This window comes from Ruegeria sp. YTSC199, assembly GCF_059609725.1.
Map to the genome: position 1 here is coordinate 1 of NZ_JBXWMF010000028.1, position 57,108 is coordinate 57,108.

At 57.5% G+C, this 57,108-nt stretch carries 52 protein-coding genes and 4 pseudogenes (1 of these 56 only partly in view); 35 read left to right on the forward strand and 21 right to left on the reverse strand.

Going from position 1 to position 57,108, the window contains the following annotated elements; translation table 11 throughout:
• Positions 1-259: 259 nt before the first annotated feature.
• Positions 260-1,240, reverse strand: coding sequence for a LysR substrate-binding domain-containing protein (locus AC2FEE_RS20680; protein ID WP_496867212.1), 981 nt, complete (start codon positions 1,238-1,240; stop codon positions 260-262).
• A 193-nt stretch (positions 1,241-1,433) separates the two neighbouring features.
• Between AC2FEE_RS20680 and AC2FEE_RS20685 the strand changes: the two genes are divergently transcribed.
• The 6 genes and pseudogenes from AC2FEE_RS20685 to AC2FEE_RS20710 all read left to right on the forward strand — a co-directional run.
• Positions 1,434-2,384, forward strand: coding sequence for an ABC transporter substrate-binding protein (locus AC2FEE_RS20685; protein WP_496867213.1), 951 nt, complete (start codon positions 1,434-1,436; stop codon positions 2,382-2,384).
• Between the two features lie 85 nt (positions 2,385-2,469).
• Positions 2,470-3,498 carry a quaternary amine ABC transporter ATP-binding protein gene (locus AC2FEE_RS20690; protein WP_496867214.1) on the forward strand — a complete coding sequence of 343 codons (1,029 nt, stop codon included), beginning with the start codon at positions 2,470-2,472 and terminating at the stop codon, positions 3,496-3,498.
• Positions 3,498-5,480, forward strand: coding sequence for an ABC transporter permease (locus AC2FEE_RS20695; protein WP_496867215.1), 1,983 nt, complete (start codon positions 3,498-3,500; stop codon positions 5,478-5,480). Before AC2FEE_RS20690 ends, AC2FEE_RS20695 begins: the two co-directional genes overlap by 1 nt.
• A 1-nt stretch (position 5,481) precedes the next feature.
• On the forward strand, positions 5,482-5,853 hold the full coding sequence (locus AC2FEE_RS20700) for a cupin domain-containing protein (RefSeq protein ID WP_496867274.1): 372 nt from the start codon (positions 5,482-5,484) through the stop codon (positions 5,851-5,853).
• The gene (locus AC2FEE_RS20705) at positions 5,850-8,249 is read left to right on the forward strand and encodes a trimethylamine N-oxide demethylase (RefSeq protein ID WP_496867216.1); all 2,400 of its coding nucleotides are present in this window, start codon (positions 5,850-5,852) and stop codon (positions 8,247-8,249) included. The genes AC2FEE_RS20700 and AC2FEE_RS20705 overlap by 4 nt, the downstream gene beginning before the upstream one ends.
• Positions 8,250-8,316: 67 nt before the next feature.
• A pseudogene (locus AC2FEE_RS20710) lies at positions 8,317-9,022 on the forward strand (IS6 family transposase); the annotation flags it as partial.
• An 80-nt stretch (positions 9,023-9,102) separates the two neighbouring features.
• Here the strand turns inward: AC2FEE_RS20710 and AC2FEE_RS20715 are convergent.
• The 3 genes from AC2FEE_RS20715 to AC2FEE_RS20725 all read right to left on the reverse strand — a co-directional run bounded on the left by AC2FEE_RS20715 (position 9,103) and on the right by AC2FEE_RS20725 (position 11,155).
• A complete protein-coding gene (locus AC2FEE_RS20715) occupies positions 9,103-9,675 on the reverse strand; it encodes a TetR/AcrR family transcriptional regulator (protein WP_496867217.1) in 573 nt (190 codons plus the stop codon).
• Positions 9,672-10,193: a dihydrofolate reductase family protein gene (locus AC2FEE_RS20720; protein WP_496867218.1), complete on the reverse strand. Its 522-nt coding sequence runs from the start codon at positions 10,191-10,193 to the stop codon at positions 9,672-9,674. The genes AC2FEE_RS20715 and AC2FEE_RS20720 overlap by 4 nt, the downstream gene beginning before the upstream one ends.
• 89 nt (positions 10,194-10,282) lie before the next feature.
• Positions 10,283-11,155 (reverse strand): LysR substrate-binding domain-containing protein, encoded by an 873-nt coding sequence (locus AC2FEE_RS20725; protein ID WP_496867219.1) that lies wholly within the window; start codon positions 11,153-11,155, stop codon positions 10,283-10,285.
• A 165-nt stretch (positions 11,156-11,320) separates the two neighbouring features.
• Between AC2FEE_RS20725 and AC2FEE_RS20730 the strand changes: the two genes are divergently transcribed.
• Both AC2FEE_RS20730 and AC2FEE_RS20735 read left to right on the forward strand, forming a co-directional pair.
• On the forward strand, positions 11,321-12,826 hold the full coding sequence (locus AC2FEE_RS20730) for a trimethylamine methyltransferase family protein (protein ID WP_496867275.1): 1,506 nt from the start codon (positions 11,321-11,323) through the stop codon (positions 12,824-12,826).
• Between the two features lie 12 nt (positions 12,827-12,838).
• Entirely contained in the window at positions 12,839-13,204 is a 366-nt protein-coding gene (locus AC2FEE_RS20735; RefSeq protein ID WP_496867220.1) for a hypothetical protein, read from the forward strand.
• A 28-nt stretch (positions 13,205-13,232) separates the two neighbouring features.
• On the opposite strand, the pseudogene AC2FEE_RS20740 reads toward AC2FEE_RS20735, so the two are convergent.
• Positions 13,233-13,907 (reverse strand): annotated as a pseudogene (locus AC2FEE_RS20740) (IS6 family transposase); the annotation flags it as partial.
• A gap of 122 nt (positions 13,908-14,029) precedes the next feature.
• Between AC2FEE_RS20740 and AC2FEE_RS20745 the strand changes: the two are divergent.
• Both AC2FEE_RS20745 and AC2FEE_RS20750 read left to right on the forward strand, forming a co-directional pair.
• Positions 14,030-14,278, forward strand: coding sequence for a hypothetical protein (locus AC2FEE_RS20745; protein ID WP_496867221.1), 249 nt, complete (start codon positions 14,030-14,032; stop codon positions 14,276-14,278).
• Positions 14,279-14,305: 27 nt separating this feature from the next.
• Entirely contained in the window at positions 14,306-16,132 is a 1,827-nt protein-coding gene (locus AC2FEE_RS20750) for a BCCT family transporter (RefSeq protein WP_496867222.1), read from the forward strand.
• A 100-nt stretch (positions 16,133-16,232) separates the two neighbouring features.
• On the opposite strand, the gene AC2FEE_RS20755 is transcribed toward AC2FEE_RS20750, so the two are convergent.
• The 3 genes from AC2FEE_RS20755 to AC2FEE_RS20765 all read right to left on the reverse strand — a co-directional run bounded on the left by AC2FEE_RS20755 (position 16,233) and on the right by AC2FEE_RS20765 (position 19,722).
• A complete protein-coding gene (locus tag AC2FEE_RS20755) occupies positions 16,233-16,967 on the reverse strand; it encodes a DUF3726 domain-containing protein (RefSeq protein ID WP_496867223.1) in 735 nt (244 codons plus the stop codon).
• Positions 16,964-18,664, reverse strand: coding sequence for a hypothetical protein (locus tag AC2FEE_RS20760; RefSeq protein ID WP_496867224.1), 1,701 nt, complete (start codon positions 18,662-18,664; stop codon positions 16,964-16,966). The genes AC2FEE_RS20755 and AC2FEE_RS20760 overlap by 4 nt, the downstream gene beginning before the upstream one ends.
• 95 nt (positions 18,665-18,759) lie before the next feature.
• Positions 18,760-19,722, reverse strand: coding sequence for a LysR family transcriptional regulator (locus AC2FEE_RS20765; protein ID WP_496867225.1), 963 nt, complete (start codon positions 19,720-19,722; stop codon positions 18,760-18,762).
• Positions 19,723-20,085: 363 nt separating this feature from the next.
• Between AC2FEE_RS20765 and AC2FEE_RS20770 the strand changes: the two genes are divergently transcribed.
• Positions 20,086-21,141 carry a tyrosine-type recombinase/integrase gene (locus AC2FEE_RS20770; protein WP_496867226.1) on the forward strand — a complete coding sequence of 352 codons (1,056 nt, stop codon included), beginning with the start codon at positions 20,086-20,088 and terminating at the stop codon, positions 21,139-21,141.
• 68 nt (positions 21,142-21,209) lie between these two features.
• Here the strand turns inward: AC2FEE_RS20770 and AC2FEE_RS20775 are convergent, their stop codons facing one another.
• Both AC2FEE_RS20775 and AC2FEE_RS20780 read right to left on the reverse strand, forming a co-directional pair.
• Complete coding sequence (locus tag AC2FEE_RS20775) at positions 21,210-22,316, reverse strand: ParB/RepB/Spo0J family partition protein (RefSeq protein ID WP_496867227.1); 1,107 nt, start codon at positions 22,314-22,316, stop codon at positions 21,210-21,212.
• Entirely contained in the window at positions 22,313-23,620 is a 1,308-nt protein-coding gene (locus tag AC2FEE_RS20780; RefSeq protein WP_496867228.1) for an AAA family ATPase, read from the reverse strand. The genes AC2FEE_RS20775 and AC2FEE_RS20780 overlap by 4 nt, the downstream gene beginning before the upstream one ends.
• 467 nt (positions 23,621-24,087) lie before the next feature.
• On the opposite strand from AC2FEE_RS20780, the gene AC2FEE_RS20785 reads away from it, so the two are divergent.
• From AC2FEE_RS20785 to AC2FEE_RS20810, 6 genes are all read left to right on the forward strand, one after another.
• Complete coding sequence (locus tag AC2FEE_RS20785) at positions 24,088-24,771, forward strand: DnaA N-terminal domain-containing protein (RefSeq protein ID WP_496867229.1); 684 nt, start codon at positions 24,088-24,090, stop codon at positions 24,769-24,771.
• Between the two features lie 96 nt (positions 24,772-24,867).
• The gene (locus tag AC2FEE_RS20790; protein ID WP_496867230.1) at positions 24,868-25,434 is read left to right on the forward strand and encodes a DUF4178 domain-containing protein; all 567 of its coding nucleotides are present in this window, start codon (positions 24,868-24,870) and stop codon (positions 25,432-25,434) included.
• Positions 25,431-26,735, forward strand: coding sequence for a DUF4178 domain-containing protein (locus tag AC2FEE_RS20795; RefSeq protein WP_496867231.1), 1,305 nt, complete (start codon positions 25,431-25,433; stop codon positions 26,733-26,735). The genes AC2FEE_RS20790 and AC2FEE_RS20795 overlap by 4 nt, the downstream gene beginning before the upstream one ends.
• Before the next feature lie 176 nt (positions 26,736-26,911).
• On the forward strand, positions 26,912-27,136 hold the full coding sequence (locus AC2FEE_RS20800) for a DUF350 domain-containing protein (protein WP_496867232.1): 225 nt from the start codon (positions 26,912-26,914) through the stop codon (positions 27,134-27,136).
• On the forward strand, positions 27,133-28,674 hold the full coding sequence (locus tag AC2FEE_RS20805) for a polyamine aminopropyltransferase (protein WP_496867233.1): 1,542 nt from the start codon (positions 27,133-27,135) through the stop codon (positions 28,672-28,674). The genes AC2FEE_RS20800 and AC2FEE_RS20805 overlap by 4 nt, the downstream gene beginning before the upstream one ends.
• Before the next feature lie 168 nt (positions 28,675-28,842).
• Positions 28,843-31,629 carry a bifunctional aconitate hydratase 2/2-methylisocitrate dehydratase gene (locus tag AC2FEE_RS20810; protein ID WP_496867234.1) on the forward strand — a complete coding sequence of 929 codons (2,787 nt, stop codon included), beginning with the start codon at positions 28,843-28,845 and terminating at the stop codon, positions 31,627-31,629.
• 280 nt (positions 31,630-31,909) lie between these two features.
• Here AC2FEE_RS20810 and AC2FEE_RS20815 read toward each other — a convergent pair.
• From AC2FEE_RS20815 to pqqA, 6 genes and pseudogenes are all read right to left on the reverse strand, one after another.
• Positions 31,910-32,091: pseudogene (locus tag AC2FEE_RS20815) on the reverse strand (IS6 family transposase); the annotation flags it as partial.
• Positions 32,092-32,322: 231 nt separating this feature from the next.
• On the reverse strand, positions 32,323-33,408 hold the full coding sequence (pqqE, locus tag AC2FEE_RS20820; RefSeq protein ID WP_496867235.1) for a pyrroloquinoline quinone biosynthesis protein PqqE: 1,086 nt from the start codon (positions 33,406-33,408) through the stop codon (positions 32,323-32,325).
• Positions 33,405-33,692 carry a pyrroloquinoline quinone biosynthesis peptide chaperone PqqD gene (pqqD, locus tag AC2FEE_RS20825; RefSeq protein WP_496867236.1) on the reverse strand — a complete coding sequence of 96 codons (288 nt, stop codon included), beginning with the start codon at positions 33,690-33,692 and terminating at the stop codon, positions 33,405-33,407. Before pqqD ends, pqqE begins: the two co-directional genes overlap by 4 nt.
• Complete coding sequence (gene pqqC, locus AC2FEE_RS20830; RefSeq protein WP_496867237.1) at positions 33,689-34,432, reverse strand: pyrroloquinoline-quinone synthase PqqC; 744 nt, start codon at positions 34,430-34,432, stop codon at positions 33,689-33,691. Before pqqC ends, pqqD begins: the two co-directional genes overlap by 4 nt.
• Positions 34,429-35,316, reverse strand: coding sequence for a pyrroloquinoline quinone biosynthesis protein PqqB (pqqB, locus tag AC2FEE_RS20835; RefSeq protein WP_496867238.1), 888 nt, complete (start codon positions 35,314-35,316; stop codon positions 34,429-34,431). Before pqqB ends, pqqC begins: the two co-directional genes overlap by 4 nt.
• A 24-nt stretch (positions 35,317-35,340) precedes the next feature.
• Positions 35,341-35,448, reverse strand: coding sequence for a pyrroloquinoline quinone precursor peptide PqqA (pqqA, locus tag AC2FEE_RS20840; RefSeq protein WP_170429904.1), 108 nt, complete (start codon positions 35,446-35,448; stop codon positions 35,341-35,343).
• A gap of 140 nt (positions 35,449-35,588) precedes the next feature.
• On the opposite strand from pqqA, the gene AC2FEE_RS20845 reads away from it, so the two are divergent.
• Together AC2FEE_RS20845 and AC2FEE_RS20850 are read left to right on the forward strand one after the other, a co-directional pair.
• Entirely contained in the window at positions 35,589-37,667 is a 2,079-nt protein-coding gene (locus AC2FEE_RS20845; protein ID WP_496867239.1) for a 4Fe-4S binding protein, read from the forward strand.
• Complete coding sequence (locus AC2FEE_RS20850) at positions 37,664-38,551, forward strand: FAD:protein FMN transferase (RefSeq protein WP_496867240.1); 888 nt, start codon at positions 37,664-37,666, stop codon at positions 38,549-38,551. The genes AC2FEE_RS20845 and AC2FEE_RS20850 overlap by 4 nt, the downstream gene beginning before the upstream one ends.
• A 7-nt stretch (positions 38,552-38,558) precedes the next feature.
• On the opposite strand, the gene AC2FEE_RS20855 is transcribed toward AC2FEE_RS20850, so the two are convergent.
• Both AC2FEE_RS20855 and pedF read right to left on the reverse strand, forming a co-directional pair.
• Positions 38,559-39,461, reverse strand: a complete 903-nt coding sequence (locus AC2FEE_RS20855) for a substrate-binding periplasmic protein (protein ID WP_496867241.1) — start codon at positions 39,459-39,461, stop codon at positions 38,559-38,561.
• Between the two features lie 19 nt (positions 39,462-39,480).
• The gene (gene pedF / locus AC2FEE_RS20860) at positions 39,481-40,158 is read right to left on the reverse strand and encodes a cytochrome c-550 PedF (protein ID WP_496867243.1); all 678 of its coding nucleotides are present in this window, start codon (positions 40,156-40,158) and stop codon (positions 39,481-39,483) included.
• A 185-nt stretch (positions 40,159-40,343) separates the two neighbouring features.
• On the opposite strand from pedF, the gene AC2FEE_RS20865 reads away from it, so the two are divergent.
• The 9 genes from AC2FEE_RS20865 to AC2FEE_RS20905 all read left to right on the forward strand — a co-directional run bounded on the left by AC2FEE_RS20865 (position 40,344) and on the right by AC2FEE_RS20905 (position 50,122).
• Entirely contained in the window at positions 40,344-41,495 is a 1,152-nt protein-coding gene (locus tag AC2FEE_RS20865) for an ABC transporter substrate-binding protein (RefSeq protein WP_496867245.1), read from the forward strand.
• Positions 41,496-41,551: 56 nt separating this feature from the next.
• Entirely contained in the window at positions 41,552-42,508 is a 957-nt protein-coding gene (locus tag AC2FEE_RS20870; protein ID WP_496867246.1) for a YVTN family beta-propeller repeat protein, read from the forward strand.
• Between the two features lie 104 nt (positions 42,509-42,612).
• Complete coding sequence (locus AC2FEE_RS20875) at positions 42,613-43,065, forward strand: cupredoxin domain-containing protein (protein ID WP_496867247.1); 453 nt, start codon at positions 42,613-42,615, stop codon at positions 43,063-43,065.
• 135 nt (positions 43,066-43,200) lie between these two features.
• Positions 43,201-43,704, forward strand: coding sequence for an ABC transporter permease subunit (locus AC2FEE_RS20880; RefSeq protein WP_496867249.1), 504 nt, complete (start codon positions 43,201-43,203; stop codon positions 43,702-43,704).
• Positions 43,705-43,736: 32 nt separating this feature from the next.
• On the forward strand, positions 43,737-43,997 hold the full coding sequence (locus AC2FEE_RS20885) for a hypothetical protein (RefSeq protein WP_496867250.1): 261 nt from the start codon (positions 43,737-43,739) through the stop codon (positions 43,995-43,997).
• Between the two features lie 121 nt (positions 43,998-44,118).
• The gene (locus AC2FEE_RS20890; protein ID WP_496867251.1) at positions 44,119-45,885 is read left to right on the forward strand and encodes a PQQ-dependent methanol/ethanol family dehydrogenase; all 1,767 of its coding nucleotides are present in this window, start codon (positions 44,119-44,121) and stop codon (positions 45,883-45,885) included.
• A gap of 134 nt (positions 45,886-46,019) precedes the next feature.
• Positions 46,020-46,718, forward strand: coding sequence for a LuxR C-terminal-related transcriptional regulator (locus AC2FEE_RS20895; protein WP_496867253.1), 699 nt, complete (start codon positions 46,020-46,022; stop codon positions 46,716-46,718).
• Positions 46,719-46,750: 32 nt separating this feature from the next.
• Positions 46,751-47,908 carry an FIST N-terminal domain-containing protein gene (locus AC2FEE_RS20900; RefSeq protein WP_496867254.1) on the forward strand — a complete coding sequence of 386 codons (1,158 nt, stop codon included), beginning with the start codon at positions 46,751-46,753 and terminating at the stop codon, positions 47,906-47,908.
• Positions 47,909-47,911: 3 nt separating this feature from the next.
• A complete protein-coding gene (locus tag AC2FEE_RS20905) occupies positions 47,912-50,122 on the forward strand; it encodes a PAS-domain containing protein (RefSeq protein ID WP_496867256.1) in 2,211 nt (736 codons plus the stop codon).
• Positions 50,123-50,236: 114 nt separating this feature from the next.
• On the opposite strand, the gene AC2FEE_RS20910 is transcribed toward AC2FEE_RS20905, so the two are convergent.
• Together AC2FEE_RS20910 and adh are read right to left on the reverse strand one after the other, a co-directional pair.
• The gene (locus AC2FEE_RS20910) at positions 50,237-50,578 is read right to left on the reverse strand and encodes a DUF779 domain-containing protein (RefSeq protein ID WP_496867257.1); all 342 of its coding nucleotides are present in this window, start codon (positions 50,576-50,578) and stop codon (positions 50,237-50,239) included.
• 73 nt (positions 50,579-50,651) lie between these two features.
• Positions 50,652-52,193 (reverse strand): aldehyde dehydrogenase, encoded by a 1,542-nt coding sequence (gene adh / locus AC2FEE_RS20915; protein ID WP_496867259.1) that lies wholly within the window; start codon positions 52,191-52,193, stop codon positions 50,652-50,654.
• 295 nt (positions 52,194-52,488) lie between these two features.
• On the opposite strand from adh, the pseudogene AC2FEE_RS20920 reads away from it, so the two are divergent.
• The 6 genes and pseudogenes from AC2FEE_RS20920 to AC2FEE_RS20945 all read left to right on the forward strand — a co-directional run.
• A pseudogene (locus AC2FEE_RS20920) lies at positions 52,489-52,664 on the forward strand (IS6 family transposase); the annotation flags it as partial.
• A 10-nt stretch (positions 52,665-52,674) separates the two neighbouring features.
• A complete protein-coding gene (locus AC2FEE_RS20925; RefSeq protein WP_496867276.1) occupies positions 52,675-52,860 on the forward strand; it encodes a hypothetical protein in 186 nt (61 codons plus the stop codon).
• Positions 52,861-53,003: 143 nt separating this feature from the next.
• Positions 53,004-53,318 carry a hypothetical protein gene (locus tag AC2FEE_RS20930; RefSeq protein WP_496867260.1) on the forward strand — a complete coding sequence of 105 codons (315 nt, stop codon included), beginning with the start codon at positions 53,004-53,006 and terminating at the stop codon, positions 53,316-53,318.
• Positions 53,318-53,479 (forward strand): hypothetical protein, encoded by a 162-nt coding sequence (locus AC2FEE_RS20935; RefSeq protein ID WP_496867262.1) that lies wholly within the window; start codon positions 53,318-53,320, stop codon positions 53,477-53,479. The genes AC2FEE_RS20930 and AC2FEE_RS20935 overlap by 1 nt, the downstream gene beginning before the upstream one ends.
• A gap of 169 nt (positions 53,480-53,648) precedes the next feature.
• Entirely contained in the window at positions 53,649-54,245 is a 597-nt protein-coding gene (locus tag AC2FEE_RS20940) for an ATP-binding cassette domain-containing protein (protein WP_496867263.1), read from the forward strand.
• Entirely contained in the window at positions 54,215-54,586 is a 372-nt protein-coding gene (locus AC2FEE_RS20945; RefSeq protein ID WP_496867265.1) for an ATP-binding cassette domain-containing protein, read from the forward strand. Before AC2FEE_RS20940 ends, AC2FEE_RS20945 begins: the two co-directional genes overlap by 31 nt.
• A gap of 188 nt (positions 54,587-54,774) precedes the next feature.
• On the opposite strand, the gene AC2FEE_RS20950 is transcribed toward AC2FEE_RS20945, so the two are convergent.
• Positions 54,775-55,665: a LysR family transcriptional regulator gene (locus AC2FEE_RS20950; protein ID WP_496867266.1), complete on the reverse strand. Its 891-nt coding sequence runs from the start codon at positions 55,663-55,665 to the stop codon at positions 54,775-54,777.
• Between the two features lie 105 nt (positions 55,666-55,770).
• On the opposite strand from AC2FEE_RS20950, the gene AC2FEE_RS20955 reads away from it, so the two are divergent.
• Positions 55,771-57,108, forward strand: the 5' portion of a protein-coding gene (locus tag AC2FEE_RS20955; protein ID WP_496867268.1) for a proton-conducting transporter transmembrane domain-containing protein. 213 nt of this gene lie beyond the right edge of the window; only the first 1,338 of its 1,551 coding nucleotides appear in the window; it begins with the start codon at positions 55,771-55,773; its stop codon lies beyond the right edge, outside the window.

Consider the following 57,108-nt stretch of genomic DNA (forward strand, 5'->3'; position numbering starts at 1 on the left):
TCTTGGCACCGATTTCCTGAATCGGCTTCTTGTTCGCTTCGCGGGCGATTTCGATGTCGGATTTGTAGCTCATTGGGTTTCGGTCTCCCTGCATATAATTGGCTATTATTGTTCCAACCGGAATGGCGATGGGCCAAACCAGATTCGTTTGCATTTTTTCTTTAAAGTAAATAAATATTCCCTTGGGTCAATACGTGAGCTAGTCGCACCTGGGGAAGTTACTTAGATCGCCATCAAGAAATAGCGGCAGACACCGGGATCAGGCGTATCTTTTTCGACCCGCGCTGAGACCCAGCAACCAATCTTCTACAATACGCTGCTCCGGGAAAGCTTTGTGAAGTGGCCTTTTCAACAAGTAATAACCGGACTGCGTTCGAACCGATGCGCTCTGGACTGGCCTGACCAAGGCGCCGCTATCAAGCAAAGGGTCAACAAGATGGGCCCAACCCAATGCAATACCCAATCCATCGACTGCAGCTTGCACCGATAGCGGATAGGTGTTGAACGCCACGGCCTGGTCCATTGACGTCATAGATACACCGTTGCCACCGAACCACGTGCGCCATGTCATCCATTCAGCATGACTACTGGTGACTTCAATGAGGTCAAGTTCCGGCAGAGACGAAAGATCCGCCGCATTCGGGTGGCTTTTGAGATACTCGGGGCTGCAGACCGGGAAAACAGTTTCTCCGAACAAAAGCTTTGCCTCGTATCCCGGCCAATCGCCATCCCCACGTAAAATCGTCAGGTCCATCGAATCTGACAGACACTCTGCGTCACTGTCAGAGGAAACCAGCGAAATACGGATACGGCCATTGGATTTGTTAAACTTACGAAGTTGCGGCATCAGCCAAAGAGACGCAACAGAATTGGTCGCCGAAATCGAGACCGTATTGGCCTGATGCTTGGCCAGCATGTCACGGCTGACATCCCGCATCAGATCCAACGATTTTTCCACAGTGGTCAGCAGGATCGCCCCTTGTTGGGTGAGGGAAACTGAACGATGCCCACGCACAAACAAGGGCACATCATAGTGTTGTTCCAACAAGCGCACTTTGCGGCTGATCGCGGTTTCCGAGATGTTTAGAACTTTGCTGGCTTGCGCAAAGCTCTGCGCCTTTGCGGCGGCTTCAAACGCCAGCAGATAGTCTAGTGGCGGAAGGACTTTCCCGGTGACTGAAGTTTTTTTTGGCACTTGAGGGCGGATTCCCGAATTGGAGGTTGTCGCGATCAAAGACATTTGCCCGAACCTGCAAGCATCCGATCAGACAACTGTCTGTTAAGATAACAAAAAGTCAGATTAGCCTCAAGAAATTATGGTCAAAGCCCCTCAAATCTCTGTTCTGCATCTTGGGCAACATTAGGCAGAATGCACGAATCCGGGGCCAGAAGAGTCCCAATCCAAAAAAACGAACGTCACTCAGGGAGCAAACATGAAACTTACAAACCTACTTTCTGCTGCAACCTTGGCAGCAGTAGCGGGAACAGGGGCGATTGCCGAAGACAGCAGCGACCCGATCGTCATCCCAATTCACAACTGGTCCAGCCAGATAGTAATGTCGAACGTCGTCGGCCTGATCTTCGAAGAGATGGGCAACAACGTCGAATACGTTACCACCGACAGCCAGGCGGTCTATGAATCAGTGCGCCTGGGTGATGTCGCGCTTGAGATGGAAGTTTGGGAAGGCGCGTTTGGTGCTTCCTACCGAGCAGCGCTGGAAAAGGGTGGTTTGCATGACGCGGGTGATCATGATGCGGTCACACGCGAGGACTGGTGGTATCCCCTGTGGACCAAGGAATCCTGTCCCGGACTGCCCGATTGGGAGGCACTGAACGACTGTGCGCACCTGTTCGCCACAGCTGAAACCGGCGATAAGGGCCGGTATCTGGACGGTCCCGTCGACTGGTTGAAGCATGGTAAAGAGCGCGCAGAAGCGCTCGATCTGAACTTTACCGTGATCAATGCGGGGTCAGCCGCAGCTCTGTGGGCGGAGATTGGTGCGGCTGAAGCCGACAAAAAACCAGTATTGGTCTTCAACTGGACACCAAATTTTGCAGAGGCCGTATGGCCCGGTGAGTTCGTTGAGTTCCCGGCTTGGGAAGACGGATGCGACAAGGATCCGGCCAAGGGTCCGAACCCGGATGCGTTGTATGATTGTGGCAACCCTGCCAAGGGCTATCTGAAAAAGGCAGCTTGGGATGGCATGAATGACAAATGGCCCGCCGCATATTGCGCGCTAACCAAGATTTCCTTCACCAACCCTCAGATTGCAGAAATGGCGAAGCTGGTCGACACTGATGAGCTGGAGCCGGAAGAAGCCGCCGAAGAATGGTTGGACGCAAACCGCGATGTTGTTGATCCCTGGATCAGCGCCTGCAGCTAAAGGCACGGTCACAAGTACTGAAACTGGCGCGGCCTTGATCCTCTGAGCGATATGAGGCCGCGCTCAACAAGATAGAAAGGCAGCCATGTCCGCCACAGCGCCTGTCATCTCAGCAAAAAATGTCTGGAAACTCTTCGGGCCCTCACCAGAGAGCTATCTGAAGTCCATGCCCGCCGGCCGCGGTTTCGATGAGATTCGCGCGGATGGGTACATCGCCGGGGTCAAGGATGTCTCGATCCAAGTTAGCCGTGGCGAAATGCTGGTCATCATGGGGTTATCAGGCTCAGGTAAGTCGACGCTGGTGCGTTGCTTCTCTCGCTTGCACGACATTACAGGCGGAACGATTGAGGTTGACGGCCAAGACATCATGACCCTGAGCGAGCGTGATCTGATTGAATTGCGCCGCAAGAAGATGGGCATGGTGTTCCAGTCCTTCGGTCTGCTGCCGCATCGCACGGTTCTTGACAACGTAGCTTTCCCACTGGAAATGCGCGGACAGGATCGCCACGACCGACGCGAACGTGCGCTGGAAGTTATCAAGCTGGTCGGCCTTGAGGGTCGTGAGGAGTACTTCCCGCGTGAACTCAGCGGTGGCCAACAGCAACGGGTCGGCATCGCCCGATCCTTGGCGATTGAACCGGATATCTGGTTTCTGGATGAGCCTTTCTCGGCGCTTGATCCGCTGATCCGCCGCGAAATGCAGGATGAATTCCTGCGCCTGCAAGAAATGTTGGGTAAAACCATCGTCTTTATTACGCATGACTTTGATGAGGCGCTGCGTCTGGCGGATCGGATTGCAATCATGCGTAATGGCGCGGTCGAGCAATGCGATACCCCCGACAAGATCGTGATGAACCCTGCTACGGAATACGTGGCCAAGTTTACAGAAGATATCGACAAAGCCCGCGTCGTGCACGCGAAGGGGCTGGCAAAACCCGTCAACGGGCATGCGTTGGAGGGCACCCCGATCAATGGCGGCGCAACTATTCACGAACTGGCGCGGGTGTTGGTCAACGACAACCGCATCTTTTTGCCGGTCGCGGATGACAACGGCGTTGTCACCGGGGTTCTGGAGCGCGACACCGCATTGAACGTTCTGCTTGGAGCGGAATGATGGCAACATTGTCCACCGAAATACCGGACACTTCGGGCAGAACTTGGGGACGGACCAAAGTCCTCACCGCACTGCTTGTCACCGCCTTTGCGATGATCCTCGCCAAGGCCGTCGGTATTCTTCCAGAGTGGCTGAACCGCATCCCCGAAGCCGCAATACCGCCGACAGCGCAGGTTCTGGATGCAATTTTCAACTTCATTCAAAACGATCTCGGTCTGATCTATGTCACCCGCTTTATTGCCGAGGGTCCGCTGGAGTTCCTGCTGGATACCTCGGCAAATCTATTGGAGGGCAAGCGGCGCTGGCCATACCTGGGCCCGATCCCATGGTCCGCGATCGCCGCCGTGGCAGCGGTCGTCGGCTATGCCGTGGGTGGTTGGCGGCTGGCCGCATTGGGCGCCGGAACCTTCATCTGGACCGCCGCAATCGGACAGTGGAAGATCGCCATGCAGACAATGTCCGTCATCGTGGTTGCGGCACCATTGGCGTTTTTGCTGGGTCTGATACTGGGCATCGCCGCCTGGAAATACAGCTGGTTCGAGCGGATGCTGAAGCCCATCCTGTCCATACTGCAAACCCTGCCCTTCTTTACCTATCTCTTGCCGGCAGTGATCTTTTTCAAGGTCGGCCCCACTGCAGGGGCCGTCGCGACAATTACATTCGCCATACCTCCGATGATCCTGATGACCACTTTGGGACTGAAAAAGGTCAGCCCCGAAGTGATAGAGGCGGGGCAGATGTCTGGTTGCACACGCTGGCAAATGTTGCGCCATGTCTACGTTCCGGCCGCGCGAACCGAAGTTCTGGTTGGCGTCAATCAGGTGATCATGCTGTGTCTGGCGATGGTGGTTCTGACCGCCTTTATCGGTATGCCCGGTCTTGGAGCGAAACTGCTGGCAATGATGGGCAGCTTTAAACTCGGTCGCTCATTCGAGATCGGTGTGACCATCGTCCTATTGGCCGTCACGCTTGATCGGATGTCGAAGGCCTGGGTCGTCAAGCAACCTGTTCACTTCGAACGCGGAACGCCGTGGTGGAAACGACACCAGATTTCTCTGGTCGCTCTCGGTCTGTTTGTTGGGTTTACTCTGCTGGCGCAGGTGTTCCCGATCCTCGCGGAAATTGGCCGCAAGCAGCATCTCAGCCAAGGCAAAGAAATCGACGTGGTGATCAAGTCGTTCCTGGCCATCGATGTGATCAAAGGGACAACTGAATGGTTGCGCTGGTTCCTGAACGTCAAGGTTTTGATTCCTTTCCGCAACACATTGCTTGCCATACCAACACCCGCGTTCATCTTGTTGGTGGTTTCCTTTGCTTATTGGGTCGGGGGCCGGAAGCCCGGAATCTATGCCGCGATCTTCTTTACGATTGTCGCGTTTTCAGGCTGGTGGGACCGGTCGGTCATCACACTTTACACTGTGATCTCAGCCGTTGCGCTGGCAACGTTGATCGGGATTCCGTTGGGCGTTATTGCAGCCCGGTCAAACCGCTGGTCCAAGAGCATTCTGCTAGCCTGCGATACAGCGCAAACTTTCCCCAGCTTCATCTACCTGATCCCGGCGATCATGTTGTTCGGGGTCAATGACGTGGCCGTTGTGTTCTCGATCCTGATCTTCGCCGCCGTGCCACTGATCCGATACACGATTATTGGCCTCAGCAGCGTGCCGCCGGAAATGACCGAGGCAGCAGACATGTCTGGCTCGACCCGTCGACAAAAGCTGATGTCGGTGCAATTTCCGCTGGCGCTGCCGACAATGGCCGTCGGGTTCAATCAGGCCATCATGTTCGCCTTTTTCATGGTCATCATCGCGGCGTTCATCGGTACGCAGGATCTGGGGCAGGAACTGCAGCGAACGCTGGCGGGCACCGAGCTGGGCAAGAACTTCGTTCTCGGCCTGAACGTATCGCTGATGGCGTTGACCTTTGACATGGCAATCAGCAGCTGGGCAGAACAGCGGAAAAAGCGGTTGGGGCTTGATTGAAATGGCACAGCAGCAAAGTACACGCACCGTTACCCGTTTCGACGACCTGGGGTTTGTCAGAATGCAGATGGAAGGCCTGCCCGATGCGCAGGTCTGGTGGAAGAACGTCAGCTTTAATGAGGAAACCGGGCAAGGCAGCTATCTGATGAAAATGGCGCCGGGAACCCGCTCGAACCCTCATATCCATCATGGACCGGAGGAGTTCTTCATCCTCGAAGGCGATCTGACCGATCACGACGGATTTAAATATTGCAGCGGCGACTTTGTCAGCCTTGCAGCTGGGTCAAGCCACTATTCGCGAACCGAGGCAGGATGTCTGCTGGTCGTCACTCACCGCGGCCAAACCGAAGCCATTCAGGAAAATGCACTATGAACGTGAAGCCGGTATTCGAAGTTCCTTTCGAACGCAGCGGGGTTGTGGCCCCCGGCCTTCCAATCCTACCACATGGAACGGAGCGCCACCCGGTCCCCGGAATGGGGTCGCGCGCTGTTCCGGTGTCCAAGGGCGATACAATCACGCTGCTGGACCGCGATGGAATGCAACCCGCGGAAATGGTCTTCTTTGCCCCTGACCGAAGCTCCGATGCAGCTATGCTAGGTGCGGTGGGCCATGGGCGTCCCGAGGGTTTGATAGCGACGCTGGCAAACGGGTCGCCTTCCGGCAAGAAAGTGTTGCGCGCCTTGGAAGTTGCCGGGTTCGACATAGGAAATGGCGATGCAATCCAGGCCTTCACGGATGGATCGCGCCCCGGCGACATGGTTCATTTCGTTGCTGAAAATGATGGCCTTTTGATCGTCGCCGCACCGGGTGAGGCGATGCGCCCAGAGGACAACAATCCACCCACAGATGTCATCCTGTACATTCAGCGCTCGGCGCCCGGATTGGAAAAGCCCGATGTCGGCCCGCCCGACCCGCTGGCCGACCCGCTTAAGGACTTCAATATTCAGCCGGGCAATGCGCACTCCTACGAAGTGAAGGCCGGAGAGTTCATTCAGATCGTGGATGTCCGCGGGCGCGAGTGCTCGGATTTTCAAGCCTTCAGCCGCCGCGCATTGGATCAGGGGATCGAGCGTGAGATTGATCCGACAACAACACGCAGCCTGATGGGCAGCTTGTATCCTCAACCGGGCATATTCTCGAAATACTGGTCGGTGGATCAGGAACCGCTGGTCGAGATTGTGCAGGATACGTGCGGGCGCCACGACACCTTCGGTCTCGCCTGTACCGCGCGATATTACGAAGACCTTGGCTATCCGGGCCATGTGAATTGCTCGGACAACATCAACAAGGATCTGGATCAATATGGCATCAAACCGCGAGGCGGTTGGCCAGCGATCAACTTCTTTTTCAACACGATGCTGGACGACGCCAATGCCATCGGGATGGACGATCCTTGGTCGCGACCGGGCGACTTCGTCCTGCTGCGGGCGCTGACAGATTTGGTCTGCGTCAGCACCGGCTGTCCCTGCGACATCGACCCGGCAAACGGTTGGAACCCAACCGATATTCAGGTGCGAACCTACAAGGCGACCGAGGATTTCAAACGATCCTACGGCTATAGAAAATCTGCGGAGGCGGATGTGGAAGAAACCAAGAAAACAGCATTTCACGACTGCTTTGCACGTCATACCCGTGATTTCGTCGAATACAACGGCTATTGGCTGCCCAACACGATGACCAATCACGGCGCGATTGCGGAGTATTGGGCCTGTCGGGACAAGGTTGCCGTCATGGACCTCAGCCCGTTGCGCAAGTACGAGGTCGTCGGACCCGACGCCGAAGAGCTGATGCAGCTTTGCGTGACCCGCAACATGAAAAAGCTGAGCGTTGGTCAGGTCGTTTATGCGGCCATGTGCTATGAGCACGGCGGCATGATCGACGATGGCACAGTCTATCGGCTGGGTGAGACCAATTTCCGCTGGATTGGCGGCAATGATACCAGTGGATTGTGGCTGCAGGAGCAGGCGCTCAAGCGAAACATGAACGTTTGGGTGCGCAATTCGACTGATCAATTGCACAATATCGCGGTACAGGGGCGGCATAGCCGCGAAATCCTATCCAAGATCTTTTGGACCCCACCTCAGCAACCGACGATCGAAGAACTGCTGTGGTTTCGGTTTACCGTCGCCAGGGTTGGTGATGTGCAAGGAAAATCTGTTGTGATCTCCCGGACGGGCTATTCCGGCGAGCTGGGATATGAAATCTTCTGCCACCCAAGGGATGCCGTCGAAATCTTTGATCGCGTCTGGGAAGCCGGTCAGGAGTATGGCATAGCACCGCTTGGCCTTGCGGCGCTTGACATGTTGCGGATCGAAGGTGGCTTGATCTTTGCCGGGTCAGAATTCGACGATCAGACGGACCCGTTTGAGGCCGGCATCGGCTTCACCGTGCCTCTGAAGTCAAAGACCGACGATTTCATCGGGCGGGCAGCTGTCGAAGAACGCAAGGCTCACCCCCAGCGGAAACTGGTTGGATTTGAGATCGAAGGGGGCACGGTCCCCTCGCCCGGCGACTGCGTGCGCGTTGGAAAAGCGCAGGTCGGAGAGATTACAAGCGCGATGAAATCTCCCGCTCTGGGAAAAGTCATCGCGTTGGGTCGGGTTTCGGTTACCCATGCTACCGTTGGGGCCGACATTGAAATCGGGCAACTTGACGGCCAACAAAAACGGCTGAAAGCTAGGGTCGTGCCATTCCCGCATTTTGATCCGACAAAGGAACGTGTGAAAGGAGTATACGCAGAAGCGACGGTTCCGGACGCTGCAGAATAGCCACCAAAGAAGGTGACTTTGTCGAACACTCTGAGAGTACCTGTTAGGTCGATTGAAGATTTAATAGATGCATGCCCAAAACAGACAGGGGCAGGTGGCGACAATCTCATTCAAGGGAGTTCATTTCAAAGGGTGGGATCTTGCACGCGGTGTTCGTCTATCTGCGATATTCAGTTTCGCACCGGGGTCCGGAAGAAATCCTGGCTGAGTGAGGCGTTTCGGTCGATCATGCGACCCTGAGCCGTTGGGTTGTCAAATGTGTTCCAACGGTCGCCGACCGGGCGCGTCGTCAGAAGCGCTCCTGCGATCGATCATGGCGAATGGATGAGACATATGTGCGGGTCAAAGGCAAATGGGTCTACCTGTACCGCGCGGTCGACAAACACGGACAAACCCTTGATTTCATGTTGTCCGAGCGCCGGAATAAAGCTGCAGCGACAAAACTCTTTGCCCGTGCGCTCGAGCTAAACGGGTCCCCGAGAAAGATAGTGATCGACAAAAGCGGAGCCAACACGGCTGGTATCAAAGCCATCAACAGGATGTTGAAAGGCTTCGGTTGTCCGATCCTGATCGAGATGGTTAGGCGAAAGTACCTCAACAACGTCGTGGAACAGGACCACCGTTTTATCAAACGTCGAATCCGCCCAATGCTCGGTTTCAAGTCGATTGCGTCCGCCTCTGCAACGCTTTATGGTATTGAAATTGCGCAGATGATCCGAAAGGGCCAGCTCGGAGTCGGACTCTGCCCATGCAAGCAGTTTGCGAAGCTGGCCGTTCAAATACAGCAAATTCAACCCGCATTCATACTTCAGAGAAGTTTGCGACAAAGCCAGCTGACGCGCATGTTTTCAAATCAAGCCGCCGTGCCATCACCCGCCGCTTGAACAAGGATCCAGTCAATCCCACGCAGAAAATCGTCTATTGTCAGGGAATTGTTTGCTCCGCTGGAGGCAGAGAGTACAAACCCGTGTGCATAGTCGATCAGCAGGTGAACAAGAACGTCACCGCCATCGCTGTTTTCAAGCTGGTCCGTGCTGGCCTTCAACTCAGCACCCACGTTTGCGAGGTCCGCGCTCAAGAGCGTCACATCGTCCAGAATCGCCCGTAGGAGATTGGCGTTCTTCAAAGCATAATCATAGTAAGTCGCCATTATGCTTCTGGCCCGTTCGACCGGAGCGTCCCCGCCCACACCTACCAAGACGCCTGCAAATGCCAGTTCTACCAAATCGGACAAGAGCTGTTTCTTGGTTCCAGCGTGATAAGTCACAGCCATCGGTGTGACGCCAAGCTGATCGGCAAGCATTCGAAACGATAGCGCGTCAACGCCTTCGCTTTGAACAATCGGCAAGGCAGACTTCAGGATCAGCAGTTTCGAAAGGCGCTGATCGGCCTTCAGCGGTCGCCCGGGTGAAGAAGCTTTCGTCACGTGGCTTTCAGCCTGTAGTCGAGATCTACCAGACCCGAGGGAAAACTGTTGACCGCTACCAGTTCCAGATCAACGTCGCCCTTGGTCACGCCAAAAATACGAATGCCCTCACCTAGGAGTATGGGAACCAGAGTGATCCGCATGTCTTCAACCAGTCCGGCTTTCAGGAACGAGCGAATAATCGCGCCGCCATCCACATAGACGCGATTGAATCCGCGTACGTCGAAGCTTGTCATCAAATCCTCAGGCGCTTTGTCTGAGACTTCCACTTTATCGCGCAGATCTTCAGGGATGTCGTCGGGCTTCATTGAGCGACTGAGAACGACCACAGGTTTCGTGTAAGGCCACTCGCCAAAGCCTCGAACTGTCCGATACGAGCCCGATCCCATCACGATCACATCGACACTGTCCTGAAAGGCGGCAAACCCGTGATCTTCATCCACAGTCGGTTGCTTTTCCAACCAATCGAGCCGGTGATCGGGCCGCGCAACAAATCCATCCAGGCTCATTGCCATCATGATATGTCCAGTGGGCATCTTCCGGGTTTCCTGCAAAAATTTATACGCCATATAATAAAAACTCGAAAGAAACTCCAGAGGGATTGGTGTCAGGCTTGGTCCTGAATCCAGTCCGAGAAGGCCTGTTCCGCTTCGCTCGAAGCGGCACTATGGCGGCTAACCAGAAAATATCCGTAGTCGGGCAATTCGGTCTTGGACAAACAAAACAGCCGTTCAATCTCCAATTCGTCCCAAACTAGATCATCCATCAAGGCGATCCCCTGCCCGTCAACGACGGCCTGCACCCGGACATTCGGGTCGGGAATGATCAGGACATCCCGCCTTGATTGCGGAGGAAGCTTTGCGGCGTTCAGCCAATCTGACCAGGCATTGCTGTCATCACGATCTCTGAGCAGGGTCAGATGCGATATTGCCTCTTCCATCCCCAACCGGTCCACCATGTCGGTTGCCGCCCGATTACCGACAGGAAAAGGCGGCATGGGCAAGAAGGGTGTCACGGTGCCGTCTTTCCAGTTCCCGTTGCCCCATCTGATTGTCAGATCCACACCTTGCAATTCGTGCGCTGAAAACTCGATCATCGGTTGAATGCGAAGCTGAACGTCCGGGTGGCTCTGCATGAACGACATCAAACGAGGCGAAAGCCAGCGCGCAGCGAAATAGGTCGAGACCCCAACGGTCAATGAACGCGTCGAAACCCCCTTCAACGCCCGAATTTCGGTTTCGATTTCTTCGTATCGGGTCTGGCAGATCGCGAGCAGTTTCAGTCCTTCACCGGTGAGAATGACACCACGCGCTGTTCGTTGGAACAGGATCACCCCAAGATCGGCCTCAAGCGTTTTGATCTGATAGCTGATCGCGCCCTTGGTCATATTGAGCGCCGCCGCCGCCGTCGAAAAGCTGGAATAGCGGGCAATCTCGGCAAATAGCCTGAGCAAGTCATGGTGATGAAAGCGGGTAGTCATGAGTATAGCGTATAAATTATTTAAACACTGAGAAAAGAAATTTTCGATTTTCAAACAGATTTCTAAGACCCAGACTTTCGGTCGAGTTCGTGAAACGAAGTAGTGACGTTGGACCCTTTGAACGCAGCAGCAGACACATCAGAAGCGGCGGGGAACCGCAGCCGCGTGCGCCGACGTCGCTTGGCTCGTAATAACAAGCCCTCTCAAAGCACGCCGTTCAGGGGTCGCAAGATACCTGCATACAATCTTCTGAGCGATACGGCACTAACCCGGATCGAAGATCAGGCCGATTGGATTCTGAGCAATATCGGTGTCGAATTCCGGGGCGATCCAACGGCGCTGGATCTCTTCGCTCAAGCAGGTGCAAACATCGATGGCGAATGCCTGCGGTTTGAACCGGGTCATGTCCGCGCGCTTTGCGCTACGGCCCCAAGCGAGTTTCAGCTACATGCCCGCAACCCGGCCAAGACTGTAACGCTTGGCGGCAACAACGTTGTGCTGATGCCGGGATATGGCTCTCCTTTTGTCAGCGATCTGGCACAGGGTCGGCGCTATGCGACGCTCGAGGATTTCCGCAATTTCGTGAAACTGGCCTATCTTGCGCCTGCCATGCACCATTCAGGTGGTACTGTTGTCGAGCCGACAGATATCCCGGTGAACAAGCGCCATCTCGACATGATGCTGGCGCATCTGACGCTCTCGACCAAGCCCTTTATGGGCTCTGTCACGGCGCCCAACCGCGCGCGGGACAGTATTGAGATGGCACGCTTCGTCTTCGGACGCGACTTCATGGATCGCCACGCGGTGATGCAGGCCAATATCAACGTCAATTCGCCGTTGATTTATGATGACACCATGTCACGGGCTCTGCGGATCTATGCAGAGGCGGGCCAATGTGTCTGCGTCTCCCCTGCGATTTTCGCGGGTGCCATGGGGCCGCTTTCACCGGCGGCAGTGGCGGCGCAAACACTGGCCGAGGCGATGGTTGGCATCGCGCTTGCGCAGCTGGTGCGCCCCGGCTGTCCGGTGGTGTTTGGCTCATTCCACTCCAGCATGAACCTGCGCACGGGTGCTCTGACCTTTGGATCGCCCGAGGCGAACATGACAACGATGGCGCTTACGCAACTGGGCCGAAGACTTGGAGTGCCAGTACGATCCGGCGGAGGACAGATCACCGCGTCGAATGCCCCGGACGGACAAGCCATGCAGGACAGCACCGGTGCCATGTGGTCCACGCTTTTGTCCGGGGCCCATCAGGTTTGGCATGCGGCAGGCTGGCTCGAAGGTGGGCTTGTGATGTCCTACGAGAAATTCATCCTAGATCTCGACCATTGTGGTGCAATGCTGAAACTGTTGCAGGGCTTCGAAACGGATGACGAGGCCTTTGGCCGTGATGCCTATTTTGAAACAGACCCGGGCAAGAATTTCCTGTCGACCAGCCACACGCTGCGGCACTACGCGACGGCGAATTTTGAGCCACAGATTTCTGACACAGGGCCCTATGAGACTTGGGCTGAAAACGGTGCGCTTACGGCGGACCGGCGCGCCACTGCGTGTTGGCAACAGATGTTGAACGGCTTTCAGCGCCCCGAAATGAATCCCGGCATCCAAGTCTCTCTTGAAGACTTTGTGTCAGAGCGCAAAGCGCAGATGCCGGACGAATGGTACTAGAAAGGAACATCCATGACCGGAGAACTCAGCCGCACATCCGCCCTTGCGTCACGCCACGCCGCGCTTGGATCAGGGCTTGAGGATTGGAACGGTATGGGCACCGCCTGGACATACGACACCGATCCTAACGATGAACACGATGCGGCTCGCGAGTGCGCGGGAATGTTTGATATGTTGCCTTTGAAGAAAGTATTCGTGCGCGGTCTCGACGTTCAGGCGGTTCTCGATCACCTGACAACGCGGGAACTTTCCAAGGTCACACCGGGAAAGGCGGCGTACTTATACGTTCTGACGGATCAGGGCGGCATCGCTGATGATGCCATCGCATCCAACAATGGTGATAGCGAGGGCTTTGTCGCAAACTTCTCTGAAGTATGAATGCGGGTTGAAATTGCTGTACTTGAACGGCCAGCTTCGCAAACTGCTTGAATGGGCAGAGTCCGACTCCGAGCTGGCCTTTCGGATCATCTGCGCAATTTCAATACCATCAAGCGTTGCAGAGGCGGACGCAAACGACTTGAAACCGAGCATTGGGCGGATTCGACGTTTGATGAAACGGTGGTCCTGTTCCGCGACGTTGTTGAGGTACTTTCGCCTAACCATCTCGATCAGGATCGGACAACCGAAGCCTTTCAACATCCTGTTGATGGCTTTGATACCAGCCGTGTTGGCTCCGCTTTTGTCGATCACTATCTTTCTCGGGAGCCTGTTTAGCTCGAGCGCACGGGCGAAGAGATTTGTCGCTGCAGCTTTGTTCCGGCGCTCGGACAACATGAAATCAAGGGTTTGTCCGTGTTTGTCGACCGCGCGGTACAGGTAGACCCATTTGCCTTTGACCCGCACATATGTCTCATCCATTCGCCAGGATCGATCGCAGGAGCTCCTCTGACGACGCGCCCGGTCGGCGACCGGTGGAGCACATTTGACGATCCAACGGTTCAGGGTCGCATGATCGACCGAAACGCCTCGCTCAGCCGGGATTTCTTCCATATCCCGGTACGAAACTGAAAATCGCAGATAGAAGAACACCGCGTGCAAGATCACGCCCTTTGAAATGAACTCCCTCGAATGAGATTGTCACCACCTGCCCCTGTCTGTTTTGGGCATGCATCTATCAAATCTTCAATCGACCTAACAGGTACGCTCAGAGTGTTCGACAAAGTCGGCGAATGAGCGTCGGTTCGGCTATCGACGTTTGAGTAATTGTCGCACTTCAATTTTCTTGAAGTTAACTTAAAAAGTTTGAGTTTGACTGATATTGGTGAAAGATTCCATCCTGCACAGATCATGCGATTGCAGGCGAAACAACACCCTAAATTCCCAGATTATGCCACGACCGCAGGAGTAGCAGTAACCGATACGCTGCTTGAGAAGATCGGCACGCGGGTCCGAACCAAAGACGCGTCGGACGCATTGCGACAAAGCCAGCTCACCTGCGCGGAACCGCATTGAAAAAAAATGACAACAGGGAGGATCCTTATGTCAGTACCTGAACCCTTTACGGATCTGGAGATAGAAACGGCAGATGCCGGTTTCTATGAGAATTACAGCGTTCCAATCGCGCTGATCAGTAAGGGCATCATGGTTGCCCTTGTGCTGTGGGCGCTTGTCTTCCCAGCCAATGCAAACAGCACTTTGGGCAGCTGGAACGGCCGGCTTCTGGAAGTCTTCAACGGCTTCTACGTGGTCATTGTCGGACTGTTTGTCGTCTTCCTTGTAATTGTGGCAATCCTTCCGTCGACCGGGAAGAGGGTCATGGGAACGGCAGGTGAAAGACCCGAGTTTTCGAACTTCTCCTGGTTCTCGATGATGTTTGGTGCGGGGTTGGGTGTGGGCCTTATGGTATTCGCCACTGCCGAGCCGCTGGGCCTGTGGGGATCCAACCCCGAGGTCGTGGCCGGCGCAGTTGCGGGTAATGATCCTGAGTCCATTCAGTCGGCATATCGCTATACCTTCCTGCACTACGGCTTCCATGCGTGGGCGATTTACGTGGTGACCGGCCTGTCGCTGGCCTACTACGCCTATACTCGCGACATGCCTCTGACCATTCGCGCGGCTCTGACACCTCTGTTCGGTCGCCTGATGAACGGGTTCCTTGGCCACGTGGTTGATGTTCTGGGCGTTGTTGCAACGATCCTGGGGGTGTCCGTCACCATCGGTTTTGGTGTCAGCCAGTTCATCGACGGTCTGTATGCAATTACCGGCATGGAATGGATCATGGACTTTGGCGGAGAAGTTCCGACGCCAAGCAAAGTTGGTCTGATCGCAGGTCTGGTTGTCATCATGGCGCTGTCGATCATCTCGGCGGTCTCGGGTGTGGGTCGCGGCGTTAAATACCTGTCGAACCTGAACCTTGTTCTGTCGATCATCCTGTTGGGCACGTTCGTGATCTTCGGCTCGTTTGTGTTCGCTATGACTACCTATGGCACGGCCCTGGTTGACTACCTCCTGCACTTCCTCTCGCTGAGCTTTGGTGCATACGGTCCTTTGTCGACCGAAGCCTTTGCCGCGGCTCTGCCTGCGGAAGCACAGGCGCATGCGGCTGACCTGATGGGTGGCGCGACCAACGCATGGGGCAGCTTTGACGGCTTCAAGAGCGGTCTTGAAGGTGCTGCTGCCGAACTGGGCGAAGAAACGCTTGCCGCCGTGTACGCCGCGGGTGAGCAAGGCCGTCAGTTTGGTTGGCAGTCTGGTTGGACCACGTTCTACTGGGCCTGGTGGATTGCCTTCTCGCCGTTTGTGGGCCTGTTCCTGGCACGCATCTCGAAAGGTCGTTCGGTACGTGAATTCATTCTGGGTTGCGTTCTGGCACCGGCGCTGGTGTGCTTCGCGTGGATGACGGTTCTGGGTGGCACTGCGATTGATCTGGAATTGGCGGGTGCGGCTGAAGGTGCGATCATCGGCGCATCGAACACCAACAAGCTGTTCGTGACGCTGTCCTACATGATCGACGGTGAGCTTTTGTCCATGCTGAACGTCATGTGCGTAATCCTGATCATGACCTTCCTGGTGACGTCTGCTGACTCGGGTATTCTGGTGATGAACACCATCATGTCTGGTGGCAGCCAGGAAACCGGCATCAAGCACCGCATCATCTGGGGTGTAATCCTGACGGCAGTGATCGGCGCACTGATCCTGGCGGCAGGAGAAAACAATCCGATGAATGCGCTGCGCAATGCAATGATCATCGGTGCTCTGCCCTTTACGATTGTTATGGGCCTGATGATGGTTTCACTGACCAAGGCTCTCTACCGTGATGGTCGGCGCGACAAGCACGCTGACGCAAGCACCCAGATTGCCGAATAAGTAAAAGTCCAAACGTAATAAACAAACGCCGCCCCAACCGGGGCGGCGTTTTTCCTTTACAGACGGAGCACGCGCTGGCCGGTGCCTCGGTTTCCAGGTTTTATGAAGGCCCGGCACCCGCGCGGGAATGCGCATCCGAGCGAACGAGAATGGGCCATGCGGCGGCGTTCAGAGCGTCCCAGTGATCCGGGTCAACCTCAATCCCCTGTTCCAGCGCGTGGTTGTAGTTGGCTGCAAGCTGCGCCGCGGAGATTTCATACCGCTGAAGTTCGGGGAGTTCGACCTGACGTGTCACCGCATCCGCCAGCAATGCGGGCTGATTTGTACAGATGATCATGACAGTTGATATTTCCTTGCTGTCATCTGCATTTTCCACACGCCAGTAATGCGGGAAGATCGCGCCGCTCTCAAAGCTCGCGCCGTGCGATCCAGCCTGATCCTTCCAATAGGCCGAGATATACACGCCCTGCTGCGCGACCATCGAAAGGCCGCGCAGGATCAGGCCGGGATAGCGGCAGTTGCCCAGTTCGATGATCGCAAAGCCCGACTTATTGGCCTTGGAGTGCATCAGACAGGCCGCCAGCGAGCCGTGTTCGCAGACATCCGCGCCACCCGCATCCAGAACGGCGATATCGTCATTTTCGAACACCAGCCGCGGGGTCGCGCCACCCTTGGGAGCCAGCGGCGGCAGGGAGATACGGTCGAACCCGCCCAGACCCGCCATTTGCGACCATGTGACCAATTGGGCAGCGTCCTCGTAATCGCCGATCTCGTACCCGGCCCCTTCATACGCGCGGGACAGCGCGGCGATCATTTCATTGCGGGATACTTTCATGATTGTGCCTCCTCGATCAGCGGCATTAACGGCAGGAACCAGCTTTCATAGGTCTGGCCAATGTCATCAATCAGCGGTGCTCCCTGATACATTGTGTTACGTACCCACAGCTTCGAGCGCGGGTCGAATTTGCTGACGCCAAAGAAGGCCAGTTTGCAGCGCAACAAATCCATGGGCCGCACGTTCCGGTTCGCAAGGTTGGCTCGGATTTCGGCGTATTTGTGTTTACTCATAGTCTGGATGCGGCGCACGATGCTCTTCAGGTCCGGGCTGCGTAGCAGGAAATGAATGACATCACTGTCTGGATGTTTTTCAAGATCTTCCAACAGCACGTTATAGCAAGCACGAACACGGCGAGCGATGGGCAGCGGCATCTGTTTCTCTACCCCCGGATCAGCACCGGTAAAGCCCAGCCGTGGTTCCAGCTTTTCTTCCGACCGATACCAGAATGCATTCGATTGCTGGGGATCAGAAAAGTCGATGGCTAGCGCCCAGTCATAGCGATCCTCGATCAGCATACGCAGCTGTTCGGTGCTCATGTCGGGGTCAATAACCGGATTGGGAACGACGGCGAAGCTGTCTTCCAGTTCGTTCACCAATTCGGGATGAATCTCCAGACACAAAGCGTGGATTAGTTCTTGCGTCTCAAGGCTCCACGCGTCGCGGGCGTGATCCGACAGAACCGACCATGTTTCCAACGCAGCACCCTGCGCCAACAGCCAGTCGCGCACCTCGGCCAGTTCTGCAATCAGAACCCGGTTGCGTTCGATCTGTTCTTCGTCTTCTGTGTGGCTTTCGGTAAAGTGTTGTACCGCCCGGTCGATCAGCTCGTGAAACAGCTTAATGCGCCAATCGGTCGGGGTGGCCTTGTGCAAGACCTGCGCCAGCGCAGTTTCGCGCATCTCAATCCACTGGCTCAGCAGTTCTCCGTGGTTGACCAGATAAGGTGCCATGCCCAGACCGGTCGAGTTCCCTATACCAAAGAACCGTTTCAACCTCTTGTCCAACGCCACGGCAGTTTCGGGCGCGCGCGACTTCGCGATATGATCCACCTGATCCAGACTGAACTGACGCAGCATGTAGCAGATGAACATCTCAGGTGCGAATGGACGGTTGAAGTCGGCGAACTTGGCTCGTACCTTGTTCCAGTCCGCCATGCCCAGCTTGCCACTGCCATAAACGGCCGTAGTGCGGTACAAATATCCCACATCGGCGATCCGCTCAGCATCGGGCTGGCGCCCGGCGGAGAGCTCTTCCAGCACGTGGTTGAACAGGCGCGAACTGCGGTTGGCCCGCGACAGGCAGAAGACACGCGCATCCACCCGGCCCGCTTCCTGTCGTGGCACGTTGCCGCGCATGTCTTCCAGCCAGATATCATCCACCTCGCCCTCACAGAGCGCCATGGTCAGATCCCATCTGGTGGCAATCACCCGGTCGTTGCGATCTTCGTCTGACAGGAAACTGGAAAACAGCACGAAGCTGAACACATCATTCGGCGTTTCGATCCGGTAGATCGCGGCACCATAGCCGTCGTTGTCGAGATCGAAGTGCTGGCGGTCAATGGACCATTCCTCTTTCATGATGCGGCGCACCAGCGTGCGCATAAAGCTGAGTGTCGACGAATGCAGCGACCCCAACCGCGCTAGGTCCATGACCTCGGCTTCGGGGCGCATTCTGTCGGAAATTGCAGCAAGCATTTGACCCTCCTACGTCTGATTTGCGTTGAGGGAATGCTTCGCCGGAATAGACAGGAGAGTAAAATTTGAAGATTTTGAGTATTTATTTATGGAACTTATAATTCATCAGCATTTGCCTGAACCGTATTGTTCGGGAACATGGATGACATCTTGTGCGACCGGGATTGCAGAAATTTCAGAAACTCTTTTGCAGCGGTCGGAAGGGGCTGCTTGCCCGAGGTAATCAGGCACAGATCACGATACAGGTCGGGTTCGGACAGACTGCGGTAGACCAGCGACGGGTTCAGGTAATTCGGCGAGGCCAGTGCAGGCAACGCCGACACTGCCCTCCCCTGTTCGACAATTCCGACCAGCGCGGCAATCGTCAGCACGGTATAGTCCGGCTCGGATACGGAAACGGGCAGACCCCTCACACCATCGGTCAGGCGGCTAATCCCGGTGTCTTCGGCCATCCCGACAAACGACTGATCTTCGAGACAGGCCCATGCCAACCTGTCCTTGCGCCGCGCCAGCGGGTGATCCGCGCGGCAGATCAAACCCACACGATCCCGGAGGAAGGGAGCATAGGTCAAAGCCGGATCGCCGGACCAAATGTTTGCGATCCCGAAATCGGCCATACCGTTCAGGACCTGGGTTTCAACCCCGCGCCCGTTATCATCCTGAATATGAACAGACACATCCGGCTTGACGGTCGCGTAATCCCGGATGGCCTGCGGCAAGATCCGGATTGCAGCGGAAGGCAGTGCAGCAACACGCACCCTGTTGCTCTGTTTCCTGGCGCTGGTGCGCGCCGAAAGGATTGCCGCGTCTAGGTCATTCAGAATGACTTCGGCCTTGTGCAGAAACTCTTTCCCCTGCCTTGTCAGAGAAACAGAGCGTGTGGTGCGTTGCAGCAGAGCCGCCTCAACGTTTTCTTCAAATTGCTGGACGCTGAGAGTCAGGGCGGGCTGAGATATGGCCAACTCTTCCGCCGCCTTGCTGAACGACCCACATTTCGCCACCTGCACGAAGGCACGAAGTTGCTTAAGCGTAACATTTCTGGACACCGGTCTGGACATAAGCCGAGCCTATACCAGCTACGCAGCGGGTACCTGCGAAATCGTCCTTGCTCGTGGTTTTCTGCAAAACACCAGAACATGCTGAGTTGAGGCACCGCTGCCCCGTTGGGCTGAATGGCAGGCGTCAGATGTCAAACCAATATAATGGGAGGCGCTACAAGATTACCTCGACCTAGTCTCAGATAGAGCAATGCGACACAACTCTAATTCTTTTATCGAGTAGTCTCAATCGCCGCTTAATGTGCAAAAAACCTCACTTTTGCCCGTAACTTCAGACGCACGCATAAATCTCTATTACTCGCGATAAGTATCGCTTATCAAGTTTGATTGATTTCACCAGGAAACAGGCACAGAATGGCTGCCATGAAGCCTCCTGCCCCATACCTTCCCTGCCCCTTCCCTGCCCTGTCTCAAGCGGATCAGGACGCGCTGACCGATCTCTATATCCGCGGCACGCCGGCCAATACTCTGCGGGCCTATGAGCGCGACCTGCTCTACATCACGGCGTGGGCCAATGTGGCCTTCAAGAAGCCGCTTGAGTGGCCGGAGCGTCAGGACATCGCGCTGGCCTTCATCCTCGATCACGCCCGCGATCTGAACGACGCGGCACCAGACGATCGCGCCCGCCGGACGGCGGAAGCATTGATAGATCAAGGGCTGCGCAGATCGCTGGCCTGTCCGGCCCCATCCACCCTGGACCGGCGCATCGCGTCCTGGCTGGCCTTCCACCGCATGAAGAACCTCGCCAGCCCGTTTGACGCCCCTCAGGTGAAACAGGCCCGGTCCAAGGCGCGCCGCGCCGCGGCCCGTCCTGCGGCCTCGAAGTCGCAGCACCCGATCACCCGCGATGTGCTTGAGCAGTTGCTGGCCACCTGCCGCGGCTCCCGCCGGGATTGCCGCGACCGGGCGATCCTGATGCTGGGCTGGGCAAGCGGCGGCCGGCGCCGGTCTGAGATCACCGGGCTGATGCGCGAGGATGTCTCTTTCAAGGAGTTCGACAAGTCAGGCGTCGTCTGGCTGTCCCTGCTGGAGACCAAGACCACGATCAAGGGTGAGACGCCCCGGCTGGTGCTCAAGGGTCGCGCCGCGCAGGCGCTGGTGCATTGGATCGAGGTTGGGAGGATCACTGACGGGCCCTTGTTTCGACCGGTCTCCAAGGCCGACCGGGTGCTGAAACGCCGCCTGTCGCCGGATGCGATCTATCAGATCATCAAACACCGGTTGAAACTCGCAGGCCTGCCTGAAGGCTTTGCCTCACCGCACGGGTTGCGCTCGGGCTTTCTGACCCAGGCCGCACTCGACGGTGCCCCGATCCAGGCCGCCATGCGCCTGTCCCTGCACCGCTCCATGGTACAGGCACAGAAATATTATGACGACGTCGATATTGCCGAAAACCCGGCAACAGATCTGCTGGGGTGAGGCGCAAAATAGAAAACGCCGGGCGTTTGGCCCGGCGTTTTCTACTTGCTGAATTCGACATCAAAACCTTACCCGTGGGTAAGATCGTCCTCTTCCTGCAAATCGTCGATCAGAGTCGCAATTGCCTGCTCCAAACGGGCACGGTCGACGCGTGTAAAATCCAGATCATAGCGCAATTCGAGCCGCCCGCTGGAGGCTGAGCATTTCGCAACCCCTGCCCGTCCCGACACTTGGAACGTGGTTTTCGCACGCCGCGTTTTTCCCCCCGAAGCGGTAACCGGTCTCTTGGGAACGCTCCCTTCGGCTTCAACAAACGACCGCAGTATCGCTACTTCACGCAGGCCGTCACGATCCGGCTCGCTCATCAGCGCGGTGCTGACCTGACGGATCAGTCCAGGGTTGGCGTCGAGCTTGCGCTTCAACTCGACTCCCAGATTGCGCGGAATATCGTTGGGATGCATCAACACCTTGTCCAGCATCATCAGCAAGCTGGCGAAGGACCGGATATAGCTGCGCTTGGTGTAGCTGGCAGATTTGAACAGGATAGCAACTGCCTTGTCCACATCAGCGCAGCCATTTGCCGGGTCGTCAGCATAGGCTCGGGCTAACGCGCCCATCTCGGCAAACGAGATATCCTTGCGGATCAGGTTTTCATCCACCATGCGGCGATAGCTGTCATTCAGATCGCTAGCGTCGGAAATGCCTGCCGGGATCTTGGCATAGATATCTTCACCCGTCTCCTCAAGCAGCGCCTGATATGCCGACAAGCGACGCATACCCTGGATCAGGTCAAATCGACCATCGGAACGACGCTCCAACCGGATCGGGTTCGACAGGCCGATATCACGGATTGAGTCTTTCAACTCGTCCAACTCAGGGTCGGGGCCGGGCTTGCGGTCTCGGGTCAGCTTCTCGGTGACAACGTCCACCAGAGCCACATGTTCGGTCACCAGACCTTCGGATCGCAAGCGCACAAGCTCGTGCGCTAAGCGGTCGTTTTCGGCCCGGATGGTCTCTTCGGTCGATTGCTGATCGCGCAGGGCGTCGGCGTTTTCCGAGATTGCCTTGGCCATCGGACCGCGCCGTTTCTCAAGCACCTTGTCCGGGGCCTTGCCGACCGGTATGTCCTCCATGGCCGGCATGTCGATGTCAAACATTCTGCGTTTACGGCTCATGCGTCATCCTCCAGCTTGTCCCAGGCCGACAGCATCACGCCCCGGAATTCCTCATACACATTGTCAAAAGTCGAGCGCGCGCGGCGCCAGGTTTCCCGCGTCATCTCGCGGTAATCCATCTCGTAGACCGAGCTCAGGAAGCGACCGGATTGCTCGACGGCACGGGTCATTTCAACCGGGTGTTCAGCGACATGCTCACCGAACACCTTCTTGAACGCATCGAACATGGCCAGATGCAGCGCGTTGCCCGGTTCATATCGGGTCAGCAGAAAGCGCATCTCGCAGAACGTCTTGGGCAGGCCGATCTTACCCGTGGGTAAGGTCTTGTCGAAGCCGTAAGCGAGATCCTCCAGCGCCTCGGCCAATTGACCGATGAACGAAGTGGTCGAGTCATATTCCCAATATCCGGGCCCGGAAGGGATATAGAGCATATCAGCAGCAAAGACCGCGTTCATCGACTGGTACCCAATGGCCGGCGGGCAATCGAACAGGATCAGGTCATAGGCGTCATCCGGGATCTGATCCAAGTACCGCGACACGGCAGCAAAGAACGACCACTCGGGATTCAGATGCCGGTACTGCGCCGAGGCGAATTCCACAAAGGCCGCGTTGGCGCAGGACGGGACAACGTCGATGGTCGACCACGAGCTCTGCTTGATGAAATCCGAGATGCGCAGATCCCCAAGCCCCATATCTGTTATTGAGGGCGGCAATTCCCGGCGGGGCAGGGCGGTTCCGGATTCGGCGGCGGCAGGGCGGTTGTTCATCCGCTCGGTCTCGCGGATCAGGTCTCGGGCCATGATGCCCCAGACGGTGAAGTCCTCGGCCACGTCAGTCAAACCCATCGAATGGCTGAGCGTTGCCTGCGGGTCGAAATCCACCACCAGCACCCGGTAGCCATCCAACGCGGCGGCATGGGCCAGGTGCAAGGCGACGGTGGACTTGCCCGCGCCACCTTTGAAGTTGGCGACCGCAGCGCGAATGGCGCGCTTGCCCACGGGCCGGGGTGGCATCAGGGACTTGCGGTTCACTTTGAGCCGACGGCGCAGCTCATTCACCTCTTCCAGGCTGAACCAGCGCTGGCGGCCTTCGGGCTCCACTTCACCGCCGGGCAGGGATGGGTCAGCCGCAAGCTTGCCGCGAAAAGTCGATTGGTTGACGCGAAAGATCAGCTCGGACACCTCCCAGCTTGAAAAACGGCGGAGGGTCTTCTCCATCTCGGGGCTGAAGGTCTGCTGGCGTATCCAGCCCTGCAGTTTGAGTGACTGATTGCGCAATGCGTTCAGGTCTTCGTGCGTGTACATGCCTCAGGTCTCATCGTTTGGGACGCTATTTTATATGTGTTTCCTATTTACGCTTGATTTGCGCTTTAAGCAAAAGGAAATATGATGACACTGTGATCTTACCCGCGGGTAAGAAATCAAGGGTTTCACGACTACTGGCCGATTCGGAGACCCGGTGGCTTGGTGGAGGACAAGTTCGCGGGCTCTGAAACAGGATTTAGGGGGTCACAAGAACCTAAACCACCCCATTTGGGGGGCAAAACCACCCAATAAGGGGACAACCTGAATGTCCCCCATCACCAATACTTCACCAATATTCTTTTTGATTTTTGAATTGGGATGGACCGTGATCTGGCTTGAAACTAGTCTCCGCTTGACAGAATCGCCGGATTGGACGCTAATCAGGACATCGAGACGAAAAGCGTTGGCAAACAGCGCAACATTGGCGGTATAAACCGTCCGAGGCAGACAGAGCAGTGAGAACGGGAATGCAGGTTGCAAAACCGGTCGGGCGAAATGCGCCCGCGATCAAATATGATATTTTGTCGGCACTGACCGTGCACGCCCTGTCGGGTGACAAGCACCGGCAGCGCAGCATCCTGCGGATCATCGCCCTGATCACCACCCGTTACAACTGGCGCAACAATGAGCTTTCGATCGGCCGAGAAGAAATCGCCCGTCTGTGGTCGGTGAACGAACGCACCGTCAAACGTGAGATGGCCAAGCTGCGGACAATGGGCTGGATCGCGGTCAAGCGCCCCGCAGTACGTGGACGCGTTGCGGTCTATGAGCTGGATCTGAAACAGCTCATGATCGACACGTCCGAAGTGTGGCCGACTATCGGGCCCGATTTCCAGACGCGGATGACTGAGGAGCCTGAGGCCGACACCAATGTGGTACCTTTTACGGCCAAACCGATCCCACCGGATACTTCGGATGGGGATGTCTGGACGCAGGTTCAGGCCGTCCTGCACGGGCGTGACCCCGAGCTTTGGGCCAGCTGGTTCCGGCACCTGGCCGAAGCCGACAGGGCAGGGGGGACGGTTACACTTGTGGCGCCGTCGCGGTTCATGGCGGACTATATCGCGCAAAAATGGAATGGGAGGTTGCTTGCTGCCTACAGTCGAGTTGACCCGAATGTACGCAGCGTCCGAGTGGAAGCCACGGAGTAGGGTTCAATCACAGCTTGAAGTTTTCACCTCTATACGTGACCTGAAGCCATGCAGGATCTTAATTGTCCAAATTGCGGGTCTTTATGCCCGATCATCTTGAAAACCGCCAAGCTCGTGACCTGCCCGTCATGTGGCACGACCCTGTTTTTGAAGGGCGACCACATTGAGCAGGCCGGACAGCAAGGGGTGATGCATGATGCGCCGCTCCTGTTCACGGTCGGAGACACCATCGAACTGGGGCGCAAGACCATACAGATCTTCGGCCATGCGCGCTTTTCCTATGGGCGGGGATTCTGGGATGAGTATTGCGGGTTTTCGCAAAAGGGGGCGACCTCGTGGATTTCAGTGGACGAAGGCGATGTTGTTGAACAGGTCCGCATCCCGGAAGCGCAGATACCGAAATTTCGGCCTCCGTTCGAACCAGGTAAGACGCTGGATTTCAATAGCGTCACCTACACCGTCACCGAAGTTGAACAGGCCGAGTGCATCGCCTTGCGCGGGCAGTTCGACGAGGAGCTGCAGGTGGGCGAGAGGTACCAGTTCGTCAATGCCTCGGCCGATGGTTACCGATTGCTGTCTGGCGAGTTCTGGGGCGAAAGCGTGTCGTGGTACGAGGGGCGCTGGTACGACCCGTTTGGCGTGAAGGTACAGAAACAGACATGACCCGAACGCCCGAACTTGCATCCATCAATTGTACCTCCTGCGGCGCCGGATTGGACGTTTTGGGTGGCGGGCGGGTAGTGGTCAAAATCTGCGAATTTTGCGGATCAGAATTGAATGCGCAGGACAATTATAAGATTCTGCGCAGGTTCGCCGGGCTTAAGCGACCTGACACACCGCTGTCGATCGGGATGCGTGGCCGGTTGTATGATGTCGAATTTGTCATCATCGGTCTGATTAAGCACACCGAACGCTGGGCGGGGCGCGAATTCACCTGGATCGACCATCAGCTTTATTCACCGACGCATGGTTATGCCTGGCTGACCCTTGAGAACGACCACCTGGTGTTTTCGCGGCGTTATCGGGGTGGGGGCTGGATGTCCGAGCACTGGGTCGAGACGGCGGACAGCCCGCCCTCCGTACGGACCAGCGAAGGCACATACGTCTACTATGAGACGACGCACAGCAAGATCACCTATGTCGAAGGCGAGTTTAACTGGAGCCCGAAGTTCGGCCAGCAGACGCTGACCATCTCGGCCATGTCCGACACGGCGATGCTGGGGTTTTCGCAAACGGGCAGCGAACGCGAGGCCTACCGCTCGGTCTATGTCGCCAAGGCCGAGGCCGAAGCGGCCTTTGGCGTTACGCTGGACCTCAAGCCAAGTCGCGTCCATCCGTTGCAACCCTTTGTGGCAGGGCGCAACTACTGGTTCCTGCTGTGGAGCTCGTTTGTGTTCGCGGCTGTTTGCCTGGTAACGGCCTTGGCGTTCAACGTGCAGGGCGGGCGGGTTGTGCTGCGCAACACAAAAGTGGATCTGCGGGACCTGCCGGTTGAGATTGCCATTCCGCTGGAGGCCGACAACACGTTGACCTCGATCCGGGTGGCCGGGAACTTGCGCAACAGCTGGGCCTATCTGGAGATGGAGATGCTGAACCCAGACGGCCAGCCGGTTTTCGAGACCGGGCGCACCATCGAATCCTATTCCGGCCGTGATTCAGATGGCAACTGGAGCGAAGGGTCTCCGGTGACCCGGCTGCGCTTTCGACCCGACGTCAGCGGAACCTACACTCTGGCGCTCTCGGCGGTCGAGAAAGGGCTGTGGCATGGGGGGAACGGACGACAACATCCGTCAGGTGAACCGTTCACCCGCCTGTCACTGGATGTCCGGACTGGTTTGTTCACGGGCAAATGGATGGCCTATCTGGGCGCGGTCTTCGGGGCGTTGTTCCTGTTTCAGTTCGGGCGTAAATGGCTGCATCGAAAGGCGCGCTGGTCGGGGACTGACTGGGTAGACGAGGATTAACGTGACAGCTTTCCGGATCATCTTCCTACTGATTTCGACCGCGGCCGTCGGGGCCACGGGATATGTAACTTACTTCGGTTACGGCGGCGAAAGCCGTGACCTGGACAGGTCCGTTCGCGTCGGCAGTGACGGCGGCGGCTATTATCGATCAAATCGCGTGAAATAACGGGGACATCATGGACTATTTTGCAGCCATTCAGATTGCAGAGATTATCAGTACGATCTTTTACACATTTCTCGGCGTCACACTGATGTGGGTAGTGTGGAAAGTGATCGACTGGCTGACCCCGTTTTCAATCGTGCGCGAGATTGAGCATGACCAGAACGTCGCGCTGTCGATCCTGATCGGGCTGCTGTTCGTCTCGGTTGCCATCATCATCGCCGCCGTCATCCTGTCATGACAGAGGCCCGGGCGGTTGAGGCCCGCGCCGCGTGGCTGCTGGCCGCGACGTTTCTGGTTGCCGTTGCCGGGCTGATCTATGAGCTGATCGCAGCGACCCTGTCGAGCTATCTGCTGGGGGATTCAGTACGGCAGTTCTCACTGGTCATCGGGATATTCCTGTCGGCCATGGGGCTGGGCGCGTGGCTGTCGCGCTATGTCACTCACGCGTTTTCCGGCTTTGTCTGGGCGCAGATCCTGTTGGGGATCGTCGGTGGCTTCATGGCGCCAGTGCTGTTTCTGAACTACGCGTGGATGGGGCATGTGGCGACCCCGCTCTATGCGGCGCTGATTACCATCGGGGTGCTGTCGGGGATGGAGATTCCCCTGATCGCGCGGGTGCTGGAAGAGATCGGCGCGCTGAAGTTTCGGTTCGAAAATGTCCTGAGCGTCGATTACGTGGGGGCGCTGGTGGCCTCGCTGGCTTTTCCGCTGCTGGTGATTCCGCATCTGGGGCTGATGTCGGCCAGTCTGGCCTTTGGCGGGTTGAACCTGGCGGTGGCGGGACTGTCTCTGTTTTTGTTCCGGCACTGGGCCAGCCGGTTGCAGGTGGGCGTCTGGGTGCTGGCCTTTGCGGCGACCATGGTGGCGCTGTGGCATTCCGAAAAACTGGTCTCGGTCACCGAGGCCGAACTGTTCGAGGATGACGTGATCCTGTCTGAGGCGACGCCCTATCAGCAGATCACGGTGACACGCTATCGTGACCGGGTGCGGCTGTTCCTGAACCACTCGATCCAGTTCGATACGCTGGATGAGCACCGCTATCACGAGCCGTTGGTGCATCCGGCTATGGCGCTGGCTCCGCGGCGGGTGGGTATTCTGGTTCTGGGTGGCGGTGACGGCATGGCCGTGCGCGAGGTGCTGCGCTATGCAGACGTCGAAAGCGTGACGCTGGTTGATCTTGATCCCCGGGTCACACAGGTGTTTCGCGACCATCCGGACTTGTCGGCTTTGAACGACAGGGCTTTGTCCGATCCGCGCGTCACCATCGTCAATGAGGATGCGTGGAAATTCCTGGAAGGCGACGATCGGGTCTATGACTTGATCCTCATCGATCTGCCGGACCCGAAATCGATCGCGTTGTCGCGGCTTTACACGCGACAATTCTACGGGCTGGCCGTCGAGCGGCTGAGCGGGCAGGGGCTGTTGGTCACGCAGGCCGGGTCGCCGTTTTTTGCGCGGCAGGCGTTTTGGTCGGTGGTCGAGACCCTGAACAGCAGCCGCAATCCGCTACGGCCGGGGCAGGGGCTGCATACTTTACCCTATCACAGCTATGTGCCCAGTTTCGGCGAGTGGGGGTTTGTGCTGGCCTCGCCCGAACCGCTGCCGGGTCGGGACCTGAACCTGCCGGACGGGCTGAGCTATCTGACCGATGAGGTCTGGCAGGCGGCGCAGGTGTTCGGCTCGGACATGGATCGCGTCGCGGTCGAACCCAATACGCTGCAGACCCATATCCTGACCGGGTACTATCTGGACGGCTGGGATTACTGGTTCCGATAAGCCGCGGCAATGGCGTTTCGTCACCCGAACGCGTTCAAACTGCGCAGATGGTCCCTTGATATTCTCCGCGGAATGGTATACCGCCGCATACAAACAAAATGCCGGGTCTCGCCAGAGCACCGCGAATCCGGCAGATAGCGTCATAAATTGCAAACAGCCGGATCAGCCATGAGCCTTTATACAGACTACCTCAGTGAAATCGAAACCCGTAAGGAACAGGGGCTGCACCCCAAGCCCATCGATGATGGCGCCCTTGTCAAAGAGATTGTCGATCAGATCAAGGATACCGGCAATGAACACCGGGCGGAGTCGCTGAACTTCTTCATCTACAACACGCTGCCCGGCACAACCAGCGCTGCGGGTGAAAAGGCAAAGTTCCTGAAAGAGATCGTTCTGGGCGAGGCCGTGGTTGAGGAGATTTCGGTTCCCTTTGCGTTCGAACTGCTGTCGCACATGAAAGGCGGCCCCTCGGTTGAGGTTCTGCTGGATCTGGCGCTGGGTGACGACGCCGCGATTGCCGACCAGGCCGCCGAAGTGCTGAAGTCGCAGGTCTTCTTGTATGACGCCGACACCGACAGGTTGAAGGCAGCTTATGGCGCTGGCAATGCAATCGCGAAGGACATTCTGGAAAGCTATGCCAAGGCAGAGTTCTTCACCAAGCTGCCCGCAATCGACGAAGAGATCGAAGTGGTAACCTATGTTGCGGCCGAGGGTGATATCTCGACCGACCTGCTGTCGCCGGGCAACCAGGCGCACTCGCGTGCCGACCGGGAACTGCACGGTAAGTGCTTTATCTCGGAAAAAGCGCAGCAGGAAATCGAAGCGCTGAAGCTTCAGCACCCGGGCAAACGCGTGATGTTGATTGCCGAGAAAGGCACCATGGGCGTGGGCTCGTCCCGGATGTCGGGCGTGAACAACGTGGCGCTGTGGACCGGTAAACAGGCCAGCCCATATGTGCCATTTGTCAACTTTGCCCCGATCGTTGCAGGCACCAACGGCATCTCGCCGATCTTCCTGACCACCGTTGGTGTGACCGGCGGCATCGGTCTCGACCTGAAAAACTGGGTCAAGAAGGTGGACGAAGACGGCAATGCGATCCTCAACAATGACGGCAATCCGATCCTGGAAGAAAAGTACTCGGTCGCAACCGGTAAGGTTCTGAAGATCAACACCAAAGAGCACAAGCTGCTGAGTGAAGATGGTGAAGATCTGGTGGATGTGTCCGCGTCCTTCACGCCGCAGAAAGTCGAGTTCATGAAGGCGGGCGGCTCCTACGCCATCGTCTTCGGCAAGAAACTGCAAACCTTTGCGGCCGAAACTTTGGGTGTCGAGGCACCTCTGGTTTTTGCCCCGTCTAAAGAAATCAGCCACGAAGGTCAGGGCCTGACCGCGGTTGAGAAGATTTTCAACAGGAACGCCGTGGGCACAACGCCCGGCAAGACCCTGCACGCCGGTTCGGACGTGCGCGTAAAGGTCAACATCGTCGGGTCGCAGGACACAACTGGTCTGATGACCATGCAGGAGCTTGAATCGATGGCCGCGACGGTCGTGTCCCCCATCGTTGATGGTGCCTATCAGTCGGGTTGTCACACTGCATCGGTTTGGGATGCCAAGGCACAGGCAAACACGCCTCGCCTTATGAAGTTCATGAATGACTTCGGCCTTGTCACCGGTCGTGACCCGAAAGGCGTCTATCATGCGATGACCGACGTGATTCACAAGGTGCTGAATGACATCACGGTGGACGACTGGTCGGTTATCATCGGCGGCGACAGCCATACGCGCATGTCCAAAGGCGTGGCCTTCGGTGCCGACTCGGGCACCGTGGCGCTGGCGCTGGCAACCGGTGAAGCCTCGATGCCGATCCCGGAATCGGTCAAGGTGACCTTCAAGGGGCAGATGGCCGAGCACATGGATTTCCGTGATGTGGTGCACGCCACCCAGGCGCAGATGCTGGAACAGCATGGCGACAACGTGTTCCAGGGCCGCGTGATCGAAGTGCATATCGGTACGCTGCTGGCGGACCAGGCCTTTACCTTCACCGACTGGACCGCAGAGATGAAGGCCAAGGCCTCGGTCTGTATCTCGACCGACGACACCCTGATCGGTTCGCTGGAACTGGCCAAGTCGCGCATCCAGATCATGATCGATAAGGGCATGGAGCATGAAAACGGCATGCTGCAAAAGCTGATCAACATCGCAGATGCGCGCATTGCCGAGATCAAGTCGGGCGAAAAACCGGCTCTGCGCCCCGATGACAACGCCAAGTACTTTGCTGAGGTTGTTGTCGATCTGGATCAGATCGTCGAACCGATGATCGCCGACCCGGACGTCAATAACGCCGACGTTTCCAAGCGCTACACCCACGATACGATCCGTCCGATCTCGTATTACAATGCCGAAAAGCATGTGGATCTGGGCTTTGTCGGTTCGTGCATGGTGCACAAGGGCGACATCAAGATCGTCGCGCAGATGCTTAAGAACCTGGAAAAGGAAACTGGTAAGGTCGAATTCAAGGCACCGCTGGTGGTCGCGGCGCCGACCTACAATATCATCGACGAGTTGAAAGAAGAGGGCGATTGGGAAGTGCTCGAGAAATACTCGGGCTTCGAGTTCGACGACCTGTTCCCGAAAACGCAGGCGCGCACCGAGTATGAGAACATTCTCTATCTTGAGCGTCCCGGCTGTAACCTTTGCATGGGCAACCAGGAGAAAGCCGCCAAGGGTGACACGGTTCTGGCCACGTCGACCCGCCTGTTCCAGGGCCGCGTCGTGGCAGATGCGCCGGACAAGAAAGGCGAAAGCCTGCTGGCATCGACCCCGGTTGTCGTGCTGTCGGCCATCCTGGGCCGGACGCCGAAGATCGAAGAATACAAAGCGGCGGTCGAAGGCATCGACCTGACCAAGTTCGCCCCGCCCGTGGTGCCGGCAAACACCAACTCGGCGCATTTCTAAGATTATTCAGGCCGGTTCAATTTGAACCGGCCTGAACTTTTCCGACACGGCGTTCAAACGCCAGTTAATAGAAACCAGCGGATGTGTCGCAATCTTTTGGAACGGTCAGAGTCAGCGACTTACTTGATGGTTGGGCGGCTAAACCGATTTTAGGATTTTGTTCACTTCTCGAATGCCAGCTGCATTGCCTCCACTCTGGTCGATGACGATCTAGCCTGTAACTCCATCCGAAGACAGGGCTTTGGCAAAGAACCAGGCGGCTGCTGGACGGTTAATGCGTTCGCACTGCGATCACCGATGAATACTTCACTACCCACCTGTTGAGAGTGACGTGGTCCACTTGCACGCCGCGTTCGGCATGATCTCTTCCAAATTCCGATACGACACTGTGTTCCGCAAATAGAAATACAGAGCGTACAATACTGCACCCTTGGGGAAATGGCAGCCTTTCAAAGAGACCATGCTGAAACCTGTAAAACAAACATACGCTGAGACCAAACGTCGGGACCTGCGTGCTCGTCAATCCAAACAAAAAAGTTGGCGACACATCCCACAGGACACACAGTCAGGCAATTAATGATGCAGTCCAAATAATAGTGAATCAATAAAGTATTGATTTTGCTCAACTTCTTAGAGTGACCATCCAGCAATTTAGGGCACCGAGACAACAAAGCCCCTCAAAACGGTTTACTTTTACGATACCGCCCTCCGCCACAACATGGGCGTTTCTGTCGGCTTGGCCGCCTGCTCGAGAATATTGGTGATCAGACCATGGTTCGGGGATTTTCCGCAAACCGGATCTGGGGCCGACGCGTCCCCGGAGATGGCCAGCGCCTGGCAGCGGCAACCACCGAAATCGATTTCCTTTCGGTCACAGCTCTGACACGGCTGGGGCAGCCAGTCGGTGCCGCGATAGGTATTGAACGCCGGGCTATCGAACCAGATTTCCGCAAGCTTTCTATCCTGTACAGATTCGAATGTTAGGTGCGGAATACTCTGGGCCGCGTGGCACGGAAGAACTGTCCCGTTTGGCGTCACGTTCAGCCCGGTTGATCCCCAACCGCCCATGCAGGATTTGGGGAAATCCGCATAATAGTCCGGCGGCACGAAGTCGAAGGCCAACGTCCCGCGCAGCCGCTGCTCGGCCTCGGCCACGATACGTTTGGCTTCGATTGTCTGCTCGCGCGTTGGCAACAGGTGATTGCGGTTCTGCGTGGCCCAGCCGTGAAACTGCACGCAGGCCACTTCAAGCCGTCGCGCGCCCATCTCGACCGCCAATTCGATGGTGCGTTCCAGATCGTCCAGGTTATGCCGGTGCATCACCGCGTTCAGCGTCAGAGGAATTCCCCGATCCCTGATTTCGGCCGCCACCTTCATCTTGCGATCAAACCCGCCCCGATACCCGCCAACCCAATCCGCCAACTCCGCATTGGTACCCTGCAGAGAAAGCTGGATGTGATCCATCCCCGCCGCTTCTAACGCATCCAGCCGTCGCGGGGTCAGGCCAATCCCGCTGGTGATCAGATTGGTATACAGCCCGGCATCATGCGCCCCCTGCATCAATTCCACGATATCCGCGCGCGATGCAGGCTCACCGCCCGACAAATGCAATTGCAGAACACCGAGCTCTGCCGCCTGCTGAAAAACATCAATCCATGTTTCAGTGTCTAGTTCGCTGTCACGACCCAGCAATTCGGAAGGATTCGAACAGTAAGGGCAGGCCAGCGGACAGCGGTGCGTCAGTTCCGCCAGCATGGCGATGGGTGAAGGTACACTCATAGGTGGACCCCCAGAAACATCCGGGCGCGCAACCCGATCATGAACCGCTGCACATCCTTGGAAATCTGCTCTTCGGGGGCATCGTAAGTGGTCGCGAGGTCGGCAATGATTGCGCCAAACTCGGCGTTGCCATCCACCCGGGACAAAATAGCTTCGCCAATCATGTCCAGAGCTATGGCCTTTTCCGGCGCCAGCAGAACCTTGCCGCCCCGCAGCCGGTCCTCGACCATTCGGACACCACGCGGCAAATAGGGCCGATCCGTATCGGTTAGCGCCAGGCTCATGCCATTCCCTCTCCGGGCTGCCAGGCACCGGGCGGAATACGACCCGGTTCCACGTATGCTCCCCACAATGCATCCAGCTGCGCCCACAGCACATTGGTCTTGAAGATCAGCGCCTCACAGGCCGCATCCTCCTTTGCCGGCGTGTCGGCGTGCTCAAGAACCCAGGCCAACCCGAATTTCACGTCCTTGGGGGCCTCGGTCAGACGTTTTTTGAAATAGGACATGCTTTCGGCATTGGCGAAGTCATAGTGCTGCAACATGCCCTCTATGCGGCGTTCGTGGATCGAGGGCGCAAACAATTCAGTGAGAGAGGAAGCCACCGCCTCGAGCAACGGCATATCTCGGACATAGCGGATATAGGCGTCCACGGCGAATTGCGTGGCCGGCAGAACCCCCCGCCCGCTTGCGACATAATCAGGGTCCAGCCCGACCGCCTCGGCCAGCTTCAACCAGCGGCGAATTCCCCCGCCACCGTCCACATCACCGTCGTGATCCTCGATCCGGCTGCGCCATTCCCGCCGCATCTGCGGATCGTTGCACCGAGACAGGAAAGCGGCATCCTTCATGGGTATCGCTGCCTGGTAGGCCCAGCGGTTGATGACCCAGGCCCGCACCTGGTCAGGATTACATCGCCCTCCATGCAGCATATGGTGAAACGGGTGCTTGTCGTGATAGCGTTCGGCCCCGATCGCACGCAGCCGCTCTTCCAGTGTTCCGACGTTGCGGCTGTGTGCGTTCATGTCTCTATCTCCATCCCATCAGCAGCGACGCGCCAGCCCTGAGCGTGAACAAATGCGCGTTCCGGGCCGTCCGGCTGCCAGACCGGGTTTGTGTTGTTGATGTGAATAAAAGTCTTTTTTGCCTTCAGCCCGGCCAGTCGGGCAATCGAACCTTCCGGTCCGCCGATCGAGATATGCCCCATACGTTTTCCGGATTTCACTCCGGTCCCCGACCGGATCATCTCGTTGTCATCCCACAGCGTGCCGTCAAAGAACAAATGGTTCGCATCCGACAAGGTTTCCAGGAGATCCCCGGTCACATCCGCGCATCCGGGAACGTAATAGGCCACGGTCTGCCCGTCACTCAGGCGAACCCCCACCGTCTGTTCCCCGACCAGATCGGTCTGAACGGTCTCGCCTTCCATGAACAGCGGCACCTTGCCCGGCACCGGGAACACCCGGGCCTGCAACCCCGGCAGGATCTCAAAACCGAGGCCGATCTCGATCCGTTCCCGCGAAACCTTTTCCGCGTTCACCGCGTCAAACACGCAGTTGTCCTCCAGAACCTTGTGGATTTCGGAAGTCGCATACATCGTGAACGGTGTCTGCTCGCGCAGGGAAAGCAATCCGGCGATATGGTCGATATCGCCATTTGTGAGCAAAACTGATGCAAGCGGTGTATCCCGCAAACCGCGCGGATGCATCGAGGGGCAGGCCATCATCTGGGCGCGGATATCGGGGGATGCATTCAGCACCGCCCAATCGCGCCCATCCAGAGAAACGGCCAGCGATGACTGGCTTGCCGGGGCGATCTTGCCGCTGCGAGCATCCTGACAATTGGAACAACCACAGTTCCACTGTGGCAGTCCGCCACCAGCCGCCGCGCCAAGAACCAGAAACCGCATGGCCGTTACCCGATCAGACGCGGTTCAAAACAGATCGCGTTCGTACTCGCGACCTTCGTCCTCGGACGGCGCGTACATGTTGATTTCCATGCCGCAGTTCACTTCTTTTAGTTTGGGTGCTGTCCAGGCCATCTTATTTCCTCCGCTGGCTGGTTAGGGTGCCTCAAACCTACCAACGAGCCCCAATCTTGCGTATTGGCCTTTGGTCGTAGTGCGGGTCTGCGACCAATGTCCAATAGGGTGCGCGGACCTCCGCTGCGTAGGGTCGTTCCATGCGCGTTATTCTGTTCACACTGCTGTTCTGCCTTTCGGCGCCCCTTGTTCCAGCCGCGCCGCTGGACCGGGCGACGCTTTCCGAGCTTATCATGCCACCGTTCTCGCTCGGTGACCCCATCGGCGACAACGGTGTCTATCAATTGCTGAATTCAGGGGGCGCCAAGGCTGGATATGTATTTGAAACCGAACCACTCGCCCCACTGCCCGGCTTTTCGGGAGCGGCGATCAACGCGCTGGTTGTTCTTGATTTAGAGGGGATATTTCTGGACGTACGCCTGATCGAACACAATGAGCCGATCTTTGTGTCAGGCTTGGGCGAAGCTCCGTTTCACAGATTTTTCGAACAATATCCCGGGTTATCCATTTCCTCGTCCATCGTCGTCGGGACCCCCTATGGCAGTGGCGGGGCAGGTTCGTCGCTGGTCTATCTGGATGGTGTCACCAAGGCCACAGCCTCGGTTCGTATAGCCCATGAATCGGTTATGGCCGCTGCCCTCGCCGTCGCCCGGGAAAAGATGGAAGGGATTTCGACCACTCCACCCGCACATCCTGATCCGGAGTATTCCGAAACCCTGACATGGGAAGATCTCGTTATGCAGGGCATCGCAACCCATACAGTCATTTCCAACGCTCAAGTCAACGACGCCTTTGACGACACCATCTGGGAGGATGACGATCCCGAGGCGCAAGCTAACCCGGACGCGCCTTACCTCGATCTCTGGATCGTGGATCTCGGTCCGCCATCCATCGCCCGCGCGGTCTTGTCCGATGCCGGGTTTCGCGAGTTGCGGGATTTTCTCGCAATCTCACCGAATGACGAACCGATCCTGGTGATCGAAACCGCTCGTCACGGGCTGGTCAGCCCGGATTTCGTGCGCAACACCGCACCGGACTGGCTGTCTGCGGAACAAGACGGATTGCCGGTCGCGCTGCGCGACAGCGATCTATTTGTCGAACTGTCGGACAACCTGCCCGGCGCGTTGCATGACGGTGCTATGATGATCCTGCGCGCGGACCGGCGCCTCGGATTTGATCCTTCCCGGAAATGGACCCTGAACGTCGCCGCCATCCGCCAGCACGGCATATTCCAGCCTGAAACCGGCTCTATCAATCTGCCGGTCACCCACGCAACCGACGAGCGGTTTTTCTCGCGCCCAAAAGCGACAAAGGCGAGCCCCCCCTGGTTGGATGCTCTGCGCGCGCGGCAGGCCGACATGATCATCCTGACCCTGTTCCTGACCGGCCTGACCGCGCTGCTATTATTTGCGCAGAATCCACTGGCGCAAAGCCGTACCCTCACCCCGGCCCGTCTGGCAATTCTTGCCTTTGTGACAGTGTTTGTCGGCTGGTGGGGCCAGGGCCAGTTGTCGGTTGTCACAGTGCTGGCGGTGGTGCGTGCCGCGTTTGAAGGCGGCAGTTTCGCCTTTTTGAGCTATGATCCGTTTTCGCTGCTGATCTGGGGGGCCACTTTTCTCGGGTTCGTGCTTTGGGGACGCGGTTATTTCTGTGGCTGGCTCTGCCCCTTTGGCGCGTTGCAGGAATTCGCCCATCACCTCGGACGCACTCTGCGCCTGCCCCGGCTTGAACCTTCGCCTGTTTGGGATACACGATTCAAGCTTTTCAAATACGCGGTGCTGGCAGGTCTTTTCGTCATCCTGTTCACAGTGCCAGACCAGTTGGACAAAGCCGCAGAGGTCGAACCTTTCAAGACGGCGATCACCACGTACTTCATCCGCGACTGGGGCTATGTCGCCTATGCTGCAATCTGGCTGATCCTGGGGTTGATGCTGTTCAAGGGGTTCTGCCGCTATGTGTGCCCGCTGGGTGCGGTAATGGCCATTGGCGGCCTGTTCCGGGGGCGCAACTGGATCAAACGGAGAGGGGAATGCGGGTCACCCTGCCAATTGTGCAAAGCAAAATGCGCCTATGGCGCAATCCGTCAATCCGGTGAGATCCGGTATTCCGAGTGTTTCGGCTGCCTTGATTGCGTCGCCATCCACAACGATCAAAACCGATGCGTACCGTTGATAATTGCTTCGCGGCGCGCCACCAAACGGATGGAGGCAGCCGAATGAGCCCATTATCCCGCCGTCGGTTCCTGACCATTTCCGCCGCAGCGCTGGCAACGCCGGCTTTCGCAACCCCGCTGCGCTGGCAGGGCCACGCCATGGGCGCAAGGGTTTCGGTGGTTCTGCATGCTCCGGAAGATCAGGCTAAATCCGCCCTCGATCAGCTGAGGCAGTTACTGCCGCGCCTGGAACGTCTGTTCAGCCTCTATGACAGCAACTCCGATCTCTCCCGCCTGAACCGAAGCGGCAGGCTGGACGCACCCCATCCGGATTTCGTCGCGCTTCTGGAACAAGTCGGTCAGGTTCACAGCGCAACAAGCGGGCTGTTCGATCCGACCGTACAGCCGCTCTGGCTGGCATTTGCGCGGGGCGAGGACCCCGCACCGTCGCGCGCTCTGTTGGGTTGGGATCGCGTACAGGTCTCTCGCCAGGTTGTAGCCCTGGAAATCGGTCAGGCGTTAACCCTGAACGGAATCGCGCAGGGCTTTGCAACCGACTTGGCCCGGCAGATCCTGCAGCAATCGGGCCTGACCAGAACGCTGATCAACATCGGAGAGTTTGCAGCCCTCGGCGGACCCTTCCACCTTGGCGTGGAAGATCCCGAATTCGGGCTAGTTGCCACCCGTATGCTGGAAAACCGAGCGATTGCCACATCCAGCCCCGCGGCACTGACACTCAGCGCGGATCAGAGCCATATACTGCACCCTAACGGGAAACCGCGCTGGTCCACGGTCAGTGTCGAGGCTGACAGCGCGGCGATTGCCGACGCGGCCTCGACCGCCTTCTGCCTGATGTCTGAACCCCGTATACGTGATGCGCTGCGCGCCCTGCCCGGAACCCCGAAAGCAACGTTGGTCGATCACCACGGTGATCTGAAGACCTTGAGTTAAAGCTGCTTCAGAACAATTCCGGTGGCGCGAATGTCAGACCGTATTCGGCGAATATCTGCGCCACGCGCCCATCTTCTACCCCGGCAAAAACCGCATCTCCAACTGCATAGGCCAGTGGCCGATACGCAAAATGAACCGCAACCCCGGCGGTCCATTTCCCCACGGCAAAGCCCGGCAGCGGTGGGCTATGCACTGCCAGATCTTCGGTGGCGCCGTGTTCCAACTGCGCCCGAGGCCCCATCGCCGCCATGGTTTCACCCACAGCCAACCCCGCCATGGCATCCGCCATCGAAGGGAACCGGGTCACATTGTGCGACAACTGCCCACCGGGAAAGGATGACAGGTAGAAATCGGCAATCGAGTCGTTCTCGACCCCGACCGTGTCAAAGCGGAAATAGGCCGGAACCGGCGGGTCCTCCGGATAGGCCTCTTTACGATAGGCAATGGCGATTTCTTCGACATGGTACTGCCCGGTGAAAACCACCTGTTCAACCCGGCAGGCAAATTCGCTGTCATAAGGCACATGCAGCATGACATTGGCTACGCTGCCGCCGACTATCGGACCTTTCCAAATCCAGTTGCGCAGATCGGTCTGCAGATCCTCGCCCGGCGCCACAAGATTGAACCGGGCCTCGACGCCCAGTTCCTGCGCGATCAGGCGTCCGATCTCAATATCCACGCCCTTGATCTTCCCGTCCTCCTCAAACGACCAGGGTGGAAAGTCCTCGTAGGCAGCAAAGGTAATGAACCCGCGTTCCTGAATCGTATCGAGATCCTGCCCAACCCGATCCCGCGACACGTTTTGCGGCTTGGCTTGGGGCACATGATCTTCGCATCGGGCTGATGCGGTCTGTGCCGAGGCACAGACAACCGACAGGGAGAAAATAGTTCCGGTAAGAAAACGTTTCATGTGCCCCAATCTGTTTATTCTAGTTGGCTGCTGACAGACCGATGGTCAGGACCTCGGCCGCACCGGCAAAATCCGGTTGATCGCCGGAAATCAGGCTCGCCGCACGAAAGGCAACGCTATCGGCCACGGGTGCTCCGGAACCGGTCGCCACACCTTCGGCAACCGTATTCAACTCGCTGCGCAGGGCTTCGACATTACCTGTGCCACCATCCGCCATTGCGGTAAGTTCATCCCGGATCTCTATCAGCCGTGGGGTCACATCGTCCAATTCACCATCATCGGGCCGGGTCTCGATATAGGTGCGGATCGCCCATGCGGCCTTCTGCCCCAGCAATTCGCCAAAGGCAGGCATCTTGGTGATACCGTTCTGGGTGTATCCGGTCTGGAATCGTTCGACAAACCATTCATCGCCATACTCTTCGGCTTCGAGATAGCGCAGATCAGGCGCCAACCCACCGGACACACCGCCCAGACCGTGGCACCGGGCACAGTTCTGATTGTATCCGCTGTCTCCGATCTCTATTGCGGCCTTCCAGACCTCTTCACCCTGATCGCGATAGGGGTTTTCGATCAGCCACTCTTCGCCCACATCCGGCAAAGCATCGGTATTCATCGGTTGCGGTGCCACATCGCCATGAGCATGCGTCATCGAACTTGCGGCAATCAGGCCAATCGTGGCCATGGACAGTCTGTACATCGAGTCCTCCCGTTCGTTTGTTTCCCACTCAGTTTTTAGCGGAGACGAATACAGGCTTGATACGAGACTTAAGTTCTAGACCGGCCGATTCACCATACGACCATGGTCCAATGGTCCCCCCTGTCGATCAGGCCTTAGCCTTGGAGTAACTGACACTCTTCCGGTGAGGAAACATGCGAAATCTCATGCTCACATTCACTGTCATGATGCTTGCAGCCGGCACTGCGGTTGCAGAGATTCGTATACCAATGGTCTTTCTCAAGCAGGAAATCGACCGTCCGCCAACTCTGTCGAACCTTGACCCAATCCCCGACGATCTGGGCGAGAAGGGCGCCCATTTGGGGCTAAGTGACAACGAAACCACCGGGGCTTTTCTCGGCCATAAATACCACCTGGAAACCGTGGTGATCCCCGTGGGTGGCGACCCGCTTGCGGCTGCGGGCCAGGCGCTGGAACAGACGCCTTTCCTGATCCTCGATGTCCCGGCAGACACCTTGCTGAAAATTGCTGACCTGCCCGCTGCGGGCGACGCCTTGCTGTTCAACACCTCCAGTGCCGACATGAGTTTGCGCAGTCAGAACTGCCGCGCCAACCTGTTGCACACCTTGCCGTCCTACCAGATGCGCAGCGACGCCATGATGCAATTTGCCCGCACCAAACGCTGGGAAACGCTGGCCCTGATTTCCGGTGGGCACCCGCAGGACCAAGCCTTTGCTGATGCATTGCGCCAAAGTGCCGCCAAATTCGCCCTCAGCATCACGGCCGAAAAAACCTGGACCTTTGATGCGGATATGCGCCGCAATGCAGCGCAAGAGGTTCCTCTGTTCACACAAGACCTCGGTACATACGACTTACTGCTGATCGCCGACGAACTGAACGATTTTGGCCGCTATATTGCCTTCAACACCTGGCTGCCGCGCCCGGTTGCCGGCACCGAGGGGCTCAGGCCTACAGCCTGGGCACCTGTGGTCGAACAATGGGGCGCGGCCCAATTGCAATCGCGGTTTCGCGACCTGGCCAACCGCCCGATGCGGCCCCAGGACTACGCCGCCTGGGCCGCCATTCGCTCGATTGGCGAGGCCGTAACCCGCATCAACAGCTCGGAACCCGCCGATCTACGCGAATTCATCCTGTCGGATACGTTCGAACTGGCCGGCTTCAAGGGCCGCCCGCTCAGTTACCGCAACTGGAACGGTCAAATGCGCCAGCCGATCCCTCTGGTCACCCAAAGTGCCCTCGTTGCCCAGCCACCGCTCGAAGGGTACCTGCACCAGCATAACGAACTCGACTCGCTGGGTCTCGACGCGCCGGAAAGCGCCTGCGAAGCCTTCCAATGATCTGCTTTCATCTTTCTTCGAATATTCCCGCCAGAGGCATCCAACGGAGCCGCAAAATGAAACACCTGCTCTTCACTGCCGCCCTCAGCATCACGACGCCGCTTCACGCCGCCGAGATCTGGGTTACCAACGAAAAGGACGACACGATCAGCGTGATTGATGTGGGCACGCTTGAAGTCACCCGCACGATTCCAACCGGTGAGCGCCCGCGCGGCATAACCTTTTCCAAGGATTTCAGCCGCGTCTATATCTGTGCCTCAGACAGCGATACGGTACAGGTGATGGATCCAAATACAGGACGGATCCTGCACGACCTGCCATCGGGCGAAGACCCGGAACAATTCGTTCTGCACCCCAATGACCGCCATCTCTACATCGCCAACGAGGATGACGCGGTGACCACGGTTGTCGACACCGAAAGCCGCAAGGTGATCGCCCAGATCAATGTCGGTATCGAACCTGAAGGCATGGCCGTGAGCCCCGACGGCAAGATCGCCATCACCACCTCTGAAACCACTAATATGGCGCATTGGATCGATACTGAAACCCGCGAGTTGTTTGCCAACACGCTGGTTGACAGCCGGCCGCGCCACGCTGAATTCACCGCAGGCGGTTCCGAGCTCTGGGTGAGTTCCGAGATTGGTGGCACCATCACTGTTTTCGACACAGCCAACCAATCGGAGAAGGCCAAGATCGAATTCGCCGTCAAGGGCGTGCATCCCGACCGTGTTCAACCCGTCGGCTTCGAATTTACCGAAGACGAAAAGACCGCTTTCGTCGCACTTGGCCCCTCAAACCACGTCGCCGTCGTCAATGCCGAAACGTTTGAGGTCGAGGATTATATCCTTGTCGGCCGCCGGGTCTGGCACATGGATTTCTCTCCCGACAAATCGCTGCTGTTCACAACCAACGGTGTTTCGGGCGACGTGACCGTGATCGACGTGGCCAGTCGCGAGGCGTTGAAATCTGTCAAAGTGGGTCGCTTCCCCTGGGGCGCGGCGATGCGACCGTGACGTTCCTCATCCGCCACCCTCCGACTGGGCTGTCAGTTGGGACACGCGCGGTGCACATCCGGCGCCTTTGAGCCCCCTGAAGACGAACCAACAGGAGAGTAAATATGCTTACCAAATCCCTTATCACCGTCCTTCTGGCCCTGGTCCTGCCCGCCGCCGCCATGGCAGATAACGACGACGACGAACCTCAGTTCGGTATGGCCGGCCTGCTCTCGGCTACCAACAAGGAAGATCTGCCGCCGATCATCCTCTCTGCCGGCATGCCCCTGACGGACGCTCCATGGGAACTCAAATCCGGAACTTATTACGAATTCGAAATCCAGGGCGACGGCAGCCAGGAGCTGGCGCTTGTCGGTTCTGAATTCTTCCGCGCCATCTGGATCGACGAAATCGTGATCGAAGGGCTCGAAATCCGCCCGCTGGGGCTCGACAGTATCGAGTTTGATGAGGCCGGCGAAATGGAGATAGGCTTCATCGCACTGAAACCAGGCAGCTACCATCTCAAGGTTCCCGGCTCTACCGGCGAGACCCAAAAACTTGAAATTGCTATACAGTGACCAGTCTCAGTGTCCAGAACCTGAGCTACGCCTAGGGTGCGAAACAGGCGTCGGACGATGTGAGTTTTCACGTCCCGTCCGGCGCTTTCTGTACGCCACTGGGCCCGAACGGGACCGGGAAGTCCACGCAATTTCTTGAAAAATATAGGAGTTGTCGTTCAGCAGCCCACGCTTGACCTGGTTCTCTCGGTTCACCTCAACTTCACCTGTTTCGCCGCGTTGCACGGATTGTCGGGCAAGCTGGCCCGATCCCGCGCCTATCCCGCTCTGGACCGGCTCAACATGCGCGACCAGTCAAAGGAAACCGTGCGTAACCTCAACGGCGGTCGCCGGAGGCGGCTGGAAATCGCCCGTTGCCCGATCCTGCTGTTCAATGGCATGCAACGTTCTCTGTCACTGGTCTACGATCGCGAGATGGGGTCGATGCGGCTCCTGTTGACCAGCCCCTTGTCCCGCTGGTGGTTACTGATCTGCCGTCTCTTGGCCAGCACATTGATTACAATCCTTCGGGTCTATGTTTTTCTCAGCGTGACAGTGGAATACGGCACCCGCTTTTCTCCGCAGGGCTATCTTGCCTTGCTTCTCGCCTTGCTTGTCACGGGCATGACGCTGGGAGGCTTGGGCCTGGCCCTGTCTTAGGCCATCAAGCAATTCGAGAATTTGCGGGGGTCATGAACTTCGTGATCTTCCCCACCTTCCTTCTGTCCACCGCGCTCTACCCGCTGTGGAAAATGGCTGAAAGCTCGGAGCTTTTGCACGACATTTGCAGAGTGAACCCATTGACCCGGGCGGTCGAGCTTATCCGTTTCGCGCTCTATGGCAGCTTCAATGGAATAGCGCTGATGCGGATCTGCGTTGCCGCGGTGGTGTCTTTTGGATTGTCAGACCGGGAATACGATCCCGCACGGGGGCTGACATGGCGCAAAACCTGATCTGCCTTACGACCATTGTGCAATACCCCGGGGTCAACCTGTTCCCAATAATGCACATAGCCGGAAACCCGCGCGACTAGGCGCCTGGCTTTAGAACAGATACATCATGGGAGGAGCCCACATGAATCGCTTTATCACTGCAGCTGTTGCAGGGGTCATGTTGGCTGGCGCGAGCCACGCCGGAGTGACCGAAGAAGAAATCAGGAATGACCAGTCCGTCACGTCGCAGATCGTGACCAACGGCATGGGACGCCACCTGCAGCGTTTCAGCCCGCTGGACACGCTGAACAAGGAAAATGTCCATAAAATGATCCCCGCCTGGGCCTTCAGCCTGGGTGGAGAAAAGCAGCGCGGCCAGGAAACCCAGCCGCTGATTTATGACGGGGTGATGTATATCACCGGTTCCTACAGCCGTGTATATGCCATCGACGTGAACACTGGCGAAGAGCTTTGGCAGTACGACGCACGCCTGCCCGAAGGCATCTTGCCTTGTTGTGACGTGATCAATCGCGGCGGCGCCATCTATGGCGACAATTTCTATTTCGGGACTCTGGATGCCCGCATCGTGGCGTTGGACCTGAAAACCGGCGACGTGAAATGGCGTAAGAAAATCGCCGACTACAAGGCCGGCTATTCCTATACCGCCGCGCCGCTGATCGTGGACGGTCTGGTTGTCACCGGTAACTCGGGTGGTGAATTCGGCATCATCGGTGAAGTGCAGGCGCGTGACGCCGAAACCGGCGAGCTTGTTTGGACCCGCCCGGTGATCGAAGGTCACATGGGCACGCTCAACGGTGAAGAATCCACCATGACTGGAACGCTCAACGCGACCTGGCCGGGCGATATGTGGAAAACCGGTGGAGGCGCAACCTGGCTTGGAGGTTCCTATGATGCCGACACCGATACGCTTGTCTTTGGTGCCGGCAACCCGGCGCCCTGGAACAGTCATCTACGTAACGCGGGCACCCCGACCGAAGGCAACAAGGGCGACAATCTCTATGCCGCCAGCCGCATCGGCATCGACCCGAAAACCGGTGAGATTAAGTGGCATTTCCAGACCACCCCGCGCGAAGGCTGGGACTATGACGGCGTCAACGAAGTGGTCGCTTATACCGACCGCGAAGGCAACAAGCGATTTGCCACCGCCGACCGCAACGGCTTCTTCTACGTGCTGAACCGCGAGGACGGCGCTTTTGTCAGCGCCACGCCTTTCGTCAAGGACATCTCGTGGGCCAGCGGCATCGACGAGACTGGGCGCCCGATCTTTGTCGAGGAAAATCGCCCCGGCAACCCGGCAGACGCGGCAGACGGCAAGAAGGGTGATGTGATCTTTGCCTCGCCCTCGTTCCTGGGCGGCAAAAACTGGATGCCGATGGCGTTCTCGCAGCGCACAGGAAATTTCTATGTCCCGTCGAACGAGTGGGGCATGGATATCTGGAACGAACCGATCTCGTACAAGAAAGGCGCCGCATATCTGGGCGCAGGCTTCACCATTAAGCCCAATTACGAGGACCACATCGGCAGCCTCAAGGCGATCGATCCCGATACCGGGGAGGTCAAGTGGGAATTCAAGAACGACGCGCCGCTTTGGGGCGGCGTTATGACCACCGCCGGCGGCCTGGTCTTCACCGGAACGCCGGAAGGCAAGTTCATCGCCTTTGACGACGAAACGGGCGAGGAGCTGTGGTCGTTCCAGACCGGTTCGGGCATCGTTGGCCAGCCCGTCACCTGGGAGCAGGACGGCGAACAATATGTCTCGATTGTGTCGGGATGGGGCGGCGCGGTTCCTCTCTGGGGCGGTGAAGTGGCCAAGAAGGTCAACTACTTGAACCAGGGTGGCATGGTCTGGACGTTCAAGCTGCCCAAGGAACTGGCTGCAGCCAACTGATCCGGTACGGATACATTCAAACAAGAACGCGCACCCCCGAGGTGCGCGTTTGTCGTTCTACGACTTTAGGCGTATATCCTGCTAACCCGCTACTTTGGTATGATGGCAGGCAACGCTATCTGATCTGGATTCAAATGCACGCGAACACCGACACAGCACAGGCGATCACTTTCAAATCCGCCCTAATCGTGGACGATCACCCCTTGTTTTGCGATGCTCTGTCGATGACATTGCAGGTTGTGTCGTCGATCACCAGCATGCACACCGCCCCGACTCTTCAGGGGGCGCTTGACATGATCTCGCGTGGCATTGAACCGGATCTGATCGTGCTCGACCTGAACCTGCCGGACGTAAACGGGCTTGATGGGCTTTTACGTCTGCGCAACGCCACCAAATGCCCGATCCTTGTGGCATCGTCGATGGCCGACAATCGCATCATCAGCTCGGCAATTCACGCCGGAGCCGCCGGGTACATCCCTAAGCACAGCCAGCGAGACGTGTTCTATCAGGCGCTGGAAACACTGAAGCGCGGGGAAACCTTCATCCCGTCCGACTGCGTGCTGCTCGAAGAAACGGACGCGGCCGAAAAAGACGATGCAATGAAGCGGTTGGCATCGCTGACCAATCAGCAGGGCCGCATTCTGCAGCTGATCTGCGAAGGCAAGCTGAACAAGCAGATCGCCTATGATCTGTCGATTGCCGAAACCACGGTCAAGGCGCATGTCACCGCGATCATGCGGAAACTGGGTGTTCAGAGCCGCACGCAGGCGGTACTGATCGCAAAGCAGACCAGCTTTGCAAATGTCTTGCACGACCAAACACCACACGGCTAATCTGGCCCGCGGTTTTCAGGGGAGGAAATGAGATGGGCCATATTCATGGTCTGTCCGGGGCGGCACAAATCGTGCGGTCTGGACAAGTCGATTGCCTGGCCCCGGATGCGGTTGCGCAACTGGCCAGGGCGCTCAGGCCCGGAGATTTGTCCCTGGTCTTACTATTTTTGTCCCCGGAAACTGATGTGTCCCGCCTGATCGACGAAGCCCAGCGGGTTTTTGCGCCGGCACAGGTGGTTGGTTGCACCACGGCCGGAGAGATCGGCGAAAGAGGCTATACGGATGGCCAGATCGTGGCTGTCGGGTTTCCGCAAACCCACTTTCACACCCGGACCATCCTGATCGACGATCTCGATCGGTTTGACGCCCAGAACCTGATCGAGCGCATGATCCGCAACCGAAACCATATGGCGCGGGAAACGCCGGGCTGGATCTCGGATTTTACCTTTCTGTTAATCGACGGACTGTCCACCAAGGAAGATATGCTTACGTCGCAACTGTCCGTCGGACTCGGACCGGTCCCCTTTTTTGGCGGTTCGGCAGGCGACGGCACTGATTTCGGAAAAACTTATGTACTGCATGGTGGGCGCGCGCATTCAAACGCCGCCATTCTCATTCAGGTTCGCAGCCGCTGCCCTATCCACGTCTTCAAGACCGACCACCTCATCCCGGCCCAGAAACGCATGGTGGTGACCGGAGCCGACCCGGCCCGGCGCATCGTCCACGAGATAAATGCCGAACCGGCGGCGCGGGAATACGCACGTCTGCTCGACAAGGATCCCGAGCAACTGACGACCTTTACCTTTGCGGCCCATCCGGTGGTGGTGCAAATCGGTGATCAGCACCACGTGCGTGCGATCCAGCAGGTGGCCGAAAACGGCGATCTGGTGTTTTTCTCGGCCATTGACGAGGGAGTCGTCCTCACGCTGGCCGATGCCGAGAATATGGTCACGCATCTGTCCCGTGAAATGGCGGCCCTGTCGGACCAGAAACAGCCGGAAATCGTGCTGGCCTGCGATTGCATCCTGCGCCGCCTCGAAGCCCAACAGAAACAGATGACAACCGACATCTCACGGGTGCTCGGGGAAAACCGGGTTGTCGGCTTTTCCACCTATGGCGAACAGGTCAACTCGATGCATGTGAATCAGACGCTCACCGGTGTCGCGATTTATCCGCCCGAGGATGGCTGAACCATGACCAGCGAACTGATCGATCCCCGGGACACGCTCGAGCGTCAGAACGAAAAACTGCTGAAAATCACCGAGACGCTGATGCGGCGGGTCGAACAGAGTTCCGAAGCCTCAGGTGCCGCCTACACCCAGTTTCAGCGGGCCGTGATGCTTGAAGAGGAAGTGCGCTCGCGCACCAAGGAACTCGAGCACGCGTTGGATCTGTTGAACGTCTCGAACGCTAAACTGGCTGATGCCAACGCAGAAACCGAAGCGGCCCGTGCCAACCTCGCCAATGCGATCGAGACGTTGAAAGAAGGGTTCGCCCTATTCGATCCAAGCGATGCGCTGGTCATGTGCAACAGTCGGTTCAGCAAGCAGATGCGGGATATTTATCATCTGCTCAAGCCGGGGCTGAATTTCGAAAACTATGTCCACCTGATCGCCCACAGCCCCTATCTGTCGCTACCCGATGGCGAAACCCCGCAGGGCTGGGAGGCCTACCGTCTGGCCCAGCACAAGAATAGTCACGCCGCCTTTAGCGTTCGCATGGCCGACAACCGTTGGCTGCAAGTCAGCGAACATCGCACTCCGGATGGCGGCACCGTGATCATCCAGACCGACATCACTGAAATGATGCGGCTCGAGTTACAGGAACGCGAACGCCTGCTGGACGATCAGGCAAAGCTGATCAAGGCTACGCTCGAGCATCTGAATCAGGGTGTTCTTATCTTTGACGACCAAAGGCAGCTTGTTGGCTGGAACCGCCGCGCCGGTGAGCTTTTGGCGATACCGGCAAACCGCGTGCAGCTTGGAACCTATTTCTCATCGTTCTACCACGAAATCCGTGACGATCTGAAATTCCTTGGCCCGACCGACGATACCGATGTCGAAGCCTGGGTGGCGAGCAAGACCACGCGCGCTCCGCTGTCTTTCGAAATCGGCATTGGCGCCGATCGTGTCCTCGCCGTTTTTGCCCAACAGATGCCCGATCAGGGATTCGTAATCAGCTTTACCGACATCACTGCGGAGCGGGCGGCTGTCCGCGCGATCAGGCAAGCGAACGAAACCCTCGAACAGCACGTGGCCACACGTACCTTGGACCTTGAGGACGCTTTGTCCGAAGCCGAGCGGGCGAATGCTTCGAAATCGCGCTTTGTCGCCGCGGCCAGCCACGACCTGCTGCAACCACTTTCAGCTGCAAAACTATACGTGGCATCGCTCGATTGCGATCTGCAACGATCCGAACTCCGCGAACGCGTATCCAAAGTCAGCAATGCGCTGGTCAGTGTCGAGCAGATCCTCGCGGCCCTGCTGGATATTTCCAAACTGGACTCAGGCCTCGCTTCGGTCGACGTCTCGTCGATCAACCTCCGGGATATGCTGACCCAGCTGAACGATGAATTGGAACCGCTGGCCCGGAAAAAAGGGTTGGAGTTTCGACTGGTCAACTGTGACGCGTGGGTGGAAAGCGACGCATCCTACCTGCGCCGCATCCTTCAGAACCTTGTATCGAACGCAATTCGCTATACGGAACATGGTAAGGTGTTGGTCGGTGTGCGGCGAGGTTCGGGTTCGGTCCGGGTCGAAGTCTGGGACACGGGCCCGGGCATCCCTGAGGATCAGCAGGAGAAAGTGTTTTATGAGTTCCACCGCCTGAACGCTACCGCCAATCCGACCGAGGGCATGGGCCTTGGTCTCGCCATTGTCGAACGCGCCTGTCGCCTTCTGCAACACCCGCTGCACCTTTCCTCGCATGTAGGGCACGGCACCTGCTTTAAAGTTGAACTGCCGCTCAGCGTGGCGACCCCAAGCAAACAGCCCGCTAAAATTCCCGCCTCAAGCGGCAAATCACTGGAACACCAGATCGCTGTGCTGATCGAAAACGACGCCGAACTGCGCTCGGCCATGACCATCACCCTGGACAATTGGGGGCTGGACGTGTTGCCCTGTGCAAACCTGGACGAGGCACAAGAACTACTTCGCGAAGTCGATACTGCTCCGAACGTAATCATCGCCGATTATCAACTGGATGACGGGGCGCTCGGTATCGATGCGATTAACTCGATCCGCGCCGTACATGGTCCGGTGCCGGCCTGTCTGGTGACCGCCAACCGATCACGCGATCTGCAGGGGATCTGCGAAACGCTCGATGTGGCTTTGTTCTACAAACCGATTGACCCGGGCGAACTTCGCGGATTTCTGGAAGATGCGTTGGCAGGCTCTGAGTTATAAGTCTGCTTGGATGCCTGTTACGCGGCTCCGGCCAGCGGGTTAGAGCAATGGATTACTCTCGTTCAATGCTTGGCGTTTCATTGTGTCCGCACGCGTCTGCCGAACACGGTACACCTAGCGCAAACAGACATTCGACCGCGTCAGGAAGCGCCGCCCTGATCCATTTTCAAGCGAGAACATGCCGCCGATCCCTTCAATCGCATCGACGATCAGGTTCGTGTGTTTCCAGCGTTCGTATTGATCGGCGTTCATGTAGAATGGAACATCACCAATCTTACCGACCAGAACATCGTTGTCCCCGACTATGTAGTCGCCTTGCTGAAAACACATTGGGGCCGAACCGTCACAGCATCCGCCCGACTGGTGAAACAGCAGGTGTTCTCCGAACCGGCTCTTGAGATCCGCAATAAGCTCCAACGCAGCGTCGGTCGCGGTGACGGTCATGGTGTCGGTCATTACGTGGCCTTTCGCGAACAAAAGAGTAAAGCCGCCCCCGTATCACTGCGGGAACGGCCTGTTCGTAGCTTGTTTAGAAGAAACCAAGCGCGTTGGGGCTGTAGCTGACCAGAAGGTTCTTGGTCTGGCGGTAGTGATCCAGCATCATCTTGTGGTTCTCGCGACCGATGCCCGACTGCTTGTAGCCGCCAAAGGCCGCGTGGGCCGGATAGGCGTGGTAGCAGTTGGTCCAGACACGACCGGCCTGAATTTCACGGCCAAACCGGAACGCGCGGCTGCCGTTGCGGGTCCAGACACCGGCACCGAGGCCGTAGAGCGTGTCATTGGCGATTTCCAGCGCTTCGGCGTCGTCCTTGAAGGTGGTGACCGACAGAACCGGGCCAAAGATTTCTTCCTGGAAGATGCGCATCTTGTTGTGGCCCCTGAACACGGTAGGTTCGATATAGTTGCCACCTTCGACGTCAGGCAGGGTCGAGACGTTGCCGCCGGTCAGCAGTTCGGCGCCTTCATCCTTGCCCAGTTGCAGGTAGGAAGCGATCTTTTCCTTCTGCTCGACCGAGGCCTGCGCACCGATCATCGTATCCATGCTCAGCGGGTTGCCCTGCTTGACCGCCTTTACGCGCTCCAGAGCGCGGGCAATGAAATCGTCGTAGATCGATTCCTGGATCAACGCGCGCGAGGGGCAAGTGCAGACTTCGCCTTGGTTCAGGGCAAACATGGTGAAACCTTCGAGACATTTGTCGAAGAATTCGTCATCCGCTTCCATAACGTCTTCAAAGAAGATGTTCGGGGATTTGCCGCCCAGTTCCAGAGTGACCGGAATCAAGTTCTGCGACGCATATTGCATGATCAGGCGCCCGGTGGTGGTTTCACCGGTGAAGGCGATCTTGGCGATGCGGTTGGAAGAGGCCAGTGGCTTCCCGGCTTCGAGGCCATAGCCGTTGACGATGTTGAGAACACCGGCGGGAAGGATATCGGCGATCAGTTCAGCCAGAACCATGATCGAGGCCGGGGTCTGTTCGGCAGGCTTCAGAACAACGCAGTTGCCGGCGGCCAGCGCTGGCGCCAGTTTCCAGACCGCCATCAGAAGCGGGAAGTTCCACGGGATAATCTGACCAACAACGCCCAGCGGTTCGGGGATGTGGTAAGCATAGGTGTCGCCGTCGATTTCCGAGACATGACCTTCTTCGGCACGGATGCAGCCGGCAAAGTAACGCCAGTGATCGACACACAGCGCCAGGTCAGCGGCGATGGACTCGCGGATCGGCTTGCCGTTGTCCAGAGTTTCAGCGGTTGCGAGGGTCTGGGTGTTAGCCTCCATGATGTCGGCAATCTTGAGCAGCATGTTGGCGCGTTCGGTGGTCGAGGTCTTGCCCCAGGCCGGGAACGCGGCGTGGGCGGCGTCAAGCGCGGCCTCAATGTCATCAGCGTTCGATCGTGCGATTTCGCAGATCACTTCGTTGGTGATCGGTGTGGTGTTTTCGAAATACTGGCCCGATTTGGGTTCAACGAATTCACCGTTGATGAAGTTGCCATATCGCGCTCTGAACGGGAATTCGACGCCAAGATGCGAGGTGTCCAGCGCAGTGCTGACCTGTACGTTTTGAATGTTCATGTCATTCCTCCCCTTTAAAAGAGTTCCAAGAAATGCAGCGAATCCCATGGCCTCAATCCTCATTGGTTCAGGCACCGGACCGGTGCTGGGCCAAACATAGGAAGCAGAACAAAGTTTCGATATTGTACCTTGGTCTGAGCGACTTAGGTCTCATGCGACACAGACTTGGTGACTCGGTCATCTGAAACCGGACCACCAATTTGCCGGGATCCGTCGCCAACTTTATTGTCTGGATTGACGAGCGCGCAGGTCCCGACGTTTGGTCTCAGTGTGTGTTTCTTTCACAGATTTCAGCATGGTCTCTTTGAAAGGCTGCCATTTCCCGAAGGGTGCAGTTTTGTGCGCTCTGTACTTCTGTTTGCGGAACACAGTGTCGTATCGGAGTTTGGAAGAGATCATGCCGAACGCGGCGTACAAGTGGACCACGCCACTCTCAACAGGTGGGTAGTGAAGTATTCATCGGTGATCGCAGTGCGAACGCATGAACCGTCCAGCAGCCGCCTGGATCTTTACCAAAGCGCTGTCTTCTGATGGAGTTACAAGCCGGATCATCGACCAGCATATGCCGCCCAGCTCTGCCAGCGTTATCATCGTCGATCTGGTGATCAGTTTCCCCAACATGATCCTGTCGGATGTAGCGCTGCCCTTCGTTAAGCTCGGCCTGTGAACGCCCTCGGTATCGAGGGGAGTCCTGTTGCGGCAGGCGCAATCGGTGCGGGCCATCGAACAGACCCCGTGGCTGTACATTCCCGGCGGTGTTCGTGGTTGTTGCCGTGCTGGCCTTTGCCGAGATCGGTGACGGGTTGTGAGATGTCGCCTACCCTTATTCAGAGGCAAACTGACACCCCAACGATGCTCAGCGTCGAAAACCTGTCGAATTCCTTCCGTACGGATGAGGGCGTGATCGCGCGTGTTCAAGGCGTCACCTTCGCGGTTAAGGCGGGCCGCATTCTGAGTTTGGTCAACGAATCCGGATCGGGCAATGCGATCTCGGCCAAAGTCCTGATGCAACTGCAGCCCGGCACCGCGATGTTGGAGGAAAGCATTCGGACAACCTATACCGACAAGCGCGGCCACTACATCGCGCGATGGTCGCGAACACTCATTCGCAAGTGCTCGACCTGATGCGCGAATTGCAGCGTGAGTTGGGGATGGGCATGATCTTCATCACGCACGATCTGGGTGTGATCGCTCAGGTCGCCGATGATGCGGTGGTGGTGTATCTGGGCACCATCGTAGAACGCGGCCTCACGCGCGAGGTTGTTCGCAACCCGCAGCACCCCTGAACGCAAGGTCTGCTGGACGTGATCCTCAGCTTCGAGCATCTGCATGACCGGCTGAAACCGGTGACGGGTGATATTCCCAGCCCCACGAACCGGCTGCCCGTTTCACATTAGATGCACACTGGCCACCTCCGGCATCTGCGATGCGAAAGAACCTGTTGAAACTTCCCCGATGCCCAGCCTCACTGTGCGCTGCTGGCGCGCGGCGACAAAGATCGGAGCGCGACATGGTCCCCAAAGCGATATGATGACTGAGGTCAAGGACCTGTCCGTCCACGGCCCGATCTATGCCCGCAAACTGTTCAAGACACAGGTACAGATGCTGCGCTCTGTCGATGGGGTGCGCTTGGACGTCAAACGCGGAGAGAGCGTGGGATTGGTGGGCGTGTCCGGCTCGGGCAAGACCACCGTCGGCCGCGCCATTCAGCGCGCGATCGATCCGACCGATGTCGAAGTGATCTTTCACCGCAAGAAAAAGGGTGACGTCGATCTGGCGCATGCGTACGAGTCCGAGCTGCGCAATGTCCGGTCCAAGATGAACATGGCCTTCAGCGAGGGCGGCGACGGCATCAAAGTGCTTACACTGGTCGGTGACCTGCTGCGTGCGTTCCTGCCCGAGTTGAGACTGGTGTTTCAGGATCCGTATTACTCGTTGAACCCGCGCATGAACGTGTACGAAATCATTACCGAGCCTTTCGTGGCCGCGGGCAAGATAAAGGAGAACAGATCGATTCCCGCGTGCGCGAGATCGCGGCGCGCTGCATGCTGAACCTTGAACACCTGCGCTGCTTTCCGCATGCGGTCTCGGGTGGTCAGCGCCAGCGGAACTGCATCGCCCGCGCGCTGGTCTCAAAACCGAAATCCGTGGTCTGCGACGAAAGCGTTTCAGTCTTGAATGTGTCGATCCAGGCCGAGATGGGTGTCTCGTTCCTGTTCGTCACTTCCGATCGGAGCATCGTGGCGCAGATGTCGCACCGGGTTGCGGTGTTCTATTTCGGGAAACTCGCCGAATGCGCCCCGACCGAAATGCTGTTCATCGCGCCGAAACACCCCCTATATCCATGCTCTGCAGTATGCGATCTCCACCTCCGACCCGGATGCGGGGTTTGATCCGATCCCGCTTCGGGGCGAAATCCCCAACCCGCTGGCCACTCCGTCCGGGTGCCGGATCCACACGCGCTGCCCGTTTGCCAAGGACCGATACAGCGCCGGAGCGCCCGAACTGCGCGCGATTGAACCAAAGCATTTTGGTTGCCCGTCACTATGCATAAGAGTTCGATTTCTGCCGCTCGTAACGGTCAGGGCAAAAGCATGGGATCAGGATCGTGTGACAGCAGGTCCTGAACCAATGGGTTTGGAAAACGGCGGCGCAGCGTGACGGCGTAGAAGGCTTCCTTGATGCGCGGATGTTCCTGCGCTTCGACCAGCCGCCCTGAATTCAGTTCGTCCGTTACGACGATGGGCGCCACAAGGGCCAGCCCGATATTCTCGCGCGCCAATAGTCGCATCATCGCCATGTCATCAACCTCGGCCGCGACTTGCGGGCGTTCCGACAAACGACTGGCCATGGCATCAAACGCGGTGCGCACACTGTTGTCGGTGGTTGGCAGGATGAAAGGTTGCGTGTTCAAAAGTTCTTTGATCGGTGTTTTGGGGTCCAGCCGGTCAGGGGTGCCGACGATGCTGACGGGCTGTTCGGCGATCTGGTGAGTCTCAAACGGGGTAAGGCTGTCATCCGGTGGGAGACGATTCATCAGAACCAGATCGAGGTTCAGCGTCTCAAGCCCCTCCATCAACTCGGTCGGGCTTCCGGATCGCAGGATCACCTCGACATCCGGACGCGACAGGATGGGGCGTAGAAACCCGATCTGAAAGTTGCGCGACAGGGTCGCCAAGGCCCCCACGCGCAGTGCTTTGCGGGTTTGCACCGTCTCGGTCAGAGTGGCGACAAGTTCCTGTCCTGTCGAAAAAATCGCATCCGCGTGGTCCAGGGCGATGCGTCCGGCCTCGGTGAGGTACAATTGACGACCGCGACGCTCGAAAAGATTGTGGCCCAGCCGTTCCTCCAATTGCTTGATTTGCACCGACAAGGCGGATTGCGACAGGTTCAGCCGTTGGGCCGTGCGGGTCAGGTTTCCGTCATGGGCCACGGCCCAGAAATACCGCAGGTGATGATAGTTCAGTGGCATATCGTTCTAAATAATAGAACGAAAAAGTAAGAACAATGAATTTTTAATGACACAGAATCTGTCCTAACAGATTGTCCCAAACGGATAATCCAGGGACATGTCACCATGTTGTATCTCTATCTGCCGCTTCTCAGCCCGCTGATTTTGATCGCTGCTGCATTCTATGCCGGGCGTCATCCGGGCCTGCGCCCTGGCCGAGTACCGAAACTGGCCGAAGCCGCGGCCTTTGCCGCCTTTGTGATCGCCTCCGCCGCCGCCATTTTATTGGTGATCTACGGCCCTGGCACTTCAGCCCTGATCGGAGCTTTCGGCGTGGGGCTGTCAGTCCGGCTGGACGCGGTTAGCGCGGTGATGCTGGTGCTGGTCAGCTTCATTGGCTGGATCGTCCTGCGCTATTCAGCGACCTATATGGATGGCGAGGCAAGACAGGGGATGTTCACCCAATGGATGGCCCTGGCGCTGGCCTCGGTCCTGATGTTGGTTATGTCGGGCAACCTGATCCAGTTGTTGGTTGCGTGGACCACCACCAGTCTGGTTCTGCACAAGCTACTGCTGTTTTACCCGGACCGCGCAACTGCTCAACGCGCCGCACACAAGAAGGCACTTGTTGCACGGCTGAGTGAATGCGCCTTGGCCTTAGCCGTGGTTCTGTTGATCGCGGCATCCGGAACCACCGATATCCACACGATCCTGACGACGGTTCAGTCCAACTGGCTGACCACGACGGCGGCGCTGTTGATCGCAGTCGCGGCAGTTCTGGCCTCGGCCCAGTTCCCTGTGCATGGCTGGCTGACCGAGGTGATGGAGGCACCGACGCCGGTTTCGGCCCTGCTGCATGCGGGTGTGATAAATGCGGGTGGATTCCTCTTGATCCGCTTTGCCGATGTCATGCTGGCGGCGCCCGGAGTGATGGCCCTGCTGGTGATGTTGGGTGGGTTCACCGCGCTGTTTGGTGGGTTGGTGATGCTGACCCAACCTGCGGTCAAAACCTCGCTGGCCTGGTCCACCATTGCGCAGATGGCATTCATGGTTATGCAGTGTGGCCTTGCGCTGTTTCCACTGGCGCTGCTGCATATCGTAGCGCATTCGCTGTACAAAGCGCATGCGTTCCTCAGCTCGGGTGAGGCGGTGAAAAACGTTGCTGCCATTCACCGCCCCGGACCCATTGCGGTGCCCAGTGCAAGTAACGTGCTAAGGGCTTTTGGGACAGCGATCGTGATCTATGCTCTGGTCGGGACGGTGCTGGGCTTTGACGGCAAGTCGGTTCAGGCCATTACTCTTGGCGTCATCCTGATCTTTGGCGTGGCCTACCTGCTGGCGCAGGGCTTTGCCGATGCCGCGCCGCGTCAGCTGACACAGCGCACGGCGGTCTATGCGCTGGTGACCTCGGTCAGTTACTTCGGGCTGCAGGTCACTGCGCAGCATGTGACCGCCGGAGCCTTG

Bases quoted from the DNA above. Each gene is read 5' to 3' on its own strand.
- AC2FEE_RS20680 (WP_496867212.1), bottom strand. From the start codon at position 1,240: ATGTCTTTGATCGCGACAACCTCCAATTCGGGAATCCGCCCTCAAGTG.
- AC2FEE_RS20685 (WP_496867213.1), top strand. From the start codon at position 1,434: ATGAAACTTACAAACCTACTTTCTGCTGCAACCTTGGCAGCAGTAGCG.
- AC2FEE_RS20690 (WP_496867214.1), top strand. From the start codon at position 2,470: ATGTCCGCCACAGCGCCTGTCATCTCAGCAAAAAATGTCTGGAAACTC.
- AC2FEE_RS20695 (WP_496867215.1), top strand. From the start codon at position 3,498: ATGGCAACATTGTCCACCGAAATACCGGACACTTCGGGCAGAACTTGG.
- AC2FEE_RS20700 (WP_496867274.1), top strand. From the start codon at position 5,482: ATGGCACAGCAGCAAAGTACACGCACCGTTACCCGTTTCGACGACCTG.
- AC2FEE_RS20705 (WP_496867216.1), top strand. From the start codon at position 5,850: ATGAACGTGAAGCCGGTATTCGAAGTTCCTTTCGAACGCAGCGGGGTT.
- AC2FEE_RS20720 (WP_496867218.1), bottom strand. From the start codon at position 10,193: ATGATGGCAATGAGCCTGGATGGATTTGTTGCGCGGCCCGATCACCGG.
- AC2FEE_RS20725 (WP_496867219.1), bottom strand. From the start codon at position 11,155: ATGACTACCCGCTTTCATCACCATGACTTGCTCAGGCTATTTGCCGAG.
- AC2FEE_RS20735 (WP_496867220.1), top strand. From the start codon at position 12,839: ATGACCGGAGAACTCAGCCGCACATCCGCCCTTGCGTCACGCCACGCC.
- AC2FEE_RS20750 (WP_496867222.1), top strand. From the start codon at position 14,306: ATGTCAGTACCTGAACCCTTTACGGATCTGGAGATAGAAACGGCAGAT.
- AC2FEE_RS20755 (WP_496867223.1), bottom strand. From the start codon at position 16,967: ATGAAAGTATCCCGCAATGAAATGATCGCCGCGCTGTCCCGCGCGTAT.
- AC2FEE_RS20760 (WP_496867224.1), bottom strand. From the start codon at position 18,664: ATGCTTGCTGCAATTTCCGACAGAATGCGCCCCGAAGCCGAGGTCATG.
- AC2FEE_RS20765 (WP_496867225.1), bottom strand. From the start codon at position 19,722: ATGTCCAGACCGGTGTCCAGAAATGTTACGCTTAAGCAACTTCGTGCC.
- AC2FEE_RS20770 (WP_496867226.1), top strand. From the start codon at position 20,086: ATGAAGCCTCCTGCCCCATACCTTCCCTGCCCCTTCCCTGCCCTGTCT.
- AC2FEE_RS20775 (WP_496867227.1), bottom strand. From the start codon at position 22,316: ATGAGCCGTAAACGCAGAATGTTTGACATCGACATGCCGGCCATGGAG.
- AC2FEE_RS20780 (WP_496867228.1), bottom strand. From the start codon at position 23,620: ATGTACACGCACGAAGACCTGAACGCATTGCGCAATCAGTCACTCAAA.
- AC2FEE_RS20785 (WP_496867229.1), top strand. From the start codon at position 24,088: ATGCAGGTTGCAAAACCGGTCGGGCGAAATGCGCCCGCGATCAAATAT.
- AC2FEE_RS20795 (WP_496867231.1), top strand. From the start codon at position 25,431: ATGACCCGAACGCCCGAACTTGCATCCATCAATTGTACCTCCTGCGGC.
- AC2FEE_RS20800 (WP_496867232.1), top strand. From the start codon at position 26,912: ATGGACTATTTTGCAGCCATTCAGATTGCAGAGATTATCAGTACGATC.
- AC2FEE_RS20805 (WP_496867233.1), top strand. From the start codon at position 27,133: ATGACAGAGGCCCGGGCGGTTGAGGCCCGCGCCGCGTGGCTGCTGGCC.
- AC2FEE_RS20810 (WP_496867234.1), top strand. From the start codon at position 28,843: ATGAGCCTTTATACAGACTACCTCAGTGAAATCGAAACCCGTAAGGAA.
- pqqE (WP_496867235.1), bottom strand. From the start codon at position 33,408: ATGAGTGTACCTTCACCCATCGCCATGCTGGCGGAACTGACGCACCGC.
- pqqD (WP_496867236.1), bottom strand. From the start codon at position 33,692: ATGAGCCTGGCGCTAACCGATACGGATCGGCCCTATTTGCCGCGTGGT.
- pqqC (WP_496867237.1), bottom strand. From the start codon at position 34,432: ATGAACGCACACAGCCGCAACGTCGGAACACTGGAAGAGCGGCTGCGT.
- pqqB (WP_496867238.1), bottom strand. From the start codon at position 35,316: ATGCGGTTTCTGGTTCTTGGCGCGGCGGCTGGTGGCGGACTGCCACAG.
- pqqA (WP_170429904.1), bottom strand. From the start codon at position 35,448: ATGGCCTGGACAGCACCCAAACTAAAAGAAGTGAACTGCGGCATGGAA.
- AC2FEE_RS20845 (WP_496867239.1), top strand. From the start codon at position 35,589: ATGCGCGTTATTCTGTTCACACTGCTGTTCTGCCTTTCGGCGCCCCTT.
- AC2FEE_RS20850 (WP_496867240.1), top strand. From the start codon at position 37,664: ATGAGCCCATTATCCCGCCGTCGGTTCCTGACCATTTCCGCCGCAGCG.
- AC2FEE_RS20855 (WP_496867241.1), bottom strand. From the start codon at position 39,461: ATGAAACGTTTTCTTACCGGAACTATTTTCTCCCTGTCGGTTGTCTGT.
- pedF (WP_496867243.1), bottom strand. From the start codon at position 40,158: ATGTACAGACTGTCCATGGCCACGATTGGCCTGATTGCCGCAAGTTCG.
- AC2FEE_RS20865 (WP_496867245.1), top strand. From the start codon at position 40,344: ATGCTCACATTCACTGTCATGATGCTTGCAGCCGGCACTGCGGTTGCA.
- AC2FEE_RS20870 (WP_496867246.1), top strand. From the start codon at position 41,552: ATGAAACACCTGCTCTTCACTGCCGCCCTCAGCATCACGACGCCGCTT.
- AC2FEE_RS20875 (WP_496867247.1), top strand. From the start codon at position 42,613: ATGCTTACCAAATCCCTTATCACCGTCCTTCTGGCCCTGGTCCTGCCC.
- AC2FEE_RS20885 (WP_496867250.1), top strand. From the start codon at position 43,737: ATGAACTTCGTGATCTTCCCCACCTTCCTTCTGTCCACCGCGCTCTAC.
- AC2FEE_RS20890 (WP_496867251.1), top strand. From the start codon at position 44,119: ATGAATCGCTTTATCACTGCAGCTGTTGCAGGGGTCATGTTGGCTGGC.
- AC2FEE_RS20895 (WP_496867253.1), top strand. From the start codon at position 46,020: ATGCACGCGAACACCGACACAGCACAGGCGATCACTTTCAAATCCGCC.
- AC2FEE_RS20900 (WP_496867254.1), top strand. From the start codon at position 46,751: ATGGGCCATATTCATGGTCTGTCCGGGGCGGCACAAATCGTGCGGTCT.
- AC2FEE_RS20905 (WP_496867256.1), top strand. From the start codon at position 47,912: ATGACCAGCGAACTGATCGATCCCCGGGACACGCTCGAGCGTCAGAAC.
- AC2FEE_RS20910 (WP_496867257.1), bottom strand. From the start codon at position 50,578: ATGACCGACACCATGACCGTCACCGCGACCGACGCTGCGTTGGAGCTT.
- adh (WP_496867259.1), bottom strand. From the start codon at position 52,193: ATGAACATTCAAAACGTACAGGTCAGCACTGCGCTGGACACCTCGCAT.
- AC2FEE_RS20925 (WP_496867276.1), top strand. From the start codon at position 52,675: ATGAACCGTCCAGCAGCCGCCTGGATCTTTACCAAAGCGCTGTCTTCT.
- AC2FEE_RS20930 (WP_496867260.1), top strand. From the start codon at position 53,004: ATGTCGCCTACCCTTATTCAGAGGCAAACTGACACCCCAACGATGCTC.
- AC2FEE_RS20935 (WP_496867262.1), top strand. From the start codon at position 53,318: ATGCGCGAATTGCAGCGTGAGTTGGGGATGGGCATGATCTTCATCACG.
- AC2FEE_RS20940 (WP_496867263.1), top strand. From the start codon at position 53,649: ATGCCCAGCCTCACTGTGCGCTGCTGGCGCGCGGCGACAAAGATCGGA.
- AC2FEE_RS20950 (WP_496867266.1), bottom strand. From the start codon at position 55,665: ATGCCACTGAACTATCATCACCTGCGGTATTTCTGGGCCGTGGCCCAT.